Annotated in this window: 50 protein-coding genes (1 of these 50 running past the window's edge); 26 read left to right on the forward strand and 24 right to left on the reverse strand. The window is 53.9% G+C overall.

The window, feature by feature from the left end; all coding sequences use genetic code 11:
- The first annotated feature begins 741 nt into the window (after positions 1-741).
- The 6 genes from glpA (at position 742) to MW898_RS09630 (ending at position 8,095) form a co-directional block, all read left to right on the forward strand.
- Positions 742-2,478 (forward strand): anaerobic glycerol-3-phosphate dehydrogenase subunit GlpA, encoded by a 1,737-nt coding sequence (glpA, locus tag MW898_RS09605; protein WP_248906680.1) that lies wholly within the window; start codon positions 742-744, stop codon positions 2,476-2,478.
- On the forward strand, positions 2,468-3,712 hold the full coding sequence (gene glpB, locus MW898_RS09610; protein WP_248906682.1) for a glycerol-3-phosphate dehydrogenase subunit GlpB: 1,245 nt from the start codon (positions 2,468-2,470) through the stop codon (positions 3,710-3,712). The genes glpA and glpB overlap by 11 nt, the downstream gene beginning before the upstream one ends.
- Before the next feature lies 1 nt (position 3,713).
- Positions 3,714-5,048 (forward strand): anaerobic glycerol-3-phosphate dehydrogenase subunit C, encoded by a 1,335-nt coding sequence (locus MW898_RS09615; RefSeq protein WP_248906684.1) that lies wholly within the window; start codon positions 3,714-3,716, stop codon positions 5,046-5,048.
- A 68-nt stretch (positions 5,049-5,116) separates the two neighbouring features.
- A complete protein-coding gene (locus MW898_RS09620) occupies positions 5,117-5,911 on the forward strand; it encodes a helix-turn-helix transcriptional regulator (RefSeq protein ID WP_248906686.1) in 795 nt (264 codons plus the stop codon).
- An 862-nt stretch (positions 5,912-6,773) separates the two neighbouring features.
- Positions 6,774-7,667: a complex I NDUFA9 subunit family protein gene (locus MW898_RS09625; protein ID WP_248909742.1), complete on the forward strand. Its 894-nt coding sequence runs from the start codon at positions 6,774-6,776 to the stop codon at positions 7,665-7,667.
- Positions 7,668-7,780: 113 nt separating this feature from the next.
- Positions 7,781-8,095 (forward strand): cupin domain-containing protein, encoded by a 315-nt coding sequence (locus MW898_RS09630; RefSeq protein WP_248906688.1) that lies wholly within the window; start codon positions 7,781-7,783, stop codon positions 8,093-8,095.
- A gap of 36 nt (positions 8,096-8,131) precedes the next feature.
- Here the strand turns inward: MW898_RS09630 and MW898_RS09635 are convergent, their stop codons facing one another.
- Positions 8,132-8,839, reverse strand: a complete 708-nt coding sequence (locus MW898_RS09635) for a 5-formyltetrahydrofolate cyclo-ligase (protein ID WP_248906690.1) — start codon at positions 8,837-8,839, stop codon at positions 8,132-8,134.
- A gap of 76 nt (positions 8,840-8,915) precedes the next feature.
- A complete protein-coding gene (locus tag MW898_RS09640) occupies positions 8,916-10,241 on the reverse strand; it encodes a short-chain fatty acid transporter (RefSeq protein ID WP_373689883.1) in 1,326 nt (441 codons plus the stop codon).
- A 129-nt stretch (positions 10,242-10,370) separates the two neighbouring features.
- Here MW898_RS09640 and MW898_RS09645 point away from each other — a divergent pair, with 129 nt between their 5' ends.
- Positions 10,371-10,526, forward strand: coding sequence for a hypothetical protein (locus MW898_RS09645; RefSeq protein WP_248906693.1), 156 nt, complete (start codon positions 10,371-10,373; stop codon positions 10,524-10,526).
- A gap of 81 nt (positions 10,527-10,607) precedes the next feature.
- Here the strand turns inward: MW898_RS09645 and MW898_RS09650 are convergent, their stop codons facing one another.
- A complete protein-coding gene (locus MW898_RS09650; protein WP_248906694.1) occupies positions 10,608-11,174 on the reverse strand; it encodes a MogA/MoaB family molybdenum cofactor biosynthesis protein in 567 nt (188 codons plus the stop codon).
- Positions 11,175-11,323: 149 nt separating this feature from the next.
- Here MW898_RS09650 and MW898_RS09655 point away from each other — a divergent pair, with 149 nt between their 5' ends.
- Both MW898_RS09655 and MW898_RS09660 read left to right on the forward strand, forming a co-directional pair.
- Positions 11,324-12,370 carry a zinc-binding dehydrogenase gene (locus MW898_RS09655; RefSeq protein WP_248906697.1) on the forward strand — a complete coding sequence of 349 codons (1,047 nt, stop codon included), beginning with the start codon at positions 11,324-11,326 and terminating at the stop codon, positions 12,368-12,370.
- Positions 12,360-12,710 (forward strand): DUF7977 family protein, encoded by a 351-nt coding sequence (locus tag MW898_RS09660; RefSeq protein WP_248906699.1) that lies wholly within the window; start codon positions 12,360-12,362, stop codon positions 12,708-12,710. Before MW898_RS09655 ends, MW898_RS09660 begins: the two co-directional genes overlap by 11 nt.
- 27 nt (positions 12,711-12,737) lie before the next feature.
- Here MW898_RS09660 and MW898_RS09665 read toward each other — a convergent pair whose 3' ends face one another.
- Together MW898_RS09665 and MW898_RS09670 are read right to left on the reverse strand one after the other, a co-directional pair.
- Complete coding sequence (locus MW898_RS09665; RefSeq protein WP_248906700.1) at positions 12,738-13,103, reverse strand: cupin domain-containing protein; 366 nt, start codon at positions 13,101-13,103, stop codon at positions 12,738-12,740.
- 149 nt (positions 13,104-13,252) lie between these two features.
- Positions 13,253-14,038, reverse strand: coding sequence for a DUF8054 domain-containing protein (locus MW898_RS09670; protein ID WP_248906703.1), 786 nt, complete (start codon positions 14,036-14,038; stop codon positions 13,253-13,255).
- 248 nt (positions 14,039-14,286) lie between these two features.
- Between MW898_RS09670 and MW898_RS09675 the strand changes: the two genes are divergently transcribed.
- Positions 14,287-15,774, forward strand: coding sequence for a PTS transporter subunit IIC (locus MW898_RS09675; RefSeq protein WP_248906705.1), 1,488 nt, complete (start codon positions 14,287-14,289; stop codon positions 15,772-15,774).
- 122 nt (positions 15,775-15,896) lie between these two features.
- Entirely contained in the window at positions 15,897-17,072 is a 1,176-nt protein-coding gene (locus MW898_RS09680) for a cytochrome P450 (protein WP_248906707.1), read from the forward strand.
- A gap of 52 nt (positions 17,073-17,124) precedes the next feature.
- On the opposite strand, the gene MW898_RS09685 is transcribed toward MW898_RS09680, so the two are convergent.
- The 5 genes from MW898_RS09685 to MW898_RS09705 form a co-directional block, all read right to left on the reverse strand.
- Positions 17,125-18,006 carry a M99 family carboxypeptidase catalytic domain-containing protein gene (locus MW898_RS09685; RefSeq protein WP_248906709.1) on the reverse strand — a complete coding sequence of 294 codons (882 nt, stop codon included), beginning with the start codon at positions 18,004-18,006 and terminating at the stop codon, positions 17,125-17,127.
- A gap of 463 nt (positions 18,007-18,469) precedes the next feature.
- Positions 18,470-18,802: a hypothetical protein gene (locus tag MW898_RS09690; protein ID WP_248906711.1), complete on the reverse strand. Its 333-nt coding sequence runs from the start codon at positions 18,800-18,802 to the stop codon at positions 18,470-18,472.
- Positions 18,803-18,813: 11 nt separating this feature from the next.
- Complete coding sequence (locus tag MW898_RS09695) at positions 18,814-19,128, reverse strand: hypothetical protein (RefSeq protein WP_248906713.1); 315 nt, start codon at positions 19,126-19,128, stop codon at positions 18,814-18,816.
- A 27-nt stretch (positions 19,129-19,155) separates the two neighbouring features.
- On the reverse strand, positions 19,156-19,494 hold the full coding sequence (locus MW898_RS09700) for a hypothetical protein (protein ID WP_248906715.1): 339 nt from the start codon (positions 19,492-19,494) through the stop codon (positions 19,156-19,158).
- A gap of 20 nt (positions 19,495-19,514) precedes the next feature.
- Entirely contained in the window at positions 19,515-19,832 is a 318-nt protein-coding gene (locus MW898_RS09705; protein ID WP_248906717.1) for a hypothetical protein, read from the reverse strand.
- Between the two features lie 920 nt (positions 19,833-20,752).
- Between MW898_RS09705 and MW898_RS09710 the strand changes: the two genes are divergently transcribed.
- On the forward strand, positions 20,753-21,184 hold the full coding sequence (locus MW898_RS09710) for a DoxX family protein (RefSeq protein WP_248906719.1): 432 nt from the start codon (positions 20,753-20,755) through the stop codon (positions 21,182-21,184).
- Between the two features lie 251 nt (positions 21,185-21,435).
- Positions 21,436-21,651 carry a hypothetical protein gene (locus MW898_RS09715; protein ID WP_248906721.1) on the forward strand — a complete coding sequence of 72 codons (216 nt, stop codon included), beginning with the start codon at positions 21,436-21,438 and terminating at the stop codon, positions 21,649-21,651.
- 291 nt (positions 21,652-21,942) lie between these two features.
- Here MW898_RS09715 and MW898_RS09720 read toward each other — a convergent pair whose 3' ends face one another.
- The 3 genes from MW898_RS09720 to MW898_RS09730 all read right to left on the reverse strand — a co-directional run bounded on the left by MW898_RS09720 (position 21,943) and on the right by MW898_RS09730 (position 24,962).
- A complete protein-coding gene (locus MW898_RS09720; RefSeq protein ID WP_248906723.1) occupies positions 21,943-22,791 on the reverse strand; it encodes a M55 family metallopeptidase in 849 nt (282 codons plus the stop codon).
- 241 nt (positions 22,792-23,032) lie between these two features.
- On the reverse strand, positions 23,033-23,773 hold the full coding sequence (locus tag MW898_RS09725) for a helix-turn-helix domain-containing protein (RefSeq protein ID WP_248906725.1): 741 nt from the start codon (positions 23,771-23,773) through the stop codon (positions 23,033-23,035).
- Between the two features lie 157 nt (positions 23,774-23,930).
- A complete protein-coding gene (locus MW898_RS09730; RefSeq protein ID WP_248906727.1) occupies positions 23,931-24,962 on the reverse strand; it encodes a C40 family peptidase in 1,032 nt (343 codons plus the stop codon).
- A 111-nt stretch (positions 24,963-25,073) separates the two neighbouring features.
- Between MW898_RS09730 and MW898_RS09735 the strand changes: the two genes are divergently transcribed.
- Positions 25,074-26,129, forward strand: coding sequence for a succinylglutamate desuccinylase/aspartoacylase family protein (locus MW898_RS09735; RefSeq protein WP_248906729.1), 1,056 nt, complete (start codon positions 25,074-25,076; stop codon positions 26,127-26,129).
- A gap of 313 nt (positions 26,130-26,442) precedes the next feature.
- Positions 26,443-27,651: a glycosyltransferase family 2 protein gene (locus tag MW898_RS09740; RefSeq protein ID WP_373689884.1), complete on the forward strand. Its 1,209-nt coding sequence runs from the start codon at positions 26,443-26,445 to the stop codon at positions 27,649-27,651.
- 20 nt (positions 27,652-27,671) lie between these two features.
- Here the strand turns inward: MW898_RS09740 and MW898_RS09745 are convergent, their stop codons facing one another.
- Positions 27,672-28,805 (reverse strand): glycosyltransferase family 4 protein, encoded by a 1,134-nt coding sequence (locus MW898_RS09745; RefSeq protein WP_248906733.1) that lies wholly within the window; start codon positions 28,803-28,805, stop codon positions 27,672-27,674.
- A gap of 167 nt (positions 28,806-28,972) precedes the next feature.
- Between MW898_RS09745 and MW898_RS09750 the strand changes: the two genes are divergently transcribed.
- The 3 genes from MW898_RS09750 to MW898_RS09760 all read left to right on the forward strand — a co-directional run bounded on the left by MW898_RS09750 (position 28,973) and on the right by MW898_RS09760 (position 31,456).
- On the forward strand, positions 28,973-29,221 hold the full coding sequence (locus tag MW898_RS09750; RefSeq protein WP_248906735.1) for a hypothetical protein: 249 nt from the start codon (positions 28,973-28,975) through the stop codon (positions 29,219-29,221).
- Positions 29,222-29,233: 12 nt separating this feature from the next.
- Entirely contained in the window at positions 29,234-30,757 is a 1,524-nt protein-coding gene (locus tag MW898_RS09755) for a flippase (RefSeq protein WP_248906737.1), read from the forward strand.
- Positions 30,758-30,892: 135 nt separating this feature from the next.
- Positions 30,893-31,456 carry an SCP2 sterol-binding domain-containing protein gene (locus tag MW898_RS09760; RefSeq protein WP_248906739.1) on the forward strand — a complete coding sequence of 188 codons (564 nt, stop codon included), beginning with the start codon at positions 30,893-30,895 and terminating at the stop codon, positions 31,454-31,456.
- A gap of 30 nt (positions 31,457-31,486) precedes the next feature.
- On the opposite strand, the gene MW898_RS09765 is transcribed toward MW898_RS09760, so the two are convergent.
- Positions 31,487-31,981 (reverse strand): macro domain-containing protein, encoded by a 495-nt coding sequence (locus MW898_RS09765; protein ID WP_248906740.1) that lies wholly within the window; start codon positions 31,979-31,981, stop codon positions 31,487-31,489.
- A 159-nt stretch (positions 31,982-32,140) separates the two neighbouring features.
- On the opposite strand from MW898_RS09765, the gene MW898_RS09770 reads away from it, so the two are divergent.
- Positions 32,141-33,331, forward strand: coding sequence for an alpha-hydroxy-acid oxidizing protein (locus MW898_RS09770; RefSeq protein ID WP_248906742.1), 1,191 nt, complete (start codon positions 32,141-32,143; stop codon positions 33,329-33,331).
- 11 nt (positions 33,332-33,342) lie between these two features.
- On the opposite strand, the gene MW898_RS09775 is transcribed toward MW898_RS09770, so the two are convergent.
- From MW898_RS09775 to MW898_RS09795, 5 genes are all read right to left on the reverse strand, one after another.
- Entirely contained in the window at positions 33,343-34,314 is a 972-nt protein-coding gene (locus MW898_RS09775; RefSeq protein ID WP_248906744.1) for an LLM class flavin-dependent oxidoreductase, read from the reverse strand.
- 133 nt (positions 34,315-34,447) lie between these two features.
- A complete protein-coding gene (locus MW898_RS09780) occupies positions 34,448-35,350 on the reverse strand; it encodes a mechanosensitive ion channel family protein (RefSeq protein WP_248906746.1) in 903 nt (300 codons plus the stop codon).
- 248 nt (positions 35,351-35,598) lie between these two features.
- Positions 35,599-37,281: a Coenzyme F420 hydrogenase/dehydrogenase, beta subunit C-terminal domain gene (locus MW898_RS09785; RefSeq protein ID WP_248906748.1), complete on the reverse strand. Its 1,683-nt coding sequence runs from the start codon at positions 37,279-37,281 to the stop codon at positions 35,599-35,601.
- A complete protein-coding gene (locus MW898_RS09790; RefSeq protein ID WP_248906750.1) occupies positions 37,271-38,977 on the reverse strand; it encodes a nitrite/sulfite reductase in 1,707 nt (568 codons plus the stop codon). Before MW898_RS09790 ends, MW898_RS09785 begins: the two co-directional genes overlap by 11 nt.
- A 423-nt stretch (positions 38,978-39,400) precedes the next feature.
- A complete protein-coding gene (locus MW898_RS09795) occupies positions 39,401-40,708 on the reverse strand; it encodes a polysaccharide deacetylase family protein (protein ID WP_248906752.1) in 1,308 nt (435 codons plus the stop codon).
- A gap of 1,036 nt (positions 40,709-41,744) precedes the next feature.
- On the opposite strand from MW898_RS09795, the gene MW898_RS09800 reads away from it, so the two are divergent.
- The 4 genes from MW898_RS09800 to MW898_RS09815 all read left to right on the forward strand — a co-directional run bounded on the left by MW898_RS09800 (position 41,745) and on the right by MW898_RS09815 (position 48,486).
- Positions 41,745-42,890, forward strand: a complete 1,146-nt coding sequence (locus MW898_RS09800) for a thiolase family protein (protein ID WP_248906753.1) — start codon at positions 41,745-41,747, stop codon at positions 42,888-42,890.
- Between the two features lie 66 nt (positions 42,891-42,956).
- Positions 42,957-43,748, forward strand: a complete 792-nt coding sequence (locus tag MW898_RS09805) for an enoyl-CoA hydratase/isomerase family protein (protein WP_248906755.1) — start codon at positions 42,957-42,959, stop codon at positions 43,746-43,748.
- A 177-nt stretch (positions 43,749-43,925) separates the two neighbouring features.
- The gene (locus MW898_RS09810; RefSeq protein WP_248906757.1) at positions 43,926-44,780 is read left to right on the forward strand and encodes an SDR family oxidoreductase; all 855 of its coding nucleotides are present in this window, start codon (positions 43,926-43,928) and stop codon (positions 44,778-44,780) included.
- A gap of 1,123 nt (positions 44,781-45,903) precedes the next feature.
- Positions 45,904-48,486, forward strand: coding sequence for a heavy metal translocating P-type ATPase (locus MW898_RS09815; RefSeq protein WP_248906759.1), 2,583 nt, complete (start codon positions 45,904-45,906; stop codon positions 48,484-48,486).
- 187 nt (positions 48,487-48,673) lie between these two features.
- On the opposite strand, the gene MW898_RS09820 is transcribed toward MW898_RS09815, so the two are convergent.
- The 4 genes from MW898_RS09820 to MW898_RS09835 form a co-directional block, all read right to left on the reverse strand.
- Positions 48,674-49,429 carry a DUF4396 domain-containing protein gene (locus MW898_RS09820; protein WP_264383039.1) on the reverse strand — a complete coding sequence of 252 codons (756 nt, stop codon included), beginning with the start codon at positions 49,427-49,429 and terminating at the stop codon, positions 48,674-48,676.
- Between the two features lie 210 nt (positions 49,430-49,639).
- Positions 49,640-50,998: a permease gene (locus MW898_RS09825; protein ID WP_248906763.1), complete on the reverse strand. Its 1,359-nt coding sequence runs from the start codon at positions 50,996-50,998 to the stop codon at positions 49,640-49,642.
- Between the two features lie 233 nt (positions 50,999-51,231).
- On the reverse strand, positions 51,232-51,678 hold the full coding sequence (locus MW898_RS09830) for a DUF6653 family protein (protein ID WP_248906765.1): 447 nt from the start codon (positions 51,676-51,678) through the stop codon (positions 51,232-51,234).
- A 1,123-nt stretch (positions 51,679-52,801) separates the two neighbouring features.
- Positions 52,802-53,560: an IclR family transcriptional regulator gene (locus MW898_RS09835; protein WP_248906768.1), complete on the reverse strand. Its 759-nt coding sequence runs from the start codon at positions 53,558-53,560 to the stop codon at positions 52,802-52,804.
- Positions 53,561-53,851: 291 nt separating this feature from the next.
- Between MW898_RS09835 and dgoD the strand changes: the two genes are divergently transcribed.
- From dgoD to MW898_RS09850, 3 genes are all read left to right on the forward strand, one after another.
- Complete coding sequence (dgoD, locus tag MW898_RS09840) at positions 53,852-55,006, forward strand: galactonate dehydratase (RefSeq protein WP_248906770.1); 1,155 nt, start codon at positions 53,852-53,854, stop codon at positions 55,004-55,006.
- Between the two features lie 219 nt (positions 55,007-55,225).
- Positions 55,226-56,593, forward strand: coding sequence for an extracellular solute-binding protein (locus MW898_RS09845; RefSeq protein ID WP_248906772.1), 1,368 nt, complete (start codon positions 55,226-55,228; stop codon positions 56,591-56,593).
- A 255-nt stretch (positions 56,594-56,848) separates the two neighbouring features.
- A protein-coding gene (locus MW898_RS09850) for a carbohydrate ABC transporter permease (protein ID WP_248906774.1) crosses the window boundary here: on the forward strand, positions 56,849-57,671 show its 5' portion. It continues 197 nt past the right edge of the window; the window shows 823 of its 1,020 coding nt (coding positions 1-823); it begins with the start codon at positions 56,849-56,851; its stop codon lies beyond the right edge, outside the window.

Below are 57,671 nucleotides of genomic sequence, written 5' to 3' on the forward strand. Positions count from 1 at the left end.
ACCACACTAGTCATACCTGGATACCAAACATATAATTTTAGAATACATTTGGATAGTAATCTATTACCCGATATCATACAAATGTCTGACAACCAAAGCCATATAGGAAGCTTTTTACAGGGGCTAGCACGTACTATATGATGTCGCGCGGGAATGCGCCATTTGCTATAAAAAGCTGGGCAGCAATCCTGAATCCCTGTCTAGGCACTCCCCGCCGACCTCCCCCCACCTGGCCTCTCTCTTGGCGGGAATTCGATATGTCCCCATACCGTCCGAAACAATAGTAGTCGTTGATCATTCATGACACCTTTGTATTCTTATCGTGTATTTTATCGTGATTTCGACAAGAATGATCACTCCATCCGTTCTATTCACCGCGCAATTATTCCACAATCGAATACAATCTCCTCTGTTGATCACAGACATCCTAGTCAACTGAGACCACTTCTTTACCATTGAGTTAGAGCCATAAGTGAAGAATACGAATCGGAGCAGCAACAGTTAGTTTCTGAAACACTAGATCACATAAGCGAGATACGTTAGCTGTAGATAGAGTGCTGATAGACGCAGAATTGCATGAATGCACCGTCCTCTGTCTGTGACTCCAGATTCACGATAATCCACTGTCCAAGCGCTCACACGCGAAGATATCCGTACTGAAGTGAGACATCTTTCATGATGTTTACTGGTGGCAGCATAATAGGGATAAAGTAAAGTAGCGAGCGTTACATGTATTATTTGATGGCAGATTCTCCGGAGGTACTCGTGATTGGGGGTGGCTCAACTGGATGTGGGATCGCTCGAGATCTCGCAATGCGGGGACTTGATGTCACTCTCGTCGAAAAGGGAAACCTAACACACGGGACGACCGGACGGATGCACGGATTGCTCCACAGCGGCGGTCGGTACGCGGTTTCCGATCAGGCGAGTGCGAGAGAATGCATCGAGGAAGCTCGTGTTCTATCCGATATCGCGAGCCACTGCGTCGAAATGACGGGTGGACTATTCGTCCAGCGTCCCGAAGATCCCGACGAGTACTTCCACGAGAAGCTGAAAGGGTGTCGAGAGTGTGACATTCCTGCCAAAGTGCTCTCATCCACAGAGGCACGCAAACAGGAACCGTATCTCGCATCAGATATCCAACGAGCAATCGAGGTGCCAGATGGTGCTATCGACCCATTTCGGCTCTGTGTTGCAAACGCAGCCAGTGCCGAACAACACGGAGCACGCATCGAGACACACGCTGAAGTCACGGACGTGCTCGTAGAGGGGAGCGACGTCGTCGGATGTGAGGTGCGACACGAATCAGGACCGGGAAAGCGAGTGCATCAGTCGTCTGGAACAACAGAGAAAATTCGAGCCGATTACGTCGTGAACGCCACTGGAGCGTGGGCTGGACAAATCGGTGAGTTGGCTGGTGTCGATATCGAAGTCCGTCCGTCCAAGGGCGTAATGGTCATTATGAACGTCCGACAGGTAGACACCGTCATCAACCGCTGTCGACCGAAAGGGGATGCAGACATCATCGTTCCCCACGAAACGACAGCGATTCTCGGCACGACCGACGAGGAAGTTGCGGATCCCGAGGAGTACCCAGAAGAGCAGTGGGAGGTTGATCTGATGATCGACGAGCTCTCGGAGCTGGTTCCCATTCTCAAGAGTGCTCGTACAATCCGGTCGTTTTGGGGCGTGCGTCCGTTGTATGAACCGCCAGGGACGGGAACGACCGATCCGACAGATATCACGCGGGACTTTTTCCTGCTCGATCACGAGGAGCGTGACGATCTACGGGGAATGACGAGCATTGTCGGCGGAAAGTTCACGACCTATCGGATGATGGCCGAGAAAATCTCTGATCACGTCTGCGAACAGTTCGGGATTAATACACGATGTCGAACCGCACAGGAATCTCTCCCCGGGAGTGATGATTTCGACGTGCTGAGAGAGTATATGGAAGAGTTCGGACTTCGATCACCAATTGGTCGGCGGAGCGTCCAGCGCCTCGGAAGCAGGGCCGACGAGGTGTTGAAGACTGATCGCCCAAACCCAGTCATCTGCGAATGCGAGGCGGTTACCCGCGCAGAAATACAAGACGCGATCGGCCAGTCGGGATCTGACCTTAACGCCGTTCGCATCCGGACCCGTGCCTCGATGGGCAACTGTCAAGGAGGAATTTGCTGTCACCGGATGGCGAGCGAGCTGTACCCCGACTACGACGAATCAACCGCTCGCGCAGCACTCGACGAACTCTATCAGGAACGCTGGAAGGGACAGCGACACGCGCTTTGGGGTGAGCAGCTCTCACAAGCGATGTTGAATCATCTGCTTCACGCGACGACGATGAACCGTGATAGTGATCCCGCGCACGATGGGACGGTTGATTTCCAAGCGTTCGACACCGGTGCCACAATCAAAGACCACAACAGCACCGAAGGGAGCTCGTCGAGCGGAGACGAGGAGGGTGAGCATGCCAATTAGCGAGGACGTGGTCGTCATCGGTGGCGGGCTTTCGGGAGGAGTAGCTGCCCTCATGGCGGCACGAACGGGCGCTTCGGTTCGTCTCATCTCGCACAAAGAGAGCACGCTCCGGCACGCGAGCGGACTCATCGATGTGCTCGGATACCTGCCAGACGGAACGGGACCGATCGTGAACCCGTTCGACGCACTCGATGAACTGCCAAACGAGCACCCGTACAGCGTTGTCGGCGAGACCGCCGTCCGCGAAGGATTGACCATCTTCGACGAGATTGTCGGCGAAATGTATGCAGGAGGACACACGGATACGAACGCGCTTGTTCCGACACAAGGTGGAACGGTCAAGCCAACGGCGCGCTATCCGCAATCGGTGGCCGCCGGTCTTGCGAGTGACGAGCGTGATATGCTTCTCGTCGGATTCGAAGCACTGTCGGACTTCGATGCGCCGCTCGCCGCCGAACACCTCGCTGCGGCCGGTGTTCCGTTCGAGACACAGGGAGTGACGGTTCAGTTTCCGGAAGATCTCCGTGACGATGCGAGAATCACGCGCTTTGCGACGGCGCTCGAACGCGACAGCAACACACGAGCGCTCGCTGATGCGGTCGAATCGCATCTCGACGGTGCCGAACGCGTCGGGTTCCCGGCGCTCTTGAGTAAAGACACAGTGCGTAGCGAACTCGGGACCCGCCTCGGGAAGCCTGTGTTCGAAATCCCCGGTGGTCCGCCGAGCCTCCTCGGACTTGAGTTGGCCGAGCGGCTCTTCGAGACACTGGATGAAGCCGGCGTCCACATCAGTAGCGGTGTTCCAGTCGTCGGACACGAGACCGATGGCAACGATGAGCGTGTCACAGCAGTGCTCGTCGATCGAAACGGTCAGACACACCCATACCACGCAGAGCAGTTCGTGCTTGCGACCGGTGGTCTCGTCGGGAAAGGAATCGACACGGATCGAGATGGTGTGACAGAACCAATCTTCGATTGCTACATTCCTCATTCCGAGGATCGATACGACTGGTTCTCCAACGAAGCGTTCGGTGACCATTCGTTCGCCCGGTTCGGCATCGTTCCGAGTGAGGGACTACAACCGACCGACGCCAACGGTGAGATCGAGTTTGAGAACGTGCGAGCGGCGGGAAGCGTCGTCGGTGGAGCGGACATTGCTTCCGAAAAGTCTGGGAGCGGCGTCTCGCTTGCAACCGGACTGATCGCAGGACGAAACGCAGGAGAAGCGATTTGACATGAGTGACACAGAGGACACCCACGAACACGAATACGAACACGAGTTCGATCAATCAGATTCGTCACCGACAGGACCGACTCCCGTCGAATCTGCGGAAGCGTTCGACGGACTGAATGCCGATCTCCGTCCGGGAGCTGACAACTGTTATAAATGCACGTCTTGTGATACATCGTGCCCAGTTGCCGAAGTAGACGACGAGTTCCCCGGTCCGAAGTTTCAGGGACCAGAACAGTGGCGGCTGAAACGAAAGGAGGACACGGATATCGATGAATCGATTATGTCCTGTTCGAACTGCATGCGCTGTGACGACGCCTGTCCATCGAGCGTTCCGCTGAGTCAGATGCACAACACTGCTCGCGGAGAGTACGTCGAAGGGATGGATAAGTTCTCCAGAGAATACATCCGGAACCGTATCCTCGCCAATTACGGAACACTCGCGCGCATCGGGAGTCGGGTCCCCCGTTTAACGAACGCCATCATGGGTAACCGCGTGACGAAGTGGTTCAATGAGCGCTTGCTCGGCATCACGAGCGAACGTGAATTTCCCGAATTCGCACACCAGACGTTCCGCAAGTGGTGGAACGACCGTGGCGGTTCACAGGTCACAAGCGAGCAAAAGCGGATTGCGTACTTCCACGGCGATTATTCGAATTTCAATACGCCCGAAGTAGCAAAGGCGTTAGTCCGTGTGTTCGAGTCGTTTGGCTATGAAATCGCCGTTCCCGAGCAACGCTGTTCCGGAACGCCGATGTTCGCAAACGGAATGCTCGCGGATGCCCGACGGGCCGCGAAGTTTAATGTCGAAACGCTGTCTGCGTTGGTCGAAGATGGGTACGACATCATCTGTTCGTGTACCTCCTGCTCGATGGCACTGAGACAGGAGTATCCCGAGCTGTTCGATTTCGAAGGCACTGGGGAGGTCGCTGCACACACCTACGAGGCGGTCGAATACCTCCGCCTCCACGAGGACCTCGAAGGAGAGCTCCACGACAGCGATAGTGAGATCGACCATCCAGCGCTCGCCTACCACGCACCCTGTCACGCCAGAAATCAAGGTCTTCACCGACAGGCACTCGAACTGTTCCGAACACTCGATGGCGTCGATATCGAGGACGTGGGCGACTCCTGTTCTGGCATCTCGGGAACGTACGGCTGGAAATCAGAGAAATACGACTACTCGATGGAGATCGGCGAGGAGATGTTCGAAGAGATGAAAGACGCAGAGGGGACCACGGGAATGACCGAGTGTCCGACCTGTGCGATGCAGATGAAACACGGAACGGGATACGAAATTAACCATCCGCTCGAAGTGATCGAAGCAGCACTCACTTAGCGCGGGATCGGAGCACCGCAGTAATTAGTCGACGCGAGGGTTTTATCGCTCGTCGAAGTAGAGACGCTATGCCATCGCGCGAACCTGCGCAATTTCTGGCCGATTCTCCCGACAGGGCCGTGCTTCTCGCCCATCTTCACGAGAACCCCGGCCAACCGAGCACCGTCGCAGCAGCACTCTCGATGTCACACCGAAGCGTACAGCGTAATCTCTCTCGGCTTACGACACGCGGCTGGGTCGAAAAATGCGACGGCATCTATCAGCTCACCACGACAGGCACGCTCATCGCAGAAGAGCACACAACCTATCTCGATTCTCTCTCGCGTATCGAAGCGTTCGATGACTTCTTCAACTGTCTTCCCGACCACGAACTCGCGCCAGATCCACGACTGTTAGAGAGTGCGACGCTTGTCACCGCTCGACCCGAGAATCCACAGGCTCCGGTGCACCACTATGTCAAGAGTGTTCGGTCCCTCGAAACGGAAACGATTCGGATGCTATCGCCCGTGCTGAGCCGACTGTTTCACGACGCCCACGCGACGCTCGCAAAGCGTGGGACCCACACAGAACTCGTGTTATCGACAACGATGGTCGAACAGGCGCGAGAATTGAATCCGATGGAATTCGATTTAATCGTGGGACTCGGAGTTCTCGACCTCTATCGCCACCCGGAACCGATTCCGATTGGTCTCACCCTCGGTGAACAACGCGTGCTCGTTGGTGCCTACGACGAACACGGACAGATGCGATCCTGCATCGACTCGTCTAAAAACGCGTTGTTCGCTTGGGCAGTGGAGCTATTCGAACGCTATCAAAACAACGCAACACCCGTCACACCGACTCGAAAACCCCCGTTCACGTGACCAATATGTAGAATTGATTATAACGGTGAATATTCAATCGATTCGTTATTGTATCGCCTGAGATATGCGCTGTGACTCCGGTGTTCCATTTTGAATAGTCAATTGAGTGGATAACATCAGTTAAGAATCAGTGTATTCGTAGCGATAGCCGTGAACACAGAGTAATGAAGTCAGCTACGGTTGTCTAAATGCTAGATCCAAAGAGTATCACCAGACTTATCAATGATTGTGTCAAAATAAATCATGGTCTTCTTGGAATGCGTCGGAGACCACTTGCCGTGTGTTCAGGCACACGGCCTTTAACCGATGCGTTCAAGCAAATGTCTGATATTTTGTGTGAGATGTGGTCTCCAATCGCTATTAGGATGCGTACCGCTTAATCATTTATTTTGTTTACTAAACCCGTATGTAGTGAAAAATAGTTTCAACCATTTTATTCACAAAAACTATTGGAATCTGTGGGCACAAAATTTGAATAAGGAACAATGACTCCGCATGAACTATGCTACTCGTTGATAGTGCCCACAGTATTCAACATTATAGTTCATGAGATTAAAAGCATTGTGATACACCCAACAATTGATCTGAGAAAACACGATATGTGTCATAACGTCCACTCGTCTCTCCCTTGGAATAACTGTCGGACTCACTAATCAGCGACAATACTGAATACAGACAGTCGGTTGTAAAGACTCTCGTAAGTCACTCAGTCCATGTCTTAGTACCCGGAGAACCCGTGTCGATCACGGAGAGAATTACTCGGGGGCAGGAGGAAATCTACGACAACACCTGTCGCATACGCCACCGGCAGTCGGTCACGCGCGGAGATAACGTAACGTAGATGACGGGAATAGCAACAGTCATGAATGTTATTGTTGTCGGTGGCACTGGCTTCATCGGACGACCGCTTACACACGAATTGATTGATCGTGGCCATAGTGTGACAGTTCTCTCGCGCTCGCCTTCGCCTGTTCCCGACGGCGTTAGATCGGTATCGGGAGACGTGAGAAACGCCGAATCAATTTCGGATGCATTCGAGGGAATGGAAGCAGTCATCAATCTCGTGGCGCTCTCTCCGCTATTCGAGCCATCAGGGAACGTTACTCACAAAGCAGTTCATCTCGACGGAACTCGGAATATCGTGGAAGCAGCCAAAGCGAACGGTGTCGAGAAAATTGTCCAAATGAGCGCTCTCGGGGCCGATCCCGACGGGGCAACGGCGTATATCCGGGCGAAGGGACAAGCCGAAGCCGTTGTCACCGAGTCGCCGATCGATCAGGTCATTGTTCGTCCGTCGGTCGTGTTCGGCGAAGGAGGAGAGTTTGTCTCGTTTACGAAGGCGTTGACGACCCCCTACATCACGGGATTGCCTGGCGGCGGTGGGACACGATTTCAGCCGATCTGGGTTGGTGATCTCGTTCCGATGCTCGCTGCTGTGACCGAAGATGGGACGTACGTTGGAAAGACACTCGAACTCGGTGGTCCAGAGACTTTGACACTCACTGAGATTACACGATTCGTCTACCGCACAGATGGGAAACGTGTCGTTGTCCTTCCAATTCCGATGCTGTTCGCTCGGATCGGCCTAACGATCGCTAGCGTGATCCCCGGAGTGCCAATGGGACCAGATCAGTACCGGTCACTGAAGTTCGATAACACCGTCAGTGACAATGACGTGACAGCGTTCGGTGAAACGGCCGACAACCTCCGGACACTGACCGATTACCTCGAACACGACTCACAGCGCCCATCGTGACAACTGTGTCCTCCAGAATTATCAGATATGTTTTATTAAGGGACGCTATTCGATCGACTGCAGCGTCAAACGCCAGGAGCCACATATATACACCTGCTCTCGGACAGTTCCGTATGGTACTCAATCGGTATGACCCGCCAAAGCCCGCATCTGGAGAGATCGAATCAGACGAACTGGCTGTCACGGACGACGCACTCGTCAAAGTCTTCGCACTCGGTCCGGGCGCGGAGCTCTCGGCGCACGAACACAGCGCTTCGACGAACGTCTTTCACGTCCTCGAAGGCACAGTGACAGTGATACAAGACGACACCGAAGAAACCGTCCACGCACCCGGTGTCATCCTCCACGAACGTGGGGTTGCTCATGGGGCACGCAATGACACAGACTCGGTTGCTGTCCTGACCGCAAGCCTCTGTCCGATGCCATAGAACGACTATCGTTTGCCTCCACTTCTCACGGAGTGCTCACTGTTCGTCCATCAGATGCTGGAGAATCGGAATCTCGTCGATCCGCTCCTCGGACAGATTCGTCCATCGGAGACCGGACGGCTTTTCACGCCTCTCGTCTCGAACAGTTTGCTGTGGCGTAACGACCAGATCGATCGGGACGTCGTGTGGTGCTTCAGGGACCTCATCATCGATGAGCTGGATCTCGTGGACTGTGGTCGCGGTCGTGGTTTCATCATCAACCAGCCCGCACTCACGGAGAATAGCGAACTCTAGATCACTGTAGCCTTCCCCTTTTCCGATCCGTCCGCCGCTCTCGGTGATTGCGACACTCCCGCTCACAATGAGATCGATCGTCTCCATCGCTTCGGGAGTGACCTGCTCGCCAACCTCGAAGGAGCCGTTGATCGTCGTCGCGTGATCGTAATCATCGATTGAATCTGGGTCAAGCCGGAGGAAGCACGCCTCGTCTCGAAGTCGGGGAACAGCCATGTAAACGGTTTTGCCTGCTGCTAACGCGCGCTTTCGCACGGGTCGCTGTGGCGAATCTGGATTCGATTTGATCGTACTCGCTTCCTGCCACGCTGTGTTCTGCGCTAGTCGCTCTGCGGCGTCCGCCGCACCGTCGAAGTTGGGGATTCTTCCGTGAGGAGGAAACGGAAACCGGGCCGTACCGGACTCATCGAGTTTATCCCAAATGCGCTCGCGGAGTGCTTGTTTGTCCATACAAGATCGAAGACAGCCACGCACAAATGATACCCTTCTTGCCCCTCTGTAAACATGTCAAAAATAAAATCAAGTTTCAGTACGGAAGGACGAGCAGGACGATCGTCAGGAAGGGAATGAGCAAGAGCAACATTGCGACAGCGTAGCCGAACATTTCGCGGGCTTTGAGGCCAGTGATTGCCAGCAGGGGAATCGCCCAGAACGGGTTGAGCAGATTGGTGTGTGCATCACCAACAGCGTACGCGATGGTTGCTTGACCTACTGGGATGCCGAGTTCTTGGGCGGCTTGGATGACAGATGGCCCGAGGACGATCCACTCGCCGCCGCCAGAAGGAACGAACAGGTTGACGATGGAGCCAGTCACCCACGCGATGACGGGGAACGTCTCCGGGGTTGATACGGACAGTAAGGTCTCTGCCAGCCTCGTCGAAAGTCCAGAGGCGTTCATCATTCCCTGAATGCCCGCGAAAAACGGGAACAGCAAGATGATTCCTGCGGCGGCTGTAGCCGCCTCGCCGAACCGTGCTCGGTAGACTGCTGGCTGTGTGTAGATTGCTAATCCGATGAATAGGAAGCCGAAATTGACAACGTTCAGGTTGAGAGCATCCAACCCTTGCGTTGCGAACAGATACGCCACGTAGATGACGCCCGTGAGCCCGATGACGCCACCAAGAATGCGGCTGTTGTCGATGCGCTCAGCTGGTGTCTGGGCGTCTGAATCGACGTCTTCATCGGAGGTATCATCTTCCTCATCAAGTTCCTCTGCAGAGAGATAGTCCCGAATCGAGCGTGATCGCTGGGGTGCTGGTGAGAGGAAAAACAGCATGACAGCAGCGTAAACGATCGAGAGACTCGTTAGAATGAGCGCGTACGGGTTGAAGATGGTCTGCGTTGTGCTGACGATCGAGTCGATGACACCGAGTTCGATGAATTCGTTACCCTCTGTGGCGAGTAACAGCGGTGCCGATCCCGAGAGACCCCAATGCCACGTCAGTCCAAGCCCCATATAGCCGGCAACACACAACAGCGGATAGTGAACGTCAATATCGTTCTCCACGGCAGTTTCACCCATCTCGCGGGCGAAGATCGCACCGAGAATGAGACTGAAGCCCCAGTGGATCCACGCGATTGCCATCGAGAAGACACCGACCATAACAACCGCCTGACGACCGGTTGAGGGGACCTGTGTCAACCGCTTAATTCCATCGTTCACTCGCGGATGGTAGGCAATGACAAAGCCTGTCATCAGAATGAGTACCATTTGCATGGCGAATTCCAGAAACGCCCAGAAGCCGTCGAACCAGTACGAAACCATATCACCGACGCCAGCTCCTTCAACGACAATGCCCGCGAAGAACACCACGTAGCTCAGAATAATCGCGAACAGGAACGGACTCGGCATCCACTGTTCGACGACATCTGCTAGACGGTGGCCCGCCCGCTCGAATACGTTCCCACCTGATCGTGAGTTTGTGGTCTGTGATGACATATCCAACGTGACAACTGCCGATACGTACTTAAGTGTAGGGATATGGATAGCAGAGGCCGTGCACGACGCGTCGGCAGTAGCAGCGATCTCGTGGCAGTCAGCGGCAACTACGTCCGCAACACTCTCTCTGATCGTGGAGGCAACGAGATCTATCCGTTCGCTGAGGTGCACGACGGACACTACGATCTCGAACAGTGAAACGGGGCGTACTGGCGTCTGAAAACGGTGAAACAGAGCTTATGAGGTAAAACAGTTCTGTCAGTACTGTTCGGGAACAGCTCAGTGCTCTGGCTGGCGCTGTGCCAATCCGACGAGATGCGGAAGTTCGTGCACAATGATATCCTCGGTTCCAAGCCGTACGGCGTTCTCGCTTCCTGGAAGGCAGAACACGGGAACGTCGTCAACGAGGCCTGCGGTGGCGCGCGTTCCGACAACCCGGGATCCGATTTCTTCGTACGAGAGGGTCCGGAACAGTTCCCCGAAACCAGGAAGCTCCTTCGAGAACAACGACGAGACAGCCTCAATGGTCACATCGTCTGGCGTAACACCAGTGCCACCCGTTGTGATGATGGCGCCAATTCGTGGATCGTCAGTGTACTCATCGATGAGCGACTCGATCGCGCTGTGCTCGTCAGTAACGAGATCCCGCACGACAATACGATGATCGGCTGCTCGAAGGATCGCTTCAATCGTGTCGCCAGCGGGATCGTCGTCAACCGTCCGTGAAGATGAAATTGTCAGTACTGCCATACCGGGACTGCTAACGTCGTGGTCATGGTGGCCATGGTCGTGGTCATGGTGGTCGTCGTGAGCGTGATGATCATGATGGTCGTGTGAGTCGTCCATACGTGTCGTTCGATCGTCTCCGTGAAAGTCGTTGGCTGTGGAGCGCCGATGGCCGCACGTCCGAACGTTTAGAGACCTCAATTCAAGTGGATATGAACGAGAATTCCTGCGATCAACAGTATTTTGCTCGTAGCCATCCTTCGACGTGTATGAAGGCTGTGCAGTTCACGGAGCACGGTGATCGGAGCGTACTCTCCTACGATGAGTTCTCAGATCCTGAGATTTCGCCCAACGAGGTACTCATCGATGTAAAGGCAGCCGCACTGAACCACCTTGACGTGCATACCCGCCGTGGATTGCCGGGCGTCGATTTGGAGATGCCCCATATTCCAGGCAGCGATGCTGCTGGCGTCATCCGCGAGGTTGGTTCGAACGTGACTCGCTTCGAAGAAGGCGATCACGCGGCCGTCGCGGCAGGGCGCTACTGCGGCGCCTGTGAGTTCTGCCGACACGGACAGGAATCGATGTGCGAGAACTACCATCTCATCGGTGAGCACGTCCGCGGCGTCCACGCGGAACTCGCGGCTGTTCCCGAGGAAAATCTCGTCCCCGTTCCAGACAATGTTGATTGGTACACCGCCGGGTCGGTGTCACTCGTCTTCCAGACCGCGTGGCGGATGTTGGTTTCCCGAGCCGAACTCACCGCTGGAGAACGCGTTCTTGTCCTCGGCTCGAGTGGTGGTGTCGGCCATGCAGCGGTCCAGATTGCGGATTACGTTGGTGCAGAGGTGTATGCGACCGCAAGCAGCGAGGAAAAGCTCGAACACGCACGCGAATGTGGTGCAGACCATTGCATCAACTACGAGGAAGCGTCGTTCAAAAACGAAATCCGTGACCTGACCGACGGACGAGGCGTCGATGTTGTCGTCGATCACGTCGGACCGGCGACGTGGAATGATTCGATGAAATCCCTTGCGAAGGGCGGCCGACTCGTCACGTGTGGAGCGACGACCGGCCCAACGGCTGAGACGAACATCAACCGCGTCTTCTGGAACCAACTACAGATCATCGGCTCCACGATGGCGACGCCAGGGGAGACCGACGACATACTCGAACTCGTCTGGGATGGGACGTTCGATCCCCACATTCGAGCGACGCTTCCAATGAGCGAGATCACCCGCGCTCACGAGATGCTCGAAGACCGAGAGGGATTCGGTAAGGTCGTCATCGTCCCCGATAGCGAGTATGACGAATAACGACGACTCCACGTACATTCACGATCCTGAGGCGTTCCGTGAGCACGCTGCTTCCGAAACCGATGAAGCAGAAACGCCTCGAACGACGAAAGCCTATCTCGACTCGGGCACAGGTCCAGAAAACCAGGAGTTTGGACGAGGGGGATGGCTCCTCGTCGTCGCTCTCTTCTTTGCCTTCCTCGTTATCCCCGCGACGATCCTCTATCTGCCACACGCTCGACCGGTCATCGCATCGTTGGGTCTCACCTTTCGGGACGCGTATCTCGTTCTACCGCTCGTTCCTGCGCTCGTACTCGGTGCGATGGCGGTCTGGGTCGCTGTCGGTGGCCGAACGGAGTGAACGATTGGATGAGTTATCTTTCGATCGTTACTCGATATGATCGAGTTCTGTCTGCGTTCGTTCATTTTCGACGTTGCCCGTGTTGAGCGTCTCAGATGGCTCGAACAATACGATATGCGCCTCTCGATCGGCGACAGGCCGATGTTCGACGCCACGAGGAACAACGAGAAGCTCACCCGATTCGAGTGATACATCATCACGATCACGAAATTCGACCCGAAGCTCGCCCTCAATGACGAGAAACAGCTCGTCGGCATCGTCGTGATGATGCCACACGAATTCACCCTCGACTGTGGCGAGTTTGACAGCCTGTCCGTTCAGTTCCGCTGCGATCTGAGGCGACCAGTGTTCGGTGATGGACTCGAACGCGTCTGTGAGGTTCACCTTGTCCATGAGTTGTACACACTACGCGCTCAGATGACGTTTCCTCTGGTGGCCGAACGGGTATCCTTCGAACGTAGTGCACTGGTGCAGCGGACAGAGGATAGCGAGGGATGTGCTAGTCGTAAATAATAGAATCATCAAACACAACGAAGTGAATGTCAGTCCAGCGTGGCGAGACGCTGGTCACAGTCCTCACAAGCGAGGACGTGGTCGGGACCACTGGGGCCGAATCCGCCACAACAGCCATCTCCAGTGGTCTCGACAACACGGCCTCCACAGTCCGGGCATTCATCGAGAAAGAGACGGAGCGAGGCAGCAGCAGCCACAGCAATTCGAGTGTCGACGCCCGTCTCTTTGAGCGTGCGGACGGCGGCGACGTCCGCGATAGCAATGGGACGAGAGAGCCATCTCTCGGACGCAACACTCCCGTCCTCGTCGGTAACAATAATCCACGTGCGACCGTCGTTATCGAATCTTCGGGCCTGAACAGGAGTCACAGCGGCGTCAGCAACGGCATCGGCAAGCGACTCGCGGTCAACGTCGTCGATCGCGTTGTGCCAATCGTGTGCGAAGTCCGGAGAGAGGGCGAGTTCCTCGCCACCGGTGAGGACACCAGCCTCACCGAGCGCCGCGATAACAGTGTCACCATCCACGCTGTCTCCGCCAATTCCACCCACGGTACGTTCTGTGTGTGAGAAAAACGACGCTTCGAGGCCAAGGAGAGCAAGGAGGCGCGGCGCAACGCGAGGCGTGTACGGAATGACGTAGCCACGGAGAGCGAGTATCGTTACGCCCACAGCGACAACGAAAATCGAAAGTAGTGGTGTCACTATCGCAGCGAGGATCCCAACACCCACAACGATGCCAGCGTTCGCGACCGTACAAGGCCAACAACGGTTCGCACCGGTGTACTCAGGCCGTCGAACTGACTCAAAAAATCCCATTGGAGGCCCGTTTCCGCCCAGTAGCTTGTGGCTTTCGCATTCAACGAACTAGCCAGTGAACAGATGGGATTGCCAGAAGAAAGACTTCTCTGTTAAATTCACGTGAGGCTGCTCGGCTCACCACCTGACGCGAAGGATACGGCGTGAGAATTGAACCTGTAATTTGAGTCCGTAACGACTATACAGTGCGTTGCAGAACGGTGAAATACGTTTTCTCGCGTGGATGTCTACGCGGAGCGTTCTCGATTATGTTTCATACGCTTTGGTTAGTACTACAGATAGAGAATGTCGTACAGATTTTCGAACAGCTCCAGATTCTCATTTCGGCAATGGGACCAGCGCTGCTCATGCCGATCATCGTATTCGGGCTCGGGCTCTCCGTTCGTCTGGATATAACCAAAACGCTCCGATCGGCGCTTCTCGTTGGTGTCAGCTTTGTCGGTATTTTCGCTCTGCTTGAGTACGTCCTTGGACACGTTGGCGAGACCGTGCGCGCGCTGGCAACCGTCTGGGGATTACATCTTATCGGTATCGACGTCGGCTGGCCTGCCGTTGCGGGCTTCACGTGGGCACTCGGGGTGACGGTTCTCGTGATTCCACTTGGCTTCGGTGTCAATCTCTTGTTGCTCGCAGTCGGGTGGACACGCACGCTCGATGCCGATATTTGGAACTACTGGCAGTGGGCGTTCAATGCAGCAATCGTGTACGTGCTAACCGGGAGTTGGGTGCTCGCACTCGGTGCAGCGATTATCACTGAAGCAGTCGTTCTTCGACTCGCTGACTGGACGGCTGAACTCAGCCAAGTCTACTTCGACGTTCCTGGCACGAGTTTTCCGCACGCACAGAGCGTCTTACAGGCACCGTTCGCGTTCGCTATCGAGCGATGCCTCCGTCGAGTGCCGATCATTGGTGATTGGGAAGTCAGCCCCGACGCTCTCGAACGCCGTCTCGACGCGCTCGGCGATCCGGTCGTCCTTGGATTCCTCGTTGGCCTGTTCATCAGCGTCCTTGCCCGACAGTCACTCCTTGCGAGCTTCCGAACAGCGGTCTACGTCGCTGGCCTGCTATCACTCCTCCCACGAATGGTTGCCCTTCTCGTCGAAGGACTCGAACCGATTGTCGAACAGACATCGACGCGAGTGAACAACAGCGACCGTTTCGGCGGCGAGACAGTTGTCATTGGCATCGACGCCGGTCCAATCGCGTTCGCTGATACCACGGCGGTCGTCGCTGGACTGGTACTGATTCCGTACGCGTTGGGATTGGCGTTCATTCCGGGGGTTGTCGTGATGCCACTGGCAGACCTCGTGGTGTTACCGATGTTTTGCATGTGGGCAGCAGCAATCAGTCGTGGGAACCTCGTTCGAACGGTGATCAGCGGTGCGATCATCACGACGATCATTACCGCCGCAACCACAGTTCTCGCCCCGTACATCACAGAGATGGGACGACGGTCAGGTGAAATACAGTCCGTCGAGACAGGAGGGGCGACCCTCGTTTCTGCGCTGAGCGCGGGCGGGAACTGGTGGACGCTCGGGTTTCTGTCACCCTTGGGAATGAACACCATTCAGAGAGGAGTGATCGTCGGAGGCGTTTTGAGCGCGCTCGCTGCGTATGCTTGCTATCGTTGGACGAAAGCGATGCCAGCAGCGGTGGCGAGCAACTACCAAAACACCATGCCAGAAACCGCCGAGAGCAGTCCATCCGATGCAACAGAACGACCGGCGACCGATTGAGCATCCCGCGACAATCATATTACACCGAACTGAACGATGGTTCATCAGATCTAATTAGATTATCTATATGAAAAATATATTCCAAAGAAATATTTTTACCGACACTGACTGAATAGTTAGTTATGGAAGAGACAGATGAGACGCATATAAAGCACGTACCAGACCCAATCAGCACCCCGCAAGGACAGTTGAATCCGTATCCGTGGTACAGACAGATGCGAGAAGAGGCTCCCGTTCGATACGACTCGGAACGTGATTGCTGGGACGTTTTCGGGTACGATGCTGTAAAACGGGTTGCGACCGATTTTGAAACGTTCTCGTCCGAGTTCGATGCGACGCCAATCGCTGGACCGGACGAAGAGCGTGTGATCGATCTCGGCGAGACGATGATCAGGCGAGATCCACCAGAGCACGAGCGGCTTCGAGGAATCGTAGACGAGTATTTTCGTCCGGGAGCACTCCGAGAATTCAACGAAGAGTTCGAGCAGCTCACCAACGAACAGCTCGATCGTGTCCTCGAAGACGGTGAAAGCGAATTCGACTTCGTCAGAGAGTTTGCGTCTCCAATTCCATCGAGGGTCATCGCGGAAATTCTCGGCGTACCACCGGAGAACCAAGAGCTGTTCGTTAAAGTAGGGCCAGGAAGTGAATACAGCCAACGCGAACTAAAATCGTATATTACTGAACTCATCCGTGAGCGAACAGAGAATCCGACAGATGACATCCTCTCAGAAGTCATCCACGCAGAACCGGATGGTTACAAGATGACCGAAGAAGAAATATACCAGTTCTGCGCCCTCCTCCTCCTCGCTGGCAGTCAAACGACGATCACGCTTCTTACGAATGCGGTGTGGCTGTTCGCCGAGCACGACATTGTATCGGAGATCCGTGATGGCGTCATCGACCACGAGACTGCGATTGAGGAAGTACTCCGCTACCGGCCACCCGTCCACAGGATCAGACGAGTGGCGACGGAGGCTGTCGATCTGGATGGTGTGACAATTCAGGCAGGTGACCGTGTCGCTGCATGGATCGGATCGGCTCACAGAGATCCACGAGCGTTTGAAAAACCCGCGACGTTCGATCCTTCTCGCGCACCGAATCCTCATCTGGCATTCGGATCAGGGATTCACTTCTGTCTCGGCGCGCCGCTTGCTCGCATCGAGGCAAACATCGTGCTTTCTGTCTTCCTCGATCGAGTTTCCGATGTGCGTCTTGCAACCGATGATTTCGAACCGATTATGAACAGCACGATGTACGGGCTTCGGAGTCTTCCGCTCTCAGTTCGCACACCGTAGGCCGATGCGTCCAGCCCCGGTACAGATCACGAGGTCCCGAACGTCATTCACATTAGTTGTATAAATCGAGATAATCCAGCACACCTTTGGTGATCATCTTCTGCCACCGGATGCGGGCATCGAGAGGAAGTTCTTCGTACGTCTCGATGATAAACGAGGGAATATCGGCTTCGTACGCTGTTTTCTCCGTGAACAGTCCACTCGGTGCGATGCTTGGAGATGTGATCAAGCCTCGCTCGAACATGATGCGACGCTTTCTGATCGTTCGGTTCGCCCGATTGATTCCCATTTGGGCCGCATCTCTGGCACCGTGTGAGTGAAAGATCGCTTGACCGACACCCGATGGCTCGCTTCCGTAGATCCCCTGCGATTCGTGAAGCGACAGGACAGCGTCTGGCTCAACCTGTTCGACGATATCCCACAGTGCCTGTGCGAGCGGCGTTGTTGGACCATCGTCGACGAGAAAGTGCCGATTTAGATCGCCAGCGTCGGTGGTTCTGGTGTTTTGGGCGATTGCTGTGGGATTTGCTCTTGGAAGCACGACGAGACGACCAGCATCCGGCGTCCAATCGAGGATCTGATCGGCGGCACGGTAGCCAGCCTCCTCATCACCGTGGACACCGCCAACGACGAATGCCGTTGGTCCTTCAACGCCACTGTCAATAACAGAGGTATCGAGTGAAACATCCAACTCCGCGATGGAAACGTCGAGCGACGTAGACTCAGAAGCAGGCGCCTCCGTCGTGGTCGTCTCGGAATCGGTGCCAGCCAATGAATCGACCTCTCCCCATCCAGCATTCGATCCACTGTCGTCCGTTCGGGTACACGCGTTAGTCGTCTCTGATGCCCGCGCAGCGCTGAACTGTGTGATGCCCGCGCCTGCCGCCGCTGCAGCACTCAGAAATGCTCGTCGACCGTGTTTTCCCTCTGCCATGATTTCGGCGTACATCTGTTACTCACTAAAACATTGCGTTATTCACATTCACCAACACGTACGAGGTAGAAACACACTATGGAGTACTCGGATATCAGTCAAGAGAGTACAGGACAGAGGGGTTGGTCAAGCGTGCCTGTCCTGCGGAAGGCAAACAGAGAGTAACGAACTGCCCTTTTGTATCAAATATCTTATGCCGTCTCGTGGTGTTCGATCGATGGACAGTTCATCCGATGAGTCAGCTCCAATCAGTAAAAGCGTATCGAAATACGACGCCGAAGGCTGCGATTCGACCGAATTATATCAAAATAATAAAATTTATTGTGTCAGTGACTTATGACACCGCAGTAGCGAGTCACCTCAAACAATAGACCGGTCGATTGGGTTGGCTCAGTTTGCTGTCTGTAGCGACTCAGCAACCGTGTTTAGGTCAATAAAAAACGACCGACTCACTCAACGGCGATTATAGGATCGGTATTATGCCGCCGTCATCCAAGAGTCCGACATCAACACTGATTCCGTCACTGCTGGCGCTGGCGTCAGCGTTAGCGAGATTCGAGTTACTGTTAGTGTTGTCGTTCTCGAGGTTGTTGTTGTTCGTGTTGTTGTTCTCGTTGACGATGATTATCGTCGGCTCGTTGGTCGTGTTGTCGGCGTTGTTGTCTGAATTTTTGTTCAGCTTTTTGTCAACGTCGACTTTCTTGACGCTCGGCGACGCTGCAACAGACCCAACGCCTGCCCCAATCACGCTCAGAAGCATGAGTGCGGCCAACGTAATCGAGATTGTTCTTTTCATGGACATTATATTCACGCGAAGACGCGACCAAGGTCGAGACCAAGCTCAAGCCCGGTGCCGCTGGAGCTCGCATTTGCATCAGCAGCGTTCGAGTTGGCGTTCGTGTTGTTGTTCTCGAGGTTGTTGTTGTTCGTGTTGTTGTTCGCGTTGTCAACGATAATCACGGGATTGTTCGTCGTGTTATCAGCGTTATTATCCTGATTATCGTTGATCTTTTTGTCAACGTCGACTTTTTTGATACTCGTCGCTACAGCAGGCCCAGCGCCAGCCCCAATCACGCTCAGAAGCATGAGTGCGGCCAACGTAATATGGATGATTCGTTTCATTGTTGTAATTGTGTCTTTGTTTAGGAGTTATAGTGCAACATCAACACCGAGACCAGTGGAGCTAGCGTTCGCGTCCGCATTCGCAGCGTTCTCGTTGGCGTTGGTGTTGTTGTTCTCGAGGTTGTTGTCGTTCGTGTTGTTGTTCGCGTTGTCAACAACAATCACAGGGTTGTTCGTCGTGGTGTCGGAGTTGTCGTCCGAATTTTTGTTCACCTTTTTATCAACATCAACCTTCTTGATTTTCTTGTGCTTCTTGTCGTGATCGTGATCACGATCACACTGCTTCGCTGCAACAGACCCAGCGCCCGCCGCAACTACACTCAGGATCATGAGTGCGGCCAACGTAACGCGGATAATTTGTTTCATTGTTGGTAACCAACTAAATTTTAGACCGCTTCCAGAAGGCCAATGTCAATGCCAAGTCCGGTGCTGCTAGAGCTCGCGTTCGCATCAGCAGCGTTCGAGTTGGCGTTCGTGTTGTTGTTCACGAGGTTGTTGCCGTTCGTGTTGTTGTTCTCATTATCAACAACAATCACGGGATTGTTGGTCGTTGTATCAGAATTGTTATCCTGATTATCATTGATCTTCTTGTCAACGTCGACTTTTTTGACGTGCGATGACGCTGCAGCAGGCGCAACGCCGGCACCAACGATCATGCTCAGAAGCATGAGAGCGGCCAACGTAGCGTGGATAGTTCGTTTCATGGTTGTTGATTTGGTCTGGGAGAGGATCACACCAAGGTCAATAACGCCCACAGAGTTTGTCGGCGGTCGGTGTGTCACTATCCCAGTGCATCCCCATGTTCAAACAGGGTTACTATAAATATTGTCCAAGATTTAGATATAGAAAGAAGTCTAAGATGAATTATGTATATATTGAGTTGTCAATCGCCGCTACGTCCTTCGATAATAACCGAATTAGGAGCTATTATTAACAAATCTATATGAGTTCATTATAGTTGGTAGTATGATTATCGAGAGAGAATGAAGTCGCTATCAACACATCAGTAAAAGATGAGCGGTTAAACCAGGACGACACACCACAGTGGGTGTTTGCTTCGATCAAATCCTTCTCACATCTTCCAGCACGACTTTTGAGTAAACCGGCGTAGTGCCGTTGCCGGGCCACGGTGTCTCCGCCTTCCCCGCTGTTCCCGCTTGAGCGACGTTCCACGAGCTAGTTCGCAGCGCTGATCATCATATTCTTTCAATCAACCGCTCAGACGATGGAGTAGTTCGTGCGTGTGGCAACCAAACGATCCGTTGACCGCACGATACACAATGAGGACACGTCAGTGTCAATATTGAATATCTTCACATCACATTTCTAATAGTTAATCTAGCAGTCACCGCAGACGTTTTCTTGTATAATTGGATTCGTCGGTGACAGCACGCCGGTGAAGGTTCTCTCTTATTGGACTATCGTCCGACCCAGCTAATCAACTAAAGAACCTGTCGCTTTGTGCTCGAAGAATTATGAAATTCCAAACACAACAATTCCTTTCACTATCCGTTTATTTAATTATGTTGGATGCAATACTGCATACGATGTATTAGTATATTGTGCGTAAATAATGTCACATGGTATGAAAAATGTTTAATCTGGGTGCGAGGAGACCTGATGTATGGGAACGAACACAGCACTTGGAACACAAGGGCCGGCATCGTTGATTCTTATTCGACTTTTAGTAGGAGGCGTATTTCTCTCCGAAGGAGTTCAAAAGCTCATTTTTCCAGGGGTTCTTGGAGCTGAACGCTTTGCCCACCTTGGATTTCCCGTTCCGGGACTCACCGCCACAGCCATTGGCACGATCGAAATTGTCGCAGGCGCGGCAGTTCTCCTGGGATTGGCGACACGTCTAGCCGCGCTCTTTCTGTTAGTGATCGCAATTGTTGCGATCATTACAACGAAAGTCCCGATTTTACTGGGACACAGCGTTTGGGTTTTCCCACTCGAGGAGAGTAATCGCTACGGTATGTGGGCGTTTCTCCACGCATGGCGCGGAGATATCGCAATGTTGCTCGGCTCACTCTACTTGCTCATTGCCATCGACTAAGACACAGGAAGATAACCGAGAGTCGTCATTGCGATACAATATTGTCTCAATCGCGGAGTTCCAAGATGTTCTGGCTGTTTTATTTTTCTCGCGCGGGCGCGCGAATGACGCGCTGACAAGCTGTAGCAAAAGTAAGGAGAATGGTCTATCCGACCTGAATAGAATAACACCTTTGACGATACACAACATGTGACATTATAACATGATTCGACAGGTAAATATACTAGCGATTCAAATGGAGCCACTCCGCCATGACGACAGAGCCTTCCCCTACAGCGGACCGCCCTGATCCGGAATTGATGATCGTTTGTGAATCATCAACCGGTCGAACGATACTTGGTCCAGATCCAGTCGCCTTCCAACGATGGGAACAACAGCGAGACGCCTCCAAAGCGAATCCCGAAGACGACGGGACCAAACGGACGCAGAAGGACGGGAAAACAGATGTACGGGAGGATGATGCGTGAGAGTCCATGTCGAAGAATCACTATACAGTACTCATTCAGGACGTGCGTCGATCCAGCGGACCGCAACCGATCTCCTGTGCGTGATTAGATCGTAACGACTGATCACCAATACGTTCAGCATACGATTTCTCACTCGTGTTCGAGACAAATGAAACAGTCTCAAACGAGAGCAGCTGTGCTTTGGCAACTCAGACGGCACAGTACATCGTCGTGTTGACAGCGACCGACACGTGTAACGATTCCAAAGTAGTGATACAGCGTTTCTTATCCGACTGTCCTACTTTCGACACTCTACCCGTAAAATCCGTTTCGAGCAGCACCACCGGCACGAAGCATCGCAACGGACGCATCGAACGCCTCGCGGTAGGTATCAGCGCTCACACTTGTTGTCCGACCGCCAGTCCGTTCGACGCCCGGCACGCCGCCAGCACGGAAAGCGTGGTTCGTTGCTGACCATTCGGCCTCAATAGTGATATGTTCTGCTGTCGTCGTCGACTGATCGAATCCACCATCCGCTGCGCGTTGGAGCGCTCGGGTTGCTGCCTCGCGAATTGCTGCTCTCGATGTTACGGGAGAGAGACACTCTGCTGAAAATCGATCGACCCCCTGCTTTACTACTGCTGTCTCGACGCTTTCTCCAAGTTCATCAGTTGCCTCGTCTGCCGTTTTATCATCGCCAGTAACGAGACCGACCGGTACACCGAAATGAGCCGCAAGAGCAGCGTTCCAACCGAGCTCACCGACTTCTCGTCCGTCGACTAGCAGTCGAATCAGTTCGTGCCCGTAAAATGTGTGGTTGAGGACTGCACCCGATGTGCCAGCCTTGGCGTGGTAGCCAACAAAAAACGCTACGTTGTGATCGGACGAGAGGCCCTGCATCATCGAGCGAGGTTTCGTCCGTCCGCGGATCAAGCGGGCCCGATCGTCAAGCCGCGATCGATCGAGATTCCGCATACCCGAGTGTGAGTCGTTGACCAGCACCTCACTCGCGCCACCATCATACGCCCCCTCGATGGCTGCGTTCACATCACCGTGGAGAAGCTCGGTTCCGCGCTCGTACTCACGCTCACCGCTCACAACGTCTTCCGGCGTTGTGATACCCGTGATTCCTTCCATGTCTGCGGAAATGAATACCTTCACGAAACCACCGTTCGGTGAGGATCAATAAAGCATTTCACCCGGATTCGATTAGGGAGTTGCTCCAGCGCGCTCGTTTCCCATTAGAAGTGAAGAAGTGCGTCTAGGTCATTAACGCTATAATATCGGCGATCGCACGGTGTTTTTCCCAGTACTCGACCGTGAACGACCAGCAGCAACAAAGCTAGCAACCAAGAGCATCTGAAAATTCAGTGCGTTCGAGAAAGAACAGGCGGTCATATCGTCAGTGGCGTGTATAGCGCTGTTTCATCTCATCAAGAATAGTGTTCAGTATTTTCTGCTCACCAACACGGAGATGTTCGAGCAATGTTGGCCCAGTGACACCGAGCGATTCAGCGATCTGCGTCGCAGATACGTCCCGTGGCCACTGATAGTAACCCTTTGCCTGTGCTTCAAACAGACTTTCGCGCTGTCTGGTTGATAGGCCCGAGTACATTTTATCGACGTTATCTGCGAACTCGACTTCATCTTTGGGATCAACCTCGTGAATCGCTTCGACCTCTACATCAAACTCGTCTGCCATCTGGTTCAGCACACAACTGAGAATATCGGAACGCACGAGCACAGTCCAGTATTCCTGACCACCGGTGATGTGAACAGGTTCGATCGGCATGAACTCGGAATTAACGATCTGAGGAACGATACTACTATCGCGTTGGTAAGTAACCACAACGCGGGCACGATCGAACGAACGCTTGAGCACCGCAATGTTGTTTACCACGCTGTGGGTGGCGATCGTCTCGATGAACGCATCGATCGTTGCATCACCTTCTGAAACAAGAATGAAATCACCCTTGATCTCCTCTTTCGTTGGATAGAGAGATTTTTCGATAATATGGGTTCCTGGATGAGCTTCCGTGGCTGCGAGCGTCCAACACCCCGGATGCTGGAGTTCCAGTTTCACCTGCTTGTACAGTGTCCCTTCTTCTTCTGAACTTGACTGACAGACACGGGTTATACTCATATGACAATTCATTCAAAGTAATCATTCACTAAATAGTTACTCATTAAACACACAATTATTTAGTATTAAAATGTACATGTATGAACATATATTGGCAAGCTCAATCCAGTCAACAAGCGGTGATCGGAGGCCACCCCGATCCGTGATCGGCACCGCGTCAATCCAGGATCCGCTTTGCCATCTCGAACTTCCGATCGGTAGCTGTATGATGGGTTGGCTGTTGCTGGTCCGGTTCATGGATCAGATCACGGTCCAGATTTGCGTCCGGATCGGGGGACGCGGTAACGACAGCCCCCACAGTTCCGTCGGCGTGGATGTAGTCGCTACCACCGAGACTGAGAGCGACGTGTCCGGGGAAAAAGAGGAGATCCCCCGGTTGGAGGTTTTCGTAGGAGACGGAGACGCCCAACCGGCGCTGTTGGTCTGCATCGCGCGGGAGTGTGAGACCGGCCAGTCGGTAGGCCATCCACACGAGCCCAGAACAATCGATACCGTCGGTCGTCATCCCACCCCAGCGATACGGCGTTCCGAGATAGCGCGTTGCGTTCGTTACGACTGCTTGAGCCGTCAGACCGGAATCAGCGTCGGAGACCATCGCCGCATTCGTTAGACTCGACACCACAGCGTCTTCGAGTCGGACGTTCGTTCCGGTGCGAAATTCGATCACGGGATGAGAATCCACGTCCCGGACGTGACACTCGGTTCCTGCATATACGGTCTCTACTCCGTCGACTAGATCAGGTACATCAGCAGTGAGAACGTGATCGAACGCCCCATCGACAGGAGCAACGAGATACTCGGATCGAACCCAGCCAAGGTAAGCATCCGGTGTCCTGACCCGGGTCCACGCTCCTTCTGTGTCGAACGCCGTGACAGATGCCCCATAGAGGATTTCGGTGATGCGTTCTGCATCCGATTCTGACTCCCCACGGACAGGAGCGACCCCAACAGTAACTGTTCTCTCACGTGCGTGTTCTTCGATGACATCGATATTGGTCTCGACCATCTCGGTGGCGTTCCCTACAGAGCTCACTACTCGATCTCGGAGCTGAGCGCTCTGAACACGGCCAGACACGGCTATTCCAGTCTCAGTCTGTCGAGCAGCGAGATCGAAGCACACCACACGCTCGTCCGGAGCGTACCTCGTTTCACACCGTCCGAGTGCACACATAACTGTGGGAAGAGTCATACAAGTCACAATCACGACATCACGAAAAGGATTTCGTCGTCATAGATCGTGGGAGAAAGCACCGGGTGAAGCATGAGAAAGAGTAACGATACCACGTTTCGACATGATGGTATGCAGATCGGTACCGCCAAAGCACACGCCGGACAGCTCACTGAGGGATGGTTCGACGCCACCGAGTTGCCGACTGGTTCGACCGAGCGGCTCCCGGTTCTCATCGCCGATGGGGTTGAAGACGGTCCGACGCTGTGGATCACTGGTTCGATCCACGGCAACGAAGTCACAGGACTCGCGGCCGCACAAGACGTGATGACGGAGACATTGGCTGAGCGTCTGGCCGGTACTGTGGTCTGTCTCCCAAACCTGAATCCAGCTGGACTCCGCCGGACTGCTCGGACATCGTACTATCACGACGACGATCCGAACAGATACTTTCCGGAGTCAACAGAGACAACTGGACAAGCACGCGTGCAAGAACGAATCAACGAACGACTCTTCGAACAGATCGAAGACACTGCTGATGCGGTCGTATCGCTTCACACCGCTGGTGTGGATTCGCTGCCGTTTTCGATCATCGAACGCGTCCACTACGGTGAGTTCCGCACCGAATCTGAGGCACGGGAGCTGGCAGCGACGGTGCAACGACTCGCCGACGCCTTCGGATTGCCAACCGTGCTCGAATTTGAAGCAGAGGATCACGAGACGCGCCGGCTCCACCGATCGCTCGGAGCCGCGACATTGAATGTCGCGGGAATACCGACGTTCACTCCAGAACTCGGGAGCCACACCGTCGTTCAGGAACGACCCCGCGAAAGCGCCGTCGTTGGACTCCGTAATGTAATGTGCGAACTCGGTTTGCTTGATGAATCAGACAGAAAGCCGAACGCGCTTGCTCCAGATTCTCCGGTACCGTTTCCTGTGAGGCGAGCTGACCACCCAGCAACGGAGACGGCCGGAATTGTCCGACATCTCGTCGATACCGGAGACGTAATCGAGGCAGACGAACCCGTCGCAGAGATCGTCACCCCACACGGCACCCGAAAAACGACGATCCACTCTGACCACGCAGGCTACGTGCTCGCTCGCCGAAACGGTGTGGCCGTCTACGAAAACGATTCTCTCCTGAGTATGGCTGTTCGAGACACGGGAGACACCGTGGTGGCTCGATGAAGTAGTACTGCCACTCAAAGCACGGTAGGATCGAGCTGAGCGTACGAGAGTAAAATTCTCGCCGACATTGGAATTACAAAAGATATTTATCATCACCAATATCACGTCCGAGCAGTGATTCATCAACGTCTCATTTCGCCGAGCCCGAGGTTCGTGGACCACCCGAGTGCGGCTATTCGACAGCGTGTGATACCGAATAACGGTCGTGTTACTAAAACAGAATTTATAACGACTATTGGTACACGTGTCATCTAATAGTGACGTTTTTCGAGAAGATGTTGTTCGTTCTGACGGTGAATCGTCACTCGAAGTCATCGGGAGAGATGGCGAAATAGATGGAGACACAACGAGCAACGAGGAGAGCACAGCTGAGGAAACGAACGCAGTCCTCCTGTCCGCAGACAGCGACCAAGTGCCGACGATAAGCATCATCATTCCCACGCTGAACGAAGAACAGGGGATTGGTGAGTGTATCACTCGCATTGAGCGCGCGCTCTGTGAGTTAGAAATCACGGGTGAGATCATCGTCAGCGATAGTTCGACGGACCGAACACCAGACATCGCACGAGAACGAGGGGCGATCATCGTCGAACCGGATGCTCCGGGGTACGGCTATGCGTACCGGTACGCGTTCGAGCACGCTCGCGGAGCGTACATCGCGATCGGAGACGGCGATACGACCTACGATTTCGAGGAACTCCCACGGCTCTATCGGCTCGTCGAATCGGGACCGGCCGATATGGCAGTGGGAAGTCGACTCGCCGGAACGATCGAACCGGGGGCGATGCCGTTGTTGCACCGATACATCGGCAATCCGTTGCTCACGAAATTCCTGAACGTATTCTATGGGGCCGGAGTGTCTGATGCTCACAGTGGAATGCGTGTGTTCTCGCGGTCGATGCTCGAACAGCTCGAATTCTCGACCGACGGGATGGAGTTTGCGAGCGAGATGATCATGGAAGCTGGCGAGCATGGGTTACGAATCGACGAGCGGCCAATCACGTACCACCCACGGACTGGTGATGCGACGATAGACAGCTTCCGTGACGGCTGGCGGCACGTGCGGTTCATGCTCGTGAACGCCCCTGGGTATCTGTTTTCGGTGCCCGGTCTCGTGATGGGAGCAATCGGGCTGTTCGTCATGGCACTCGCGTACTCTCCGATCACCATCTTCGGTCAGCCGTTCGGTATCCACTCGCTGGTTGCCGGGAGTCTGCTGACGCTGATCGGCTATCAGGTTGTGAGCCTCGGTGCGTTCACTGCTGTGGCTGGTGATCCGATCCAAACACCGAACGATCCGATCACGAAGTGGATCGTCGGTCACGTCCGACTCGAACAAGGCGCGTCGGTCGGTCTTGTCGTGTTCGTGGCAGGAGTCGCTTATTCATCGTATCTGGCCTACGAGTGGATCACGACATCAAATCTCCCATTCCCAATGAGTAGTATCGTCGCGCTCACAGCGATTGTACTCGGTCTCCAGATCATCTTCGGATCGTTCTTTCTGAGTGCGATTGCAGAGTGAACAGACAGTTGACACAAGTACTACGCGTGGGATGAGGAATCGATCACGCGCTGGTAGATTTGCTCGGCGCGGTCGGTAATTCGGTTCCAGTCGTAGCGCTCTGCAAGCGTGGTCGGATCGGACGGTGGTTGGTCACCGTCGAGAACCCGCTCCAAGCGGTGGGCAACTGCCTCGGCGGTCGGGGAGACGAGAAAGCCGCCGTCACCGACGACCTCACTGGCGGCTGAGTGTGGGTGATCGGCTGCAATGACGACACAACCGGCGGCCATCGCCTCAGCGACAGTGATACCGAACCCCTCCCGTGTCGAGGGAGAGACGAACACCCGTGCGGCGTTCATGTATCCGAGCATCTCTTCGCGCTCGAGAAAACCGAGAAAAGAGATCTGATCACGACACGAGAGATCATCGGCGTGACGTTCGAGTGCATCTCGACGGGGACCCTCACCGATAATCCCGAGTGAACAGTCGGGGGGTGCGATCGAATCGAAGGCCTTGATCAAGATTTCGACGTTTTTTTCGGCGATGAGTCGTCCCACGAACAGAACATCGAAGCCGTCCTCTGCTTCCTGTACCGATCGAATTCGATCGACATCGATCCCGTTCGGAACGATGTCGATACGATCTCGCACAGGACCGATAGCGGCTAACCGATCTGCGGTGACACCCGAAACGGCGATCGGGTGTTGGGGTGTCTTCGCCGTGAGTCGCTCTATTAATCTGCCACACGGCCCGAGCAGCCCGAGATACTCATTCCAGTAGGATCCCCACACTTCGTGCCACGTCGTGATGAGTGGCGTAGCTGTCCGTATTGCGCTCGCCTTGGCGGCGAGAACGGGGAAGTACGGAAACACAGAAGCGACGACAAGGTCGTGGTCGTCGAGCGCACGATGGAGCACGAAAAGCAGATCCTTCGAGAATTCAATCGCCTCCGTGATCGAACGACGGTCACCCACGTACAGGTCCCGCGCCGGACTCACCGCCCGAAGCGTCACACCCTCGTGAACGGTATTCTTGGGACCGTCCCAGAAATGTCGTCCGTAGATCGTCACCTCGTGACCACGGGCAGCGAGCCGAGTACTGATCTCGTAGATCCGCTTTTCCGCGCCGCCCGTGACGAACGGGTACACGACATTCGAGACGAAAGCGACATTCATGTGATGGTATCTGATTTCACGAGGGATAGCACACAGAACGCTGTTTCGATACGGAACGACCAATCAAGAGAGATAACTAGTTGGAAATTGTTAGAAAATAAAACGATGAAGAACGAGAGTAAGACAACGGTTATATTATACGTTGGTGCCACCCAATCGACAAAAGAATGAAGCCATCTACATCGACGCAGGAGTATACAACCGTCCAATTACCGACAAAGAGTGTTGCTGTACTGGAAGAACGCGTTCGATCGACCGAATTTGACTCCGTCTCCGCCTATCTCACGTTTCTCATCGACGAACTCGCACACCAGACAGACAATAGCGACGACGCTCCTGACAGCCAGCAGGCCAAGGGAATGGACGATGAAGCGATCGAGCAACGCCTTCGATCGCTTGGCTACCTGGACAACTGACACAGTATTAGCATGTCAGAGACAGCCTCTGCCTCAAGTCGTATTGCGAGCGGTGCAGTCGTCGTGTTGGTCGGTCATGTAATCGGAATGGGGCTGGGGTTTAGCACGCGTATACTCTCAGCTCGTCTCTTGACGCCGAGCGAATACGGAGCACTCATACTGGGCGTCACAATCATGACTGTTCTGGCGCTCATCGGACAGTTGGGACTCCGACAGGGCGTTCCGAGATACATTCCGATCGACGAAGATCCAGCGTCGGTCTCTGTCACGGCGTTTCAGTTGACGATCGGTTCGTCACTCGTGCTCGTCGGTGGGACCATTCTCTTTTCCGAGCAGATCGCACGACAGCTCGCTGGTGTAAAATTCCAGTCGCTCATCATCGTTTTTGTCGCAGCTGCTCCGTTCCTCGCGGTTCTCGAAATCGCGGCTGGGATCTTCCGCGGAGCCGAAGACGCGCTCACGAAAGGGCTGGTCTACAACGTTTTGCACCGTTTCTCAGTGTTTGTGCTGTTAGTGGTGGCCGTTGGTGCCGGGTATGGCCCGCTCGGAGCGGCTGTCGGTTGGGCGAGTGCTGTTGCCGTGACTGCGGTCGTCGCCGTCGTTCTGGTGCGAAAAACCGCGCTTCCCGAGCGCGTTCGTTGGCGCACGGTTGACATGGACAAAGCCCGCAAACTGGTGTCGTTTTCCATTCCGCTGATGGCAGCGAGCTCGGTCTGGCAGCTGATGCAACAGATAGACACCCTCTTCGTCGGGCATTTTCTGACGACAGCGGGCGTCGGTGTCTACGATGCGGCGTTCATTCTCAGCCGGCTGATTCTGGTTTCGCTGTGGGCGTTTGGCTTCCTACTCCTTCCGGTCTTCTCGCAGTTAGGGGAACAAAACGCGCACAGCGAGATGGACACAATTTACAAATCGATAACAAAATGGATGGTCGTCGTGACGGTTCCTGGTGTTTTGTTTCTGATTGGATTCGGTGATGCGCTCCTTGCCTCGATATTCGGAGCCGAGTACGAGAGTGCCACAGGACCGCTTGTCGTCCTCAGCACGACGTTTTTCCTCCACATCGTCGCTGGTCCAAACAAGGAGGCGCTGGTCGCAATTGGCGAAACCCGCTACATACTCCGTGCGAATCTGGTGACGTTCGTCGTGAACCTCGCGTTGAATCTTACTCTCATTCCGGCGATCGGTATCCTTGGTGCAGCGATCGCAACCGGGAGCGCATACACGTGTATGAACGTGCTCGTCAGCTACCGGCTGTACGCACAGACGGGCATCCATCCGTACTCCCGTGCAGTCGCGTCCCCACTCCTCATTGCTGTGATCCTATTCGGAATCGTCGAGTACGGAACCCGCTCGATCGAACCGACGATTCCGATCATCGGTGCGGGACTGATCCTATTTCAGGGGATGACAGCGGTAGCGTACGTCATCGGTGGAGGAATCGAGAACGCAGATATCGAACTCCTCGGACAGTTAGACGACCGGCTCTCGATCGAACTGGAGGGCGTAATTCAACTTGCCCGCCGGTTCTCCTAGAGTGATACTGCTCTCTCACCAGCGGCGTCATGGGAGTGAGACCACCGCTGTTCCCAGCGGGCGCTGATCAATACTAAAACGTCCATTCATTCGAGGTGATAGAGCTATCCGTTTCGTTCCAGAGATAGTAGCAAGATGACTGACGAAATTGTCAAGCGGATCGAAGCAACACTTGAGGAGCCCGACGACAGAATTGCAGCGGAGCTACCGGGACTGCTCAACGAGATCGATGGGCAGACTGAAGAACTCCTCCTCGAACATCCAGCGCTCTTCGCCCGGATCACCCAGCGGATGGATGCGGTAGATATCGGATCGTTCGCCACCGAGCATCCCGAAACGGTCGAACAGTTTCAGTCTATGCTGTGGACAGGAATGGGACTGCTCGTACAGGCAAGCCCTGACGTTCGGGAGTCGATCACCGAAGACATCACCGTCAATTTCGAGGCGACCGACGCACCGATGACAGGACATCTCGAAGTGCGCGAGGAAGAGCAAACGATCGACGGTGGAACAGAGCTACTCGAAAATCCCGACATCACCATCACTGGATCGGCCGACGAACTCGTCGGGCTCATCACCGGAACCGTCGATCCGATTCAGGGATTCATGCAACAAAAATACGAAATGGATGGCTCCATCCAGAAAGGAACGCGGCTTGCCTCAACGATGGGACAGCTCACGAAGCTTCTCCCGAGCTGAGAGAGCAGCCTGCCTTCAGTTCACCGAACGTCACTCATCCCGTGCGATATCACTCAGTAGTTCGAACGCCTCATCCCCGTACGCAATCACACGCACGTCGCTCAACGATTCGGGATCGTACTCGTTGATGATTCCACAGATAATTTCGAGGCCTGCCCGGAGATCGAAGCCCGCGACACCACAGCCAATAGCGGGAACCACGAGCGATTCACAGCCGAGATCGTCGGCGAGCACGAGACTATTCCTCGTTGCATCGCGGATACTGTCGGCCGACGCCTGTCCGCCTTCCGGCATCGCTGCAGCGTGGATGACGTACTCACACGGGAGGTTGTATCCACCGGTTTCGACCGCACCTCCCAGCTCGATCGGTCCGTTCGAGATGGCTTCCTCGTTGAGTGGTGCACCGCCACCCTTCCGAAGCGCTCCGGCAACGCCAGATCCCATGCGAAGGCCGGTATTCGCTGCGTTCACGACAGCATCCACGTCCTGTCGAGCGATATCTCCTTGAATGATACCGAATTCCATGGATGCTCTACGAACCTCCAACAGAATACAGTACCGCCCCGACGAATATGACAGCACAACTCGATGCAGTCTCCCCAATACGACAGATGCACACCATAGTACATAACAAAATACACACAGATCCTGTTTGTTATATTGTGTTAACCCGAGGGATCTGACATGGTCGAGGATCCCAGTGAACTGTACGGTCAACACCGCCAGCAGGACGTCTACGCGATGGGGATGCTCGCCGATCAGCGTCCCGATATCCCTGTCCGGTATGAGGAGCTCGAACGGGACGCCATCGAAGCGATGAGCGACCGGGCAGCTGGGTACGTTGCTGGCGGTGCTGGTAGCGAGGACACGGTGACAGAGAACCGCCGCTCGTTTGCTAACTGGCGTATCGTCCCACGGATGGGGCGCGACGTGAGCGAGCGTGACCTCCACGTCGACATCCTCGGACAGACGTGGGACGTACCGCTGATGATCGCACCGCTTGGTATCCAGACGATCATTCACGAGGACGGAGAGCGTGCGACCGCGCGGGCCGCGAGCGATCTCACGCTCCCGATGTCTCTGAGTTCGGTCGCTTCCTACCCGATGGAAGACATCGCTGCGGAGCTAGACGAGACGCCAAAGTGGTTCCAGTTGTACTGGTCTTCCGACTGGTCGATCACTGAAAGCTTCATCGAGCGAGCGGCGGACGCCGGATTTGATGCCATCGTAGTCACTGTCGATGTCCCAATTCTTGGCTGGCGCGAACGCGACATCGAGCAGGGGTATCTCCCGATGCTCGACGGGGAAGGGCTTGCGAACTATTTCACCGATCCCGCGTTTCGCGCGTCGCTCGATGTCCCACCCGAGGAAAACGAGGACCGTGCTATCCAGCAGTTCCTCGATATCTTCGGTGATCCGACGCTCACGTGGGACGATCTCTCGGATCTCTGTTCGATGACTGAGCTCCCGGTCGTCGTGAAAGGACTTCTTCACCCCGATGACGCGGAGCTGGCAATCAAACACGGCGCGGACGGCGTCATCGTTTCGAATCACGGAGGGCGACAAGTCGATGGAGCCATCGGTGCACTCGATGCTCTTCCGGGGATTGCCGATCAGATTGGTGACCGCGTTCCCGTGCTCTTCGATAGCGGCGTTCGCTCTGGTGCGGATGTTGTTACAGCGCTCGCGCTTGGGGCTGATGCCGTTGGCATCGGCCGACCCTTCGCGTACGGACTGGCACTGGGCGGTGAAGATGGCGTCCGTGAAGTACTCACGAACATCCGCGCGGATCTCGATCTCACGCTCTCGAACGCCGGACAGACGACCGTTACCGATCTTGACCGCTCACTGCTCCGAGAGGAGACCATACACTGAGACCACGCCGATCACAGTGCTGTGGGTGCGAGGGCTTCGATCGTCTGATCTGCGAGTTCCGTCGCGTTGTTCGGGATCGTCAGCATCGGACGGTCGATGGTATCCATCGATAGGAGTTCTCGTAACTGCGCTCGGGCCTGCTCGGGCGTACCAGCGACACCGAGCGCCGTGAGCATTGAGTCGGTAACTTCTGATGTGGCCGCTGTACGGTCGCCATCGCGCCACGCCCGTGCGATGCGTTCAGCTTTCTCCGGAAACTGTGTGGCGACCGCCCGTTCGTAGCCTCGACCGTTGCCGACGTAGTAGGCGATGTGTCCCCGTATCGCGTCACGTGCCTCTGTAGGATCGTCCGACACCGCCGCCGGAACGTACGGAGCGACGGTAATAGCGGAAGGGTCGCGTCCCGCGCTGTCTGCGTGTTCAGCGATATACTCGAACGATTCTGGAAGTTCGGGGAACGGAATGTTGTGTGGTATCCAGCCGTCACACAGTCGGGCAACGACGCGCCGGTTCGCCGAGCCGAGTGCAGCGTGGTAGATGGGTACGTCGACACCGAGCGACGGAAAGTCAGCAGTCTGGAAGACTTGTCCCTCGTATGAGACGCGCTCGCTTCCAAGATAGGCCCTCGCCAGCTCGATGGTCTCGTGTGCGCGCCGCACTGGGTTCTCGAACGACATCCCGTGAAGATCCTCAACGGCTTTCTGTGTGCTTGTCCCGACACCAAGCGTGAATCGACCATCGGACAGTCGATCAAGCGTGGCAGCAGTCATGGCGAGGACGGCGGGCGTTCGTGAGAATACGTTCAAAATAGCAGTGCCGAGTTCGATGTCGTCAGTACAAACAGCGAGTTCGGCCAAGCGAACGACCGAACTCGAACCCCACAGCTCAGGTATCCAGAGTGACTCGTATCCAAGCGATTCCGCGTTGTGCGCGAATTCCGTCGACTCGACCCCGAACGGTGGCAGCAACAATCCAAGACGCATAGCACCACAAAGAGAGGGAGACGATAATTACGTTGTGGCAGATGTGGAGAAAATATCGAAACGAGAGATACGGTCGCCGATGTGCAGTGACGCACACCTGTCGAACAGCACAGAAAACGGAGGGATTCGATTACTACCCAGACACAGGATCTCGCTGGTCGACCAACGGGGTGTCGGCCAGTTCCGAGACAGCGACCTCACCAGTGAGTTCCGTGTAGGGGTACGGGATATCGATGCCTTCCTCATCGAAGCGTTCTTTCACCGCTTCGACGAAGTCAGATCGAACGCGGACGTATTCGCCTCGGGTGGGGTTGCCGATCCAGACTCGGCCAGCAAGACCAACGTACGAATCGCCGAGTTCGGTGAGTCTAACGGACGGTTCGGGGTTGCTGAGGACTCCATCAATCTGCTTTGCTTCCTCAACGATGATGCGTTTTGCTTGCTTGATGTCGTCGTCGTACCCGATGCCAAAGAGGAACGGGAGCCTGAGCGTGTCGTTCGAAACGGGGTTCGTGACCGGATTGTTAGCGAGATCGGAGTTCGGGACCGTAATTACCTCGTTGTCGAACGTCTCGATCTTCGTGGTTCGGAGTTGGATCTCGCGCACGACACCCTTCATGCCGTTCCACTCGATCCAGTCACCGACGTGGAACGGCTCGTCGCGCAGAATGAAGATGCCAGAGACGAAGTTGCTGATGAGATCTTGGGCGGCAAAACCGATTGCCAGCGCCAACGCACTGGAGAGCGTTGCAAACGCAGCCATCACCACTTCGAATCCGGCGATGGTCGATGCTGCCGCGACCGAAACGAGTAACGCAAGCACCTCCGCAACGCTCACTGAGAGGCTGATAACAGTGGCGTTGACGCCACGAGACTGCATTCCTTGCTGAACGCCGTGCTTGAACAGCCGCTTTGAAACGTAGTAAAGCGCTACGAACGCGACGACGAAGGTAACGAACGTTATGATTGCCTCAATCATCTGCCCTTGGATGTTCGCAATGACATCCGTTGATGGTTGCAGTGGTATAGGATTCATCGGTAGCAAACAATGTCAACTGCCCCATAGTGATTTCGGTTTGTATCCAAAAACATCAAGAAATTGTATTAAATGAATGTATATAGCACTGTCAATTTCGATACGTAGAAGCGATCGAATCAAACTGTAGGATATAATTAACAAGTACTAGACACTGGTGGGGCGATTGCTACATCCCCCGTACACCGTGCAGCGCCAACGACCGAATTTTGAAGCGAGATTCTGTCAAATCAGAGCTATTATTGAATTCAGTGAGCCGCATCGTGAGGGTTGAGTTCGGTGTCGTACTGTTCGGCGTGATCAGTGTAGTCGATGAATCTCGGTGCATCGGGATCGAACGGACGTTCGAGCGAGTCGAACGCCTTCTTTTTGTCCCAGCCTTGGAGCTTCCCGATCGCGCTCCGGTCTTCGAGGTCGTGAAAGTCGAGGTCGTCTTTCGTGATCTCCCACGCCTTCATCCCTTGTTCGGTCCGGATGATGACGCTCGAATACTCTTCGCTGCTCCCGACCGACCCCACGGTCAGGTCGGCACAGAACCCGGAGAAATCCGCACACTCATCACAGCCTTTGAGCGCAGCGTCGTGGAACTGTTCGACATCCTCTTCGAGAATCATCTCACCTTCCTGATTATAAGCCATCATCTTCCCGTGGAGCACGTCGAGTTTCCCGATCTCGTCTGGAGAGATGCTCCGCTGTTCAGAGAGCTGCTCGCCGATGAGTTTGTAATAATTGAAATTCTTCGTGCACATCAACGCGATCGTGTAGTCGATCGCTCGCACACCCGCGTTCTGGGACTGGTAGTCCCACTCGAAATCCTGAAGCGCGCGGATGCCTTCGATTTCACACGGCGTTCCAACGAGCGCCAACGAGAGTTCGTCCCACGATTTGTCCGGAAGTTTGTCCTCCCACTGCTTTACGTTGAGATTTCCGAGCGCCATCGTCTGGTTGTAGAAGCTCCCGGCGTTCTCGATCAGCTCGTCCGGCGTCGTCGCAAGGAAGGATTCGGCCTTCCACGGCTCCGCATTGGATTCGGTGGCGATGAGTGCACCGTCGATCTCGCCTGCTTCGAGCAGGTGGATGAGGACGCTCGTGACGACGCCGCCGTCTTGGGCATTTTCGCGCCACGCGTCGTCCACTTTCGCTGAGAACTCCGTGATTGGATCGCCCGCTCCTTTCACGTTGTCTTCGCCGCCGGTGATCTTCCACTGGCGCTCGTACCGGAGACCACCCCGTGGACAGAAGTCCCAGCACAGAGAACAGCCGGTACACATCTTCACGAGCTTTGGCAGCCCGTCATCACCGATTCCGATGGAGTCGGAAGGACAGGCAGCGACGCACGTCCCACACTGGATGCATCGATCCGCCTGCACGACCGCTTCGTCGAGTTCCATGAACCACGTCTTCTCATCCGGCGTCTCGATGTCGTTCATCTCCGAGCGGATGCTGTAGTTCGGGGTGTCAAGTGTGGTTCCGTCGGGAACGCCGACGCGTTCGGCCGGTGATCCATCGTCAACGTCTTGACTGGTGTTCTCCACCGGCGGCGTGAACTCGATATTTTCTAGAGTACCGTCCGGACTGACGTTCGTGGGAACGGTGCCACCGTCTGCGACCGGTTCCGACGTGGATCTAGTGTGATTGCTCTCAGCGTTCGGTGAATCACCGGTACAGGTACAAGTACAGCCATCCGCACAGCACTCGGTCGTGGAAACGTGTGAAAGCGATGACGAATGTGATGGAGACGATGAGTGCGGAGCCTGATGGTACGTGATTGGTTTCACGCTGTGATCGTCCTCGGTCGCACGATCACCCGAGACCGGTGTATTCACCGGCGGAACGTGGACGTCCTCGGTGTCCTCAACCGCAGGCACACTCGGAAGCGGCTGGGATTGGTCTGCTTTCGAGGATTCGCTCTGGGTTCGATCAGTCGCCATGTGCCACACCCCCGGAAACAGTGGCATCAGCCCGTTGCATGACTGATCTGAGCTGATCGTTGTCCACCCGTCTGCACCACTCGTAGAAGCGTTCACCGTTCGTGCGTTCCTCGGCGTAAGCGGAGAATAGCTGTTCGAGAGCCGGAATCACAGCGTCTGTCGGGACAGCTGTCTCGACCCAATCGAGAAACGCGTTGTCTCCGCCGAGACTCCCGCCGAGACCGAAGTCCATTCCTTCGACGATGGTGTCTCCTTCCTCGTTGCTACTCTCGTCCGATTCGTCGAGTTTGACCGTCTCTCCACGAAATCCGATATCCGCAATTTGCGGTTGGGCACACGAAGCAGAACACCCGCTCATGTGCATGCGAACGACCGCTAGATCGTCTGGGGTCTCGATGCGCTCATCCAAGACCCGAGCCCATCGTTTCACGCGCTTTTTCGTTTCGATAATTCCGTAGTTACAGAACTCGCTCCCGGTGCAGCCGACTGCACCGCGAGCGAACGGACCGGGGTCGGGCTGATAGTCGGCGGCGAACGGCTCGGAAACGAGATCATCGATCGAATCGTCTGGCACGTGCGTGATGATGAAATTCTGGTCGGTTGCGAGTCGGACAGATGCCTCGTCGGTACCGTACCGTTTGGCCACACGGGCAGCTTCGGCGAATTCGTCACCGCCCATCCGTCCAGCGATGACGTTGAAGCCGGCGTACGAGAGTCCGTCCTGTTTCTGTTCGTGAACGCCGACGTGATCACCGGTGTACCCGTCGGTGAGATCGACGCCCGTCTTGCGCAATGAGACCGAGCATCGCTCCCGAATAGCGTCTTCGAACGCATCGGGGCCGAGTTGCTCGACGAGATATCGCATTCTGCAGACGCCACGGTTATGGCGGTCACCCAACTCTTTGAACGCCTGCGCAACAGCACGGCAGAACTCGATCGTGTCCTCGGGAGGGATGAAAACATCGAGACGAGAGGCCATCCGTGGCCCATCCGAGAGACCGCCACCGACGCGGGCGTGAAAGCCGTAGTACCACTCCCCGTCAATCTGCTTTTTTGCCGGCGTCAATCCGACATCGTTGATCTGTGACTGGGCACAGTCCTCTCGACAGCCAGTGATCGTCATTTTGAACTTCCGGGGGAGATTCGCGTACTCACGGTTCCCCGTGAAGTACTCCGAGACAGCCTCGACAACTGGCTGGGCATCAAAGCACTCGTGATCATCGAGACCGGCAGTCGGACAACCGAGAACGTTTCGTGCACCGTCACCACAGCCCTGAACCGTCGTGAGTCCGACGGCCTCGTATCGCTCCCAAATCTCAGGGATATCCTCGATTTCGATCCAGTGCATCTGGATGTCCTGTCGGGTCGTGATGTCGAGGAACGCATCGCCCCACAGTTCGTTTTGCTCGTGTCCACCGAACTCGTCGGGGGCGGTTGCAAACTCTTCTGCGACTGTGCCGATGACCTCTGCCTGCTCCGGCGTAAGGTATCCACCAGGAACCTTCGTACGAAGCATAAAGTAATCCTCATGCGGTCCGTGCGTGTACAATCCTGCCCACTTCAGGCGTTCCCACTCGCCCTTTCCGGCACGGGCTTCGATCTCATCGAACGTCAGTTCTCCGGCAGCGTACTCACGAACGTCATCGATGACATCAAGTGGATGTTTTTCCTGTTTCCAGCGTTCGACTGTATTCATAACACCCTCACGGTTGTGTTCATATAGAGGAGTCTCCACTGTGGTTGTAAGTCTGTGTTGCGGCCAGTCATGTCACAGCTATCCAAATGAAGCTATTATCGCTGCTATATGAGACGCACAACCGTGATACGATACGAGAAACGATCGTCTGATTCGTGCGTTCGGCGCTGATTGTACATGGTGGAGGCGTCGATTTCGTATAGCTATTGTCATCAAATTGTATGACACAACTATTAGTGCTATTACCCATGCGAGAGCGGCGTTTAGGGATGCGCTTTGTCAGAGATAGCGGATAAGACAACCGATAGCAGGAGAGATCACTCTCGATACGGGCTTTGTGTCCGATAGTCTACTCATTACGATCGTCGGGAGACGCCAACTGTACACGGTATGTGTTGCACTAAAATTCTCGTTATCAGTACCCTACCAGCCTTTCCCATCGACAAGCTGTGAGGGCGTGATGACATCCAGATCCGTGTTTTCGACATGATCGACGATCGCTTCGAAGGCGTCCACCGAAAGGGCGTCGTCGCCGCTACCGATGGCGTGGTAGGAGACGACAGCAAGCTGGTTGAACTCATTTGCAATGTCGAGCACTCGTCGGGTCCCACGAATATCAGTGCCCTGTACCCGAGAGATGAAACTCGGGTTGCTCGGGTGCTGTGCGTTGTTGGGACAGGCGCCGAACAGATAGCCCGTCTCGAAGAGCTCATCGATGAGACTGAGCGTCGCCTCGTTCACTCGGTTATACGGGGCAACGAAATGACGTGCACCCTTTTTAAAGCCCATGATTTTGAGGTACTGTTGAGCCTGCTGAAGGATCCGGCGTTGTTCCTGTTCTTTCAGATTCGGGAGGAGCTCGCTCGCGTGAGCGATCATATCCCAGTTCGCATTGCCCATCTCTTTCATCATCTGGTCAGTCACCCGGTCTTGTGCATTAACGGCGTCAGGAATGACACCCACGGAGCCGGGCCAGCCGTTCTCTTTCAGAATCGGGTAGGCTTCTTCGTAGGCAGAGATGTGACCGTCGTCGAACTGGAACATCACCTTGCCCTTCGTTGGCTTTGGGAACGTGCGAAGATCGTCGACCAACACCTGAAATTGGTCATCGATCGGTCCAATCTGGAGGCGCACTTCCGAAACATTGTCCATGACGGGCTCACCCCTCTTGCTAGTGTACCCGAGATCGAAGCGAACCCACCCGTCTAGCTCAAGCGGAATATAGCGAGTCGCTGTGAGCATGGAGCTCTCGGCGGGCGCGATGATTTCTGCGGCTATTTTGATGTCTTTTGGCTTGTTTACCTTCACCGCAAGCGAGAGATCGTGTTTGCTGAGATCCAGCGCATCCGGATAGAACGATCTAAAAATTTTTGCGACCGGTTTTTCCGCGTTCTTCTTCGGTTCCAGTACAAGCGATTGGCTGCCCTGAAACGCGTCCTGTTTCGTGACCGTATACTTGCCGTAACTGATCCCCCAACGAGAACTGACATCGCCTTCAAAATCATCGACTGCTGTCCCGCGAGTGGATGAGTCGTTATTGTTGCTACTGCCATTTCCGTCCGTTCCGGGAGATGTGGTTTCGTTACTGCTCGTCTGGGTTGGCTGAGGAGATGCTGTGGGCTGTTTCGATGAACTCCCACCGCCAGTGATGTTCGAGCAGCCAGCAAGCGAGGCAGTTCCTACGACACCAACCGTTGTAAGGAACCTCCGACGAGTCGATTGTCTCTGCATGTGTTGTCGTAGAGTATCGTATTGAATCCATCATACGTTTTGTGGATGGTAAAATCCACATACCAATTAAGTGTGATTAAACTACTTATTGTACATTTGTACATTCATAATGCCTACGCCATTATGCAATATATCTACTATCCATAACAAATAATTCAGTTTTTTGTTACCGCATACTCATATACAGGTCATATAGAATCGAAAGCTATATTAGACCAATCACATCCAATACACAACAATAATGTATTAAATGTATGGAATTATATATCTCATATACAACTCGTGGATACTGGAGCAAGATGACATTCTTGTCTGTCCTGAGTTCATCCCACACTACCCTACATCTGTATAGTGTTAATACCAGTTATATGAAATAATCATTCAGTCTCTGCCACCGCAATCAATCACCGCATTACCCAACAAAAATAATAGAACATACATTTCACTTTATCTAATTTATCTTATACAATATTTGGAGATTATCACGCTATCATTGGCTTGAGAAGAGGTGTTTCGAGATAGATAGATTAGAATTTTGCTGAAAGCATGCCTTTGCCTCATTATTGTGTACACTGTCTCATCCCACCTCTAATCATCTCCCGATTGGCATCCGAGTTCAACAGCCACAGGCTATTACGGTCGTGCTATGGTGTACAACAAAAGTATTATAGTATAATTATTCATCGTCGAGTGTCCAATACGTCTAAGGTTTGTAGTTTCGCCCTTCAATTTCTTATGTGTATCTCACTCACAGAATAGACATCATCTTCGTACTCAAAATTCGATTGGAACGAGGTACCAATTCACTCAAATTTGGTTGTACAGCGTTAAACAGAACAGCCATGACAAACGTAGGACTGTCACCCCTGTACGAGGGCACCAATTGATGAAATTTATTGGTGGAGAGATCTGGATCAGAGAACACGTTGTTCCTGCGAGAAGCTCTTGGATTCGAGAATCACACGGTAACCGACCATATTTTCCGTGTTGTATGACAATTTACTTAATTCATCTACACGTACTATCTGGTATCGACATGCAAGAAGCAGTCATTATTGATGGCGTTCGGACGCCGTTCGGCAAGCAGAACGGGGCATTCAGCGACACACATCCACAAGATCTTGCAGCCGAGCCGTTGTTGGCGCTCGAAGAACGAGCTGGCTTCGATCCTGAGGTGATCGAAGACGTAATCTACGGCTGTGTGACACCGATTGACGAGCAGGGGCTGAATATTGCGCGGCTCGCACCCATGGTCGCCGGCTGGGGTGACGGAGTTCCTGGTGTTCAGTTGAACCGGATGTGTGGCTCCGGTCAACAGGCGCTCAATTTCGCCGCTGGTCAGATACAGTCGGGAATGCACGATGTGCTCATTGCGGGCGGTGTCGAGCACATGTCCCGCGTGCCAATGGGTTCGGACGGTAGTTCCGTTACGGAGAGTTACTTCGAGCAGTTCGATGAACTCACCACACAAGGAGAAGGTGCAGAACGCATCGCCAAACAGTGGGGATTCACCCGGGACGACGTCGATGAAATCGCTGTCGATTCTCAACACCGGTGGGGTGAGGCGTGGGGAGCGGGTCACTACGACTCACAAATTGCGCCTGTCGAAACCGAACTCGACGGAGAGTCCATCACGGTTGAGCAGGACGAACACCCTCGTCCAAGCACCTCGAAAGAGGTGCTCTCGAACCTCCCATTGGTGTTTCGTTCGGACGACGGCGTCATCCACGCAGGCAACTCCTCCGGTATCGTTGATGGCTCGTCAGCACTGTTAGTAGCGAGCGCCGAGACCGCAGCGGAGCACGGCTGGGAACCGATGGCCCGGATCGTCGACAGTCACGTCGTTGGCGTCGATCCCGTCACGATGCTCACCGGACCGATTCCGGCGACACAAGAGATACTCGATCAAAACGACATGACTGTTGACGATATCGACCTGTTCGAAGTGAACGAGGCGTTCGCTTCGGTCATCTGCGCGTGGCTCGAAGAAACCGGTGCAGACTGGGAGCGGACCAACGTCAACGGTGGTGCAATCGCTCACGGGCACCCGCTGGGAGCAACCGGTGCTGCACTCGTGACGAAGCTCGCTCACGAACTCGAACGCACGGGCAAAACGACCGCACTCTCGACGATGTGTATCGGATTCGGACAGGGAATTGCCACCATAATCGAACGGGTCTGAGAGACTGCTACTCATCACGTTCTGTAGAGCGAAGAAATTATCACGTTTCGCAACACCGATCACGCAATGAGCGAGGATGCAGTAGTGCTCGACATCGAGGACGGAATCGCAACCATCACGCTGAACCGTCCCGACACGAGAAACGCACTGAGCGAAGAGGTATCGACCGGTATCGTCGACGCGATACGAACGATTGAGGAGAGCAATGCCCGCGTCGTCGTTATAACGGGAAGCGGCGGCTCGTTCTGCGCTGGAGGAGACATCAATGCAATGGCAGAGCTGATGAGCGGCTCCGCCGAACTGTATGAGGCTGTTCGGCGCATTCATCAGAAGACGAGTCGCGCTATCCAACGCGTCTACGAGTGCCATCTCCCGACGGTTGCGAAAATCGATGGCGCTGCGTTCGGTGCTGGAGCGAATCTCGCAATCGCGTGCGACATTCAACTCGGTAGTGCAGACGCGAAGATCGGATTTGGCTTCCAGCAGGTTGGACTCGCGATTGATACCGGCACGTCGTATCTCCTTCCCCGAGTCGTCGGGATAAACACCGCGAAAGAGCTCGTGTTTACGGGTGAACTCCTTACGGGTGATCGCGCAGAAGAGATCGGACTCATCAATCACGTTTACGAAGAGAACTTCGAAGAACACGCCGCCGACTTTGTCGAACAACTCGCGCAGGGACCGACCATCGCGCTCGAAACCTCAAAGCGCGCGCTCAATCAGGGACTTGAACAGTCGCTCGATCAAGCGCTGACCCGCGAAGCTGCTCATCAGGCCGCTGTCTTCGAAACCAAGGACCACCGTGAAGGCGCAATGGCGTTCATGGAAAAGCGCGATCCCGAGTTTACCGGCGAATAGAACGGATCGCTATTCGGTGTCCGATTACGGGAGCCTTCGAATGAGTTGATCAGATCGTTCCTTACTTGGTCTGCGCTATGCAGTGTTGTCGTTCCGATATCTAAAGAGCAGATTGACACGGGGGGTGACGAGTTAGGTTCCCATCACTTATGCCAGCGGACGCTGAGAGAGATACGTATGGTGTCCAAGCCCGATTTGAGCGGTCGAACCGCATTCATCACAGGAACGACGAGAGGGATCGGCAAACGAATCGCACTCGGTCTCGCAGAAGCCGGTTGTAATATCGTTTCGACTGGGAAGACGGTCGAAGAGGACGGAGATCTCTCGGGAACCATCCATCAGACTGCCCAAGAGTGTGAAGACAACGGAGTTGAGTCACACGCCATTCAGCTAAACCTCCGGGATGAAGATACCGTTTCGGCCGCTGTAGAGGAGGCAATCGACGTCTTCGGTGAGATTGACATTGTCATCAACAACGCGAGCGCCATTCAGCTGTCTCCTGTCGAAAACATGCCCGCGAACCGATTCGATCTGATGACAGATGTCAATGTTCGTGGGACGTATCTCACTTCCCGAGCGTTCATTCCGCATCTGAAGGAGATCGGTGGCGGCCACATTCTGACGAACGCACCACCGGTAACAAAAGACAGATCACCTGGAAGCGCCGCGTATGGGTGGTCGAAACTCGGGATGACGTTCGTTACGCTATCGCTCGCTGGCGAACTCAAATCCGATGGGATTGCAGCCAATGCGTTCTGGCCAGTGACCGCAATCGATACGCGCGCAACGCGATACTTCGGAATGGGAACTGAAGACGACTGGCGCTCGCCCGATATCGTGTCTGATGCGGTGCTCGAGATCCTCCGCCGCGATCCGGAACAGTTCACTGGCAACACCGTCTACGACGAGGATATCCTCCGTGAAGCCGGTGTCGAGGACTTTTCGCAGTATAACATCACAGACGGCGACCCGGCACCGATGTCAGCACAGATGTTCGATCCCGACTACGAACGATCCGATTTCTCACAGTAGATCGTCCGAGTCGTTGTCGTATCTGGTATCCGTTCGAAAAGCCGAAGAATCGAGCGAGCTCGTTTTGCGTTATGAACGTCGGACCTACTTACGTGGCTCGTGAGATCGGCGAGCGTTCTGGTCAGTCAGATTGGTAGATGAAAGTAATTGCACCTTTTATAGCAATATTATTGAGTTAATTATATGAAACCCAATAATGTTTCGATGACATTCCTACAATTCAGAAGATTACAGCACCCACACTCACATTCCGAAAATGGGACCAATGATGATCACATAGTCAGTATCGCCGCTCTATCTAATGTCCCTGTTATGCAGTTAGAATCTATTGTACATACAGTCGATTTTCAGCACGCTAACACCCGATTCACCAGTATTTTATGATAAAATTGCAGTGAAAAACGACAGATATGCAGATATTGGTTAATTTCAGAACCGAAAGCACACATTCCTACGTCGATATCTCCCTCTACAGATTACAGCTGACTACTGCTTTAACCGATACAGTGTAATCAAAATAAGTATAATTAATTCTGTTCAATGAGGTCGGGGAAGGCATCGAACACGTCGAAATCAATCTGAAAATAGCACTCAATCTTTGTAATGTATAATAGAATACTACAGAATCCCCGATCTGTCTGTGTGTGCCGTCGAGCGGCACAAGTCAAACCAGTGCAGATGCGGTTTTTACGAACATCACCTTCCGAACGAAGGCTGACTTCATCACTGCGAACAATTCTCCAGACAGGAGATGGCTGTTTCAGCGATGTTTGTTCACGAGTGGTAAGTGAGGAGAAAACAGTGATAAATTATCCCACGTTCTTTTTATAGATTACATCCATACATCTGTAAAGGTCAAACCAAGACGCATATATCAGCCGAGTTCAGATCTGAAGGTGACTCATACTATCCCAACTTACTTCTGAAACATGGAGAACAACGGAGAGACGCTTGCTCTGTCCGTCGTGTGAATGATCCAATTTCAAAGTACGTCGCGACCGGATGAGAAGACAGCGAGTTAAACAAACCATCTGATTTACCTTAAATCTCAAGGTATCGGGTCCGAAACGTAGAGGAATCACAAGGACAAAGCCATTGAAGGAGCCTCCCTTAAAGAGAAACAATGAGTCAACGGAGGACACAGCTGGAGATCCAGGGGATGAGCTGTGCCAATTGTTCACAGACAATAACGCGAGCCCTACAAGCTCTCGACGGCGTAAGCGAAGCGAACATCAACGCCGCCACGGATGAAGGAACCATCGAATACGACCCCGAAAAGACATCACTCACGGAAATCTACGCAACGATCGAGGACGCAGGATACAGCGCACAGCGTACTTCGACGTCTATCGGGATCATCGATATGACGTGTTCGAACTGCGCCGAAACGAATGAAGCAGCTCTCAAGAACGTCTCCGGAGTTCTCTCAGCTGAGGTCAACTACGCGACCGACGAGGCGACGGTCGCGTACAACCCAGCAAGCGTTACACACCAGCAGCTATACGATGCAATCGAGAACGCCGGCTATTCTCCCATTCGTGATGCGGATGGCTCCAAACGGCGTGACGCCGCACGAAACAAGGAAATCCGTCGGCAACGACGTCTCACGCTGTTCGGAGCAGCGCTCTCCCTTCCGTTGATCGCGTTCCTCGTCGAACGATTCCTGCTCGGTGGGGGCATACTCCCCGAGACGGTTCTTGGAGTCGAGTTTGGCTGGGTTGAATTCCTGCTCGCAACCCCGATACAGGTCGTCCTCGGCTGGTCGTTCTACACGAACTCCTACAACGCGCTCGTCAAGAACAGGACCGCAAATATGGACGTGCTGATCGCGCTCGGCTCCTCGACCGCGTATCTCTACTCGGTTGCGGTTCTGTTGGGGCTGATCGCGGGAAGTCTCTACTTCGATACAGCCGCGCTGATCCTCGTGTTCATCACGCTTGGTAACTATCTCGAAGCCCGCGCGAAGGGGCAAGCTGGCAAGGCGCTCCAGCAGCTCCTCGAAATGGAAGCCGATACTGCAACCATCATCAGCGAGGACGGCTCAGAACAGGAGATTCCACTCGATGCGGTCGAAGTTGGCGATCACATGAAGATCCGACCAGGGGGAAAGATCCCGACAGACGGCATCGTGGTTGACGGACAAAGCGCGGTCGACGAGTCGATGATCACGGGAGAGAGTGTCCCGGTCGAGAAATCTGAGGGAGACGATGTCGTCGGTTCGACCATCAATGAGAACGGTCTGCTCGTCGTCAGAGCGACGAAAGTCGGTGCCGACACAGCGCTCCAACAAATCGTTCAGACAGTGAAAGCAGCACAAAGTCGCCAACCTGACATTCAGAACCTCGCTGACCGCATCTCGGCGTATTTTGTCCCGATCGTGATTGTGAACGCACTGCTGTGGGGTGGTGTGTGGTACGCATTCCCCGCAACACTCGCTAGCATCGTCTCCGCACTGCCGTTGTGGGGACTCGTCGCGGGCGGACCGGTAGCAGCGGGAGGAACCGTCTCCGTCTTCGAGTTCGCGCTAGTGGTTTTCGCCTCAGCTGTCCTGATCGCGTGTCCGTGTGCGCTTGGCCTCGCAACACCCGCGGCAACGATGGTCGGAACGTCGATTGGAGCGCAAAACGGTGTCCTCTTCAAAGGTGGTGACATCCTCGAACGGGCAAAAGACATCGATACAGTGGTGTTCGATAAGACGGGGACGCTGACTGAAGGCGAAATGAAGCTCACTGACGTGGTAGCCTTCGATCCAACCCGAGATGGTGAGACGCCAGTGACTGACGGCGGCGCGCAGATGTTCAAAGAGCCGGTGAATTTCGAGGATCGTGTCATCCGAGTGGCTGCAAGCGCTGAGAGTGGATCGGAACATCCGCTCGCGCAGGCAATCGTCGAGGGAGCTAACGAGCGTGGTCTCGATATCGAATCTCCGAACAATTTCGAGAACGTGCCGGGGCACGGCGTTCGAGCGGCGCTCAGTGCCGGTCAGGCGCTCGTTGGCAACCGCAAGCTCATGCGCGAGAACGATGTTGATCCCTCGCCCGTCGAAGAGGATCTCGAGCGACTCGAAAGCGAGGGAAAGACGGCAATGCTCGTTGCACTCAACGGTGAGCTCATTGGAATCGTGGCCAACGCAGATACAGTGAAAGAGAGCGCAGAAGAGGCTGTAACCGCGCTCATAGAGCGCGGTATCGAGATTCGCATGATCACTGGCGACAACGAGCGTACCGCGCGGGCGGTTGCCGAGGAAGTCGGAATTGATCCCGAGAACGTTCGCGCATCAGTCCTCCCGGAAGAAAAGGCCACCGTCGTCGATGAGATTCAATCGCAGGAAAAGAGAGCGATGATGGTTGGTGATGGCGTCAACGATGCGCCTGCGCTGGCGACGGCCTTCGTCGGGACAGCGATCGGCTCGGGAACCGACGTCGCTATCGAAACGGCAGACATCACCTTGATGCGCGACGATCCACTCGATGTCGTGAAAGCCATCCGTATCTCAGATGGTACGCTCCAGAAGATCACACAGAACCTCTTTTGGGCACTCGGGTACAACACGGCGATGATCCCACTCGCGTCGTTGGGGCTCCTGCAACCGGTACTTGCCGCGGGTGCGATGGCATTTTCGTCGGTCTCGGTGCTGGCAAATAGCCTGCTATTCAGACGCTACTCTCCGGAGCACGACTACGAGCTACTCGGGAGACTTCGATAAGATCCCTTGCTGTGAGCCAACGCAGCAACGGACACACGGTGTCTGTCGGTGTATAGTTCACGTGTGAGTCACTGGAGATGCAGACAACAGTCTGACTGGCAGACACCATTCAATTCATTCGGGGAAGACTTCGAAAAGCTGTTTCTAGAGACTGTGACTGACGTCCACCAACATATCCAGAGCTGTTTCAACCCATTTCTCGTGGGTTCATCATGCCTTCTTTAACGCCCAACGTGATCAGACCCGCGTTGACCGGATAGGCAGCGATGAACCCGACAGACAGGGAGAATGCAAGCGACATCCAGAACAGTGCGCTTCCCATCCCGGCAGTTCCTGCCAACAATAGGTCCGTACCGATCGCCGCAATCTCCATGACCGTGATACTCGGAGTTTCGCTAAGGACTGCATCGGTAGCAGCTTCAACGAAGCTCTCACCTTCTTGCATGAGCGGGCCCACGTTGAGCGCATAACCAAAGAGATACGCAAAGCCAAAGGTGATCAGCACTACCCAGAGCGTACTAACCACGAAGATACCCTGTGCGAGGGTAATACCAATGATCTCGCCCGCGCCACACCCCGAATAACAGTGACTAGTCGAACGCGAACCACGCCGCCAGAACGAATCACGACTGATCTGTGTTCGGCCAGTATACCAGTAGATTGCGAGTCCGAGCGGTCCAGAGTACAGCACGGTCAGCGTCCAGACGAATTTCATCATCGATGGGAGTGCTTGATTGCGTTTCCTAATATCCCACCAGAGAACGACTGTCGATGAGATTACAAGCAGTATCCAGAGTCCGAACACAGCCGGACTCGACAGAACTGGTTTGAGAAGCTCCCTGACTGGTGCGAAGGCCTGTTCGAGTTGTAGACCGATATCGATCAACCATTTCGGTGCTACTGAACGTTGGACTATGTTCGTAAATGCGTGTTGCGGGAGCATTGGTATGAATCGGTGTGGGATTATTCTCTCGACCGTAGCCTTGTCTCGGGAGAGATCGCCGTTGTCTTTGCTAGATTTGGCTGCTTGTTGTGAATCTCGCTTGCCAGTTCAAGCATACTGATAACACGCCCTCTAAATACGTACCAGATCGTGATAGTACGGAAACTATTATTTAGTCGTTGAGGACGTCAACGCTGAGTGTGATCGCAATCACGAGCCGCGTACAAACTCGGCGGGATCGTCCTCGAACACCTGCTTGCAGGTACTCGAACAGAAATAGTACGTTTCACCACCGTAGGTGACACTGAGGCTATCGTCGTCCGTCCGCATCCCACAGATAGGGTCACGGTACTGACCTGGCGCACCGAGCCCACGCCGGTAGACGTAGTAGAGAAAGCCAGAAACGGCGAACGCGATCACGTTGAGATAGAACGTATAGTTGAGTTCGAAATACGTCTGCTCAGTTGCTGTCTGACCCCCTGCGAGGTTCGGAATGATACCAAGCATAGCGAACAGTTGCTCCATGAGAAATCCCACGAACGCCATCGTCACGAAGAACACACAGAGGATGTAGAGCATTACTCTCCAGCCGTAGTACTTGCGATAGACGTTCAAAACGGGAATCGTGATGAGGTCACCATAGACGAATGCAATGACGCCCGCAAAGCCGATCCCACCGCTCCAGAGAGCAACAGCGAACGGGACGTTCCCAATGCTGCCGACAAAGCTGATGACAGCAATCGTCACACCCATGATCGCGTTTTCGGCGGTCACGAGGACGCCCGTTCCCCGAAGAAACAGCGCGTTCCAGACCCGTTGGGGCACGAACACGATGACGAATCCAGCGATGAGAAAGCCCGCGATGATATCACTCCAAATCATCGACCATTCCTTGCGATACTGATTGCCAAGTTTGTACCATCCACCCCAGGACAACAGTTCGTCTTTCCAGTTACCGCTGCTGGCGACCGCCTGCTGGTACGTTTCGAGACACCCTGCAGAACAGAACTTCAGCGTCTCACCGCCGTCGGTCACGAGAGAATACTCATCGGAGCCCTCCATGCCACAGGTTGGATCTTCTGTGATGCCTCGATCGTCTTCGCTCTGATTGAGTTCTTCACGAACCTCCTCGAAGAGGTTTTCGGGAAGTGTTAGGTGAACGATCAGCGCCATCACCGCGATGAGGATGAGGCCACCGAGAAGTTCAGCCACGAGAAACTCCCACCCTAAAAGAATCAGTATCATCAACCCGAGTTCGACGATGAGATTCGTCGAGGCAAACATAAACGCGAGGACGTTCACCACGTGTGCGCCCTTCTTGAATAGTCCTTTACCGATTGCAACAGCACCGAAGCTACAGCCACTACTCGCGGCACCGAACAGCGTTGCCTTCGTGAGTCCACTGAGATTCTCGTCTCCGAGTACCCGCGCCATTCGATCTTTCGAGACGTAGACCTGAACGAAACTCGTAATGATGAGTCCCATAATAATCGCCCATGCGGCAGTCCACAGGAACCCGACGCCGATCCGTAACGATTCGAGAACGCCGTTGACGAGCGTGGATTGCATGTCTGAACAATCAACGCCGTTTGTTTTACCAATTGTTTCTAAAAACATTAAATTACATTTTAGTGGCTTGTTCACACTGTAGAACTCAGAATCGGGAGTGCGATTCTGCACTCGATACATAGTTGAGAAAGTACACGCCCCCTTACCGAACGGTAGACCGGGAACAACGAGCACGATGCATCGATAGAATACCTGTTATCAGACTGTGGCAGAGATCGTTCAGTTAGAATCGATCACTGCGAATCGAGTTCCTCGTAGTGATCGATGATTTCCTTCATGCACCACTGATTGAGTCCCATCGAAGCGAGAGTGAAAACCCCTGTTAAGACCGGTTTCTGCTTATACGCAAAATAGAGGCCGCATAGCATGGTAGGGATACTCAGAGTGTTGAGAATCTGAGGATAGCCACGTCCTACGAGCCGGTTTCCGTCGTTCGTCCAGCGTTCTTCTGCCCGTACGACGTTGTACATCCAATCATCTGATTTCTCAGTCGGCTCTCGAAACACCACCGGATTGACTATCATGAACAGAACGGTTAGTCCAACCATCCGCCACTTACGGTGATAGAGGGCAGCAACGATCACAAACCCAGCGAACAATCGACTCCAGCCACTTTTTGGATTGGAGTGGCGAGCCCACACAGTCTCCATATCGAGTGTTCCAGTCTTTTCTTCGTTCATCAGTATCATCTCTGGAATAGTAGTCTATTGACTACCAGTATAAATCATCACTAGTGTCGAACATCTATAGTGATGAACTGACAAATCCTCGCTGTCACAACCAAAGCAGGACGTCGAAGAAAGAGCAATGAAACGTATAGAGCAATCGAAAACTCTCTCGTAGCTAGTAGGTTGTGTAGAGGCTCGGGAGAGAATTTTCAGGGCCATACTAAAGCTTGAATGCTCAAATGATGCAACAGTATGATTCGACGTGGTGTGATTTGAAGAAATAAGTAGTAACTCATAGTAGAGCAGTTGATGTTTCAGAGTAGCTGAAACTGTGAACGAGGCGTCCAGCAACGACATTGAGTCAAATGGCCTTGATCATTCAACCGAGGGTGAATATGGGCCATTGAGTGTGTGTATCCTCTGAATAGTCATTTTTTGAACTCACTCTACTCAGGCGGGTAGCTGAATTCTCCGATCATCCCCCACCATACATAGTACCATCAAATAGCGAGTCGAATAATAGTAGAAATTCTGATTTGATATGGGCAATTACTTACAACGAATATATGTGTTCGAACCCATGTCACAGTGATCAAAACTATCCCACGTCTCCTATCTGTTACACTCATAGATACCTAGTAATACAATATTAAAATTATAGCCAGAAAGAAAGTGACATGGCGATAAACATGGAAATACAAAGCAAGAAACGGAATTACAGCAGTACTGCTGTAACTACCTTAGTGAGACAGGAAGGCACAGTGCGATAGTATGATTTTTAGCTATAGAACAGAGGCGTTTTCTCAGGAAGAGCTTCGATATTCAACCAGTTGTCTCGATGCATTTTTGGTGAATGTACCACTCGATTAGAGCCGCCTCAAACCAACAGCGACTGACGCGATTCGAAAGTAACACACAATGGACGGTAGCCGACGTAGTGAATCAGCTGTGTCCGTCCATCTCAAGCGAACAGATAAACGAATAAACTGCGTTAACTATTAGTGAACGCCCTTTGAGAAACGTTGACACCAATATAGTATTTGTGACACATTGTCTACAATACTTGTCCAGATAGTCTAATTTAGACAGCAGATGCGACAGTCATTGTAAAACAGAAATTCGTATTAGCGAACGATTATGCCGTTCTGATTTCCTTTTCAATGCTCTTTGCAGCGGAGATCACCAGCCCAACGACATCCTCTTCTAGGCGCTTGCCGGACATATACTGAACAGTACCGGTCACACTCACCGATCCTATCGGAGACCCACCGCTATCAAGAACCGGTGACGCGACACTCTGGATACCCTCAACGAACTCTTCACGGTCGAATACGATTCGCGTATCACGTACCGACTGCAGTTCCGCTTTGAGTTCTGAGCGATCGGTGATCGTCTTATCCGTGAACGTTGGCAGACCGGTCTTCTCGATAATACGGTCTTGTTCTTCGGCATCGAGAAAAGCGAAGATTGCCTTACCCCCAGCAGTTGCGTGAATCGGCGCGACTTTTCCCTCAGATCGTTCTACAGAATCATCTCCGTCTGGCGTGATTTGAAGCGCATAGACCGCGTGGTCGTTCTCTCGGGCTACGAAATGTGTTGTGTTTCCCGTGGTTTCTGCAAGTTGGGTTACGACACTTTTTAAGACCTCAAGCGGAAGTCTGTCGTAAGCTTGTCTTCCAAGTAGCAAAAATCGAAGACTGAGATAGTAGTCATCACCCTGCCGGACGAGATATCCAAGCCGCAAGAGCGTCTGAACGTGCTTATAGACGGCACTCTTCGAGAGATTGACGTTCCGGGCGAGTTCGCTGATGCCAGCACTGCCGTTGGACTGAATCTGCTCAATAATCGCAAAACACGTCTCGGTCGACTGTATCGAGGGTTTGCTTTGTGTCATGATGGCACAATGCATTGTGTAGTTAAAAATCGTTCGCTATTAGTAAACGGCTTGAGCGATAGCGGTCGAAATGAGGCATATTTCGACCTTCGTTGGCAAATCACACGATACACACGAATTTTCGTTCACTGATAGAGAACAGATATCACAGGAGAGGGTAGGCGTTCGAATCTCATTCGTCCATCTGGAGTATGGACCCACTGAGTCAGGGACGGACGGTGTGCGTTCGTCGGTATACTTTCCGAAAAACTATGAAACCAGCCGTCGATCCACTCAACAAGAGATACAAAAATGAATCAAATCATCGACTACGAACTGTTCGAAATACCACCACGGTGGCTGTTCTTGCGCGTTGAAACGTCCGATGGAAGTGTCGGGTGGGGAGAACCGATCGTCGAAGGGCGGTCCCATACGGTTCGGGCCGCTGTCGAGGAGCTACTGAATAACTATCTCATTGGTGAACCCGTCGATCCCATCGAAGATCATTGGCAGACGATGTATCGCAGTGGGTTCTACCGTGGCGGACCAATACTGATGTCTGCCATTGCTGGCATCGATCAGGCACTCTGGGATATCAAGGGCAAGCAGTTCGGAGCACCCGTCTACGAACTGCTCGGAGGCGCAGCACGCCAACGGATCCGGGTGTACCAGTGGATCGGCGGTGACAGGCCCTCCGAAGTGGCCGATGAAGCCAAGCAGACGGTCGAGGCTGGCTTTTCAGCATTGAAGATGAACGCGACTGAAGAGTTAGAGCGCGTCGATGATCCGGCAACCGTCGAAGATGCGGTTGATCGACTACGAAAGGTTAGGGATGCCGTCGGTAGCAGTATCGATATTGGTGTCGACTTTCACGGTCGGGTTACCAAGCCAATGGCCAAGCGTCTTGCAAAAGCACTGGAACCGTACGAGCCAATGTTCATCGAAGAGCCCGTCCTCCCCGAACATAACGACGCCCTTCCAGACATCGCAGCACACACAACAATTCCGATCGCAACCGGCGAGCGGATGTACTCGCGGTGGGACTTCAAAGAGATCTTCGAGAGCGGTGCCGTCGACGTGATTCAGCCCGATCTCTCTCACGCTGGCGGGATTACTGAAGTCAAGAAGATCGCAGGAATGGCCGAAGCGTACGACGTTGCGCTTGCACCACACTGTCCCCTCGGGCCGATAGCGCTCGCTTCGTGTGTGCAGGTTGATGCCTGCACACCGAACGCACTCATTCAAGAGCAAAGCCTGAACATCCACTACAACGAGACGACCGACGTGCTCGACTATCTCGAAGACCCAACAGTGTTCGAGTACGAGGATGGGTACGTCTCGATTCCGGATAGTCCAGGGCTTGGTATCGACATCGATGAAGAGTACGTCCGGAAACAGGCCGAAAAGACCGTCAACTGGCATAATCCCACTTGGCGACACGAAGATGGCAGTATCGCCGAGTGGTAACAATCTCTCAGGATTGAAAGTGAGCTCCCGTTCAGAGATAGATCGAACGACGTGGGAGGGAGCACCATCGGATAGATGGTCGTCATAGCGTGAGAGAACGAGAGACTATCGAACAGATCTGCCGTTCAAGCGTTGGTTCTTTACCCACTACGTGATACTGTCACAATCTTTCATCGGAATATTAATAAACCACCTAACCAATAATCTGGTGAGTTAGCAATGGAGGGCTCTTCAGACCCTAGCGTACGCCGTCGACAGCTGTTGCAGGTTCTCGGGATTACCGGCGTAACCAGCTTGGCGGGGTGCAGTGTCAATTTCGGAGGAGAAAGCGATAGTGGAAGTGGTGGATCCGGCAACGGAAGCGGTGGAACTGGTGGTGATTCTTCACCGAAGATGGCATCTTCAGCCAACGGCTGGGCGTGGAATATCGCTGCCAGAGCACTCAGTGACGCCACCAAAACCTACAACAAGGAGAAAGGTGCCGAGATCTCTGTCGAAGAACTTGGGGACAGTAGGTGGGAGCAGCGGTTCCAGACCGCAATCACGAGTGGAAGCGGCGCTCCCGACTTCTCTGCGATCCAGAACTACGACGTGACGGCATTCGGGAGTAAAAACGGTCTCCACGATCTCACTGCCCGGATCGACGATACGGATGTCCGAAAGGACATCGTCGATGGGAAGTGGGAGACGGTGAACGTAGACGGGAAGGATTACGCGTTCCCGTGGGATATCGGTCCAACCGGTGTGTTCTACAAACGAGACGTCTACGAAAAAGCCGGTATCGATCCGAAATCTCTCAGCACGTGGGACGACTTCATCGAGGCCGGACAGAATCTGCCGGACAACGTTGCGATGATAAATATCCCGACACAGGATGTTCCCCAGCTGTGGCGAATGCTCTTTCGCCAACTCGGTGGACAACCGTTCACCAAGAGTGGTGCGGTGAGCATCAATAGCGAGAAAAGTGTTCGTGCCGCCCAGCTGATCAAGAACATGAAAGAAGCTGGCATCGCGAAACGAATAGAGATGTGGTCCGGGGGATGGTTCACTTCATTCGCTAATGGCACGCTCGCTTCGATTCCAACGGCAGCCTGGATGGACGGGACGCTCCGGGCGGAGCTTCCAGACACGGCCGGGAATTGGGGCGTCTACAAGTTACCGGCATTCGAGAAGGGTGGAACCCGAGCGTCGAATCGCGGTGGTTCGAATATGGCGATTCCTGCCCAGATTGACAACACAGGGGTTGTCGAGCGTGCGTGGGATTTCATTGAATACTCGATGACGACACCCAAGGTCCAGAATATGATGCTCGAAGAATACGGCCTCTTCCCGTCACTGACAACCGCGTATGATGCCGACATTTACGACGAGAAGCTTGACTTTTACGACGGCCAACCCATCTTCCGTCTGTTCGCGGACGTGGCGACGAAGATCGAGCCCTACCGTTATACGATCGACACACCGGAGGTTCAGGACGCGCTCAATACCGAATTGGGTCGGATGCTGGATGGGAAGAAATCACCCAAACAAGCCGTACAAAAAGCTGCGAAGACTGTTGCCGACCGAACCGGCAGGAAAGTGGCATAGAGACTGCATCCTCTGGTATGTGGACGTAATCTGTGACAAGACAATGAGCATCCTCGTAGGAAATAAGAAAACCACTATGCATCGGATATTGTTCAGGCGAGAACGTCGGGGGGCTGAGATAGTTTCGTCTGCTAGTCGGACCGATTCTCTGGACAGGTACGGAGTGGCCGTTAGAAATGTCTCGATACGCAACCGACAGAAGCGAAGCCATCAGCATCGATGTGAACCACCTCACGCCGAAAGACAACTGCATCCATGGTTCTGAGCACGATTCAAGCTAAACTACGCTCTTCGAATGCCTATCGGCGGGTCGCCGACCAGTTTCGCTATCGACGACAAGACGTCTCTGCTGTTGTTCCGGAGATCCCAATGCTTCCGCAGCTGTACATCTCTCCGTTCTTTATTCTCTTTGCGGTGTTCCTGTTATTCCCGACAGTGTACACGCTCTATCTTTCGTTCTTCAACTACCTCGGGGCCTCCAATGAGATCCTGCTAACAGCTCGAATCGGAATCCTTGAGATAACGATCCCCCAGATCGCTGATCTGGAATTCGTCGGACTGAGTAATTATCAACGCCTCTTGTTCGAGGATTCGCTTTTTCATCAGTCCCTTTTTAACACCTCATTTATCTTCTTCATTCAGGTGCCGTTGATGGTCGGACTCGGACTCGCAACAGCACTCGTACTGGACGCGAAGTTCATCCGAGCCAAAGGCCTGTTTCGGACGATCATCGCCCTCCCTGTTGCGACGGGACTTGTCGCATACTCGACGATCTTTCTTCTGTTGTTCAACGGCGACATCGGCCTGATCAACTACACCCTCGAACGCATCGGGATCGGGACGATTTCGTGGTTGGGTGACGCCTGGTGGGCACGGATCACGCTCGTCATTGCCGTCACGTGGCGCTGGCTCGGATACAACATGATTATCCTCCTATCCGGACTTCAGACCGTTCCAGAACAGTTGTACGAGGCCGCGGAAGTCGATGGCGCGACACAGTGGCAGAAGTTCCGATTCGTGACACTGCCGCAGCTTCGGCCGGTGCTGCTGTTCGTGGTCGTCTCCTCGACGATCGGGA

Origin of the sequence: Halocatena marina, assembly GCF_023276375.1 — an archaeon.
In the GTDB taxonomy this organism is placed as follows: domain Archaea; phylum Halobacteriota; class Halobacteria; order Halobacteriales; family Haloarculaceae; genus Halocatena; species Halocatena marina.

Coding starts and splice junctions, on each gene's coding strand:
- MW898_RS09760 (WP_248906739.1), top strand. CDS start 30,893: ATGACTGACGAAATTGTCAAGCGGATCGAAGCAACACTTGAGGAGCCC.
- MW898_RS09825 (WP_248906763.1), bottom strand. CDS start 50,998: ATGCAATCCACGCTCGTCAACGGCGTTCTCGAATCGTTACGGATCGGC.
- MW898_RS09730 (WP_248906727.1), bottom strand. CDS start 24,962: ATGACTCTTCCCACAGTTATGTGTGCACTCGGACGGTGTGAAACGAGG.
- MW898_RS09835 (WP_248906768.1), bottom strand. CDS start 53,560: ATGACACAAAGCAAACCCTCGATACAGTCGACCGAGACGTGTTTTGCG.
- MW898_RS09615 (WP_248906684.1), top strand. CDS start 3,714: ATGAGTGACACAGAGGACACCCACGAACACGAATACGAACACGAGTTC.
- MW898_RS09665 (WP_248906700.1), bottom strand. CDS start 13,103: ATGGACAAGGTGAACCTCACAGACGCGTTCGAGTCCATCACCGAACAC.
- MW898_RS09765 (WP_248906740.1), bottom strand. CDS start 31,981: ATGGAATTCGGTATCATTCAAGGAGATATCGCTCGACAGGACGTGGAT.
- MW898_RS09845 (WP_248906772.1), top strand. CDS start 55,226: ATGGAGGGCTCTTCAGACCCTAGCGTACGCCGTCGACAGCTGTTGCAG.
- MW898_RS09680 (WP_248906707.1), top strand. CDS start 15,897: ATGGAAGAGACAGATGAGACGCATATAAAGCACGTACCAGACCCAATC.
- MW898_RS09785 (WP_248906748.1), bottom strand. CDS start 37,281: ATGGCGACTGATCGAACCCAGAGCGAATCCTCGAAAGCAGACCAATCC.
- MW898_RS09685 (WP_248906709.1), bottom strand. CDS start 18,006: ATGGCAGAGGGAAAACACGGTCGACGAGCATTTCTGAGTGCTGCAGCG.
- MW898_RS09790 (WP_248906750.1), bottom strand. CDS start 38,977: ATGAATACAGTCGAACGCTGGAAACAGGAAAAACATCCACTTGATGTC.
- glpA (WP_248906680.1), top strand. CDS start 742: ATGGCAGATTCTCCGGAGGTACTCGTGATTGGGGGTGGCTCAACTGGA.
- MW898_RS09700 (WP_248906715.1), bottom strand. CDS start 19,494: ATGAAACAAATTATCCGCGTTACGTTGGCCGCACTCATGATCCTGAGT.
- MW898_RS09695 (WP_248906713.1), bottom strand. CDS start 19,128: ATGAAACGAATCATCCATATTACGTTGGCCGCACTCATGCTTCTGAGC.
- MW898_RS09630 (WP_248906688.1), top strand. CDS start 7,781: ATGGTACTCAATCGGTATGACCCGCCAAAGCCCGCATCTGGAGAGATC.
- MW898_RS09655 (WP_248906697.1), top strand. CDS start 11,324: ATGAAGGCTGTGCAGTTCACGGAGCACGGTGATCGGAGCGTACTCTCC.
- MW898_RS09650 (WP_248906694.1), bottom strand. CDS start 11,174: ATGGACGACTCACACGACCATCATGATCATCACGCTCACGACGACCAC.
- MW898_RS09830 (WP_248906765.1), bottom strand. CDS start 51,678: ATGAACGAAGAAAAGACTGGAACACTCGATATGGAGACTGTGTGGGCT.
- MW898_RS09660 (WP_248906699.1), top strand. CDS start 12,360: ATGACGAATAACGACGACTCCACGTACATTCACGATCCTGAGGCGTTC.
- MW898_RS09820 (WP_264383039.1), bottom strand. CDS start 49,429: ATGCTCCCGCAACACGCATTTACGAACATAGTCCAACGTTCAGTAGCA.
- MW898_RS09635 (WP_248906690.1), bottom strand. CDS start 8,839: ATGGACAAACAAGCACTCCGCGAGCGCATTTGGGATAAACTCGATGAG.
- MW898_RS09810 (WP_248906757.1), top strand. CDS start 43,926: ATGGTGTCCAAGCCCGATTTGAGCGGTCGAACCGCATTCATCACAGGA.
- MW898_RS09690 (WP_248906711.1), bottom strand. CDS start 18,802: ATGAAAAGAACAATCTCGATTACGTTGGCCGCACTCATGCTTCTGAGC.
- MW898_RS09775 (WP_248906744.1), bottom strand. CDS start 34,314: ATGCGTCTTGGATTGTTGCTGCCACCGTTCGGGGTCGAGTCGACGGAA.
- MW898_RS09710 (WP_248906719.1), top strand. CDS start 20,753: ATGGGAACGAACACAGCACTTGGAACACAAGGGCCGGCATCGTTGATT.
- MW898_RS09705 (WP_248906717.1), bottom strand. CDS start 19,832: ATGAAACGAACTATCCACGCTACGTTGGCCGCTCTCATGCTTCTGAGC.
- MW898_RS09625 (WP_248909742.1), top strand. CDS start 6,774: ATGAATGTTATTGTTGTCGGTGGCACTGGCTTCATCGGACGACCGCTT.
- MW898_RS09800 (WP_248906753.1), top strand. CDS start 41,745: ATGCAAGAAGCAGTCATTATTGATGGCGTTCGGACGCCGTTCGGCAAG.
- MW898_RS09745 (WP_248906733.1), bottom strand. CDS start 28,805: ATGAATGTCGCTTTCGTCTCGAATGTCGTGTACCCGTTCGTCACGGGC.
- MW898_RS09750 (WP_248906735.1), top strand. CDS start 28,973: ATGAAGCCATCTACATCGACGCAGGAGTATACAACCGTCCAATTACCG.
- MW898_RS09715 (WP_248906721.1), top strand. CDS start 21,436: ATGACGACAGAGCCTTCCCCTACAGCGGACCGCCCTGATCCGGAATTG.
- MW898_RS09795 (WP_248906752.1), bottom strand. CDS start 40,708: ATGCAGAGACAATCGACTCGTCGGAGGTTCCTTACAACGGTTGGTGTC.
- MW898_RS09780 (WP_248906746.1), bottom strand. CDS start 35,350: ATGAATCCTATACCACTGCAACCATCAACGGATGTCATTGCGAACATC.
- glpB (WP_248906682.1), top strand. CDS start 2,468: ATGCCAATTAGCGAGGACGTGGTCGTCATCGGTGGCGGGCTTTCGGGA.
- MW898_RS09755 (WP_248906737.1), top strand. CDS start 29,234: ATGTCAGAGACAGCCTCTGCCTCAAGTCGTATTGCGAGCGGTGCAGTC.
- MW898_RS09735 (WP_248906729.1), top strand. CDS start 25,074: ATGCAGATCGGTACCGCCAAAGCACACGCCGGACAGCTCACTGAGGGA.
- dgoD (WP_248906770.1), top strand. CDS start 53,852: ATGAATCAAATCATCGACTACGAACTGTTCGAAATACCACCACGGTGG.
- MW898_RS09640 (WP_373689883.1), bottom strand. CDS start 10,241: ATGCCGAGTCCGTTCCTGTTCGCGATTATTCTGAGCTACGTGGTGTTC.
- MW898_RS09725 (WP_248906725.1), bottom strand. CDS start 23,773: ATGAGTATAACCCGTGTCTGTCAGTCAAGTTCAGAAGAAGAAGGGACA.
- MW898_RS09675 (WP_248906705.1), top strand. CDS start 14,287: ATGTTTCATACGCTTTGGTTAGTACTACAGATAGAGAATGTCGTACAG.
- MW898_RS09645 (WP_248906693.1), top strand. CDS start 10,371: ATGGATAGCAGAGGCCGTGCACGACGCGTCGGCAGTAGCAGCGATCTC.
- MW898_RS09770 (WP_248906742.1), top strand. CDS start 32,141: ATGGTCGAGGATCCCAGTGAACTGTACGGTCAACACCGCCAGCAGGAC.
- MW898_RS09670 (WP_248906703.1), bottom strand. CDS start 14,038: ATGGGATTTTTTGAGTCAGTTCGACGGCCTGAGTACACCGGTGCGAAC.
- MW898_RS09815 (WP_248906759.1), top strand. CDS start 45,904: ATGAGTCAACGGAGGACACAGCTGGAGATCCAGGGGATGAGCTGTGCC.
- MW898_RS09805 (WP_248906755.1), top strand. CDS start 42,957: ATGAGCGAGGATGCAGTAGTGCTCGACATCGAGGACGGAATCGCAACC.
- MW898_RS09620 (WP_248906686.1), top strand. CDS start 5,117: ATGCCATCGCGCGAACCTGCGCAATTTCTGGCCGATTCTCCCGACAGG.